Below are 55,060 nucleotides of genomic sequence, written 5' to 3' on the forward strand. Positions count from 1 at the left end.
TGCGACAGGGTGATGCGTTCTTCCTCGCCCGCCAGGATCGCGCTGTGTTCGCCCGCCACGGTGCCGCCGCGCAGGCTGGCGAAGCCGATCGCGCCTTCCTCGCGCGCGCCGGTGTGTCCGTCGCGTCCGCGTTCGGAATGGCTGGCGAGGTCGATCCCGCGCCCCCCGGCGGCAGCTTCGCCGAGCAGCAGCGCGGTCCCGCTGGGGGCATCGACCTTGCGCCGATGATGCATCTCGAGGATTTCGATATCCCAGTCGGGCCCCAGCCGGGCGGCGGCCTCACGGACCAGATGCGCGAGCAGCGTCACGCCGAGCGAGGTATTGCCTGTCTGGAGCACCGGCACCGCGCGCGCGGCATCGTCGATCGCGGCGTGATGCCGCTCCTCGAGCCCGGTCGTGCCGATCACCAGCGGCACGCCCGCGCCGATCGCGGCGTGGAGGTTGATGCACAGCGCGCCGGGGGTCGAGAAATCGACCAGCACCTCGCTTGCATCGGCCAGCCCGGCCGCGTCGCCGCCCTTGTCGATCCCGCCCGCCAGTTCATGTCCGCTTGCACCGATTACGGCGGCAAGTGCATGGCCCATGGCGCCTTCGCACCCGATAATCCCGATCCGCGCCATTCTTTCCCCTATCGGCCATGGTTCATGGCCGGTCTTTGACATGCCCTACCGCATCGCTACTTGAGGGCAAATGACCGATATGCGCAACATCGTGATCCTCACCGGGGCAGGTATCTCCGCCGAAAGCGGGATCGATACCTTCCGCGATGGCGGCGGCTTGTGGGAACAGCACCGGGTCGAGGATGTCGCCACGCCCGAGGCCTTCGTGCGCGATCCCGACCTCGTGCTGCGCTTCTACGACCAGCGGCGCGAGGCGATCCAGGCCAAGCAGCCCAATGCCGCGCATGAGGCGATCGCCCGGCTCGATGCGGAATGGGACGGCGAACTGCTGGTGGTGACGCAGAATGTCGACGACCTGCACGAGCGGGCCGGGGCGCGCCGCGTGCTGCATATGCATGGCACGCATCTCAATGCCTGGTGCACTGCCTGCGATACCCGTTCGCGCTGGACCGGGCCAATGATCGACCGTCCGCCATGCCCCGCTTGCGGCACGCCCGCGCTGCGCCCCGATGTCGTGTGGTTCGGCGAAATGCCCTACGAAATGGAGCGCATCCATGCCGCGCTGCGGCAGGCGGATCTGTTCGTCTCGATCGGCACATCGGGCGCGGTCTATCCCGCGGCGGGCTTCGTGCAGGACGCCCGCGAAATGCGTGTCCGCACGCTCGAACTCAATCTCGAGGCGAGCATGGGATCGCGCTGGTTCCACCAGTCGCGGCACGGCCCGGCGACGCAGGTGGTCCCCGAATGGGTCGCGGAAGTCCTAGGCGGCTGACCCGCAGGCGGCGCAGGCGGGGTCCTTGGCAATGGTGAAGCTGCGCATGGCGGGCTTCAGCCCGTCGAGCAGATGGACCCGGCCCCAATCGGCCTCGCCCAGCGCGCTGACCCCGTCGAGCAGGATGCGCACTGCCTGCAGCGCCGCGAAGGTCGCGACCCAGCCGGCCATCGCGCCGAGCATGCCGTCCTCGGCGCAGGTGTCGCAATCCTCCGCATCGAAGGCATCGCCGACGAAACAGCGGTAACACGGCTGGTTGGGAAGGTGTCCGGCAAAGGCACCGACCTGCCCCTGAAAGCGCCCGACCGCGGCGGAGAGCAACGGAACGCGCTCCGCCACGCAGGCATCGGCAACCGCCAGCCTCGTGGCGAAATTGTCGGTCCCGTCGAGAATCAGATCGGCATCGACCACCAGCTCGTGCGCATTGTCGCGCGTGATCCGGCGGTCGCTGATGGTGACGTCGAGCGCGGCGTCGAAGCCGGTCACCCAGCGCTTGGCGATCACCGCCTTGCCGTGGCCGACATCGCGTTCGTTATACAGCGTCTGGCGCTGGAGATTGCTGGCATCGACCCGGTCGTCATCGACCAGCGTCAGCTTCCCGATTCCCGCTCCCGCCAGATATTGCAGCGCGGGTGAGCCGATCCCGCCCAGGCCCACCAGTACCAGATGCTTGCCCGCCAGCGCGACCTGGCCCGCGCCGCCCACTTCGGGCAGCACGATATGCCGCGCAAACCGGTCGAGACGGCCCGGTGGCAGGCTCATTCCAATTCCTCCTGCGGTTCGGGCAGGCGTTCGCGGCGAAAGCCGTGCATGCCGTGCCACCATTGCAGCGCGATCACCCCGCCCTTGGCGGGCTGCAGTGTGGCGAGCATGAAGATCACTGCGAGCGGCAGGATGATGGCGAGGATCGCCATGCTCGACAGCGCGAAGTCGCTCGCCAGGATAATCAGCACCGGCGCGAGCAGATGGCCGGTGACGAAGATCGAGACATAGGCCGGAAAATCGTCCGCGCGCTGGCCCGAAATGTCGAGCGCGCAGGCGGGGCAGCGATCATGCGGCTTGAGCCATTTGCGGAACAGCGGCGCTTCGCCGCACCGCGGGCACCGGCACCGCGCGCCGCGCCACAGTGCGGCACCGAAGGAAGCGGGCAGGGCGATATCGGCGCGCGGGGCGGCGGGAGGTATCTGCGGCATGCAGGCTCTTTGGCGCGCGCAATGGCGCCTGTCGACAGCTCTGTGCACAGAGCTGTCGAAGCGCTGTGAACGGGGTGGGAAGCGGACGCCTCGGCGCCCGCGCTTATGCCGTCAGCTTTCGAGCTGGCGCAGCAGGCTGCGCACATCGCCATCCATATCGGCATCGCGCTGGCGCAAATCCTCGATCAGCCGCACCGCGTGGATCACGGTCGAATGGTCGCGGCCGCCGAACTTGCGCCCGATTTCGGGATAGCTGCGCGGGGTGAGCACCTTCGACAGATACATCGCCACCTGCCGCGGCCGCACCACAGCGCGCGCGCGGCGCTTGGAGCTCATCTCGCTGCGGTCGATACGGTAGAACTGGCAGACGGTGCGCTGGATCTCGTCGATCGTGATCCGGCGGCGGTTGGCCGAGAGGATATCGGTCAGCTGCTCCTCGGCCAGCTGGAGCGAGACTTCCTGGCCGGTCAGCTGCGCATAGGCGATCAGCTTGTTGAGCCCGCCGACCAGTTCGCGGATGTTGCGCGTGATGGTGCGGGCAAGGAAGTCGAGCACGTCCGCAGGCACGTCGAGCGGCGCGAAACGCGTCAGCTTGGAGGTGAGGATCTTCTTGCGCAGTTCGATGTCCGCGGCCTGGATATCGGCGACGAGGCCCATCGACAGGCGGCTGAGCAGGCGCGGTTCGACCCCGTCGAGCGCCTGCGGGGCGCGGTCGGCGGCGAACACCAGCCGCTTGCCTTCGGCGAGCAGCGCATCGATCGTGTAGAGCAGTTCTTCCTGCGCGCTGGCCTTGCCGATGATGAACTGGATGTCGTCCACCAGCAGCAGGTCGAAGCTGCGCAGCCGGGCCTTGAATTCGAGCATCTGGTTGGCCTTCAGCGCCTGGACGAATTCGACCATGAAGCGCTCGGCGCTGCAGTAGAAGATACGGCTGCGCGGATGCGCCTGCAGGAAGGCATGGCCGGTGGCGTGCAGCAGGTGCGTCTTGCCCTGGCCGGTGGCGGCCTTGAGGTAGAGCGGGCTGAACTGCGGCTTTTCGGTCGCGCCCATGCGCTGCGCGGCGTTGAACGCCAGCACATTGGCTTCGCCGGTGATGAAGGCGGCGAAGGTGAGGCTGGGGTCGAGCCCGACCGAGCTGGTGAAACCGGTATCGCCCAGCGTGTCGGCGCCGATCGCCATCATCGAGGTGTCGGCCCCGTCATTGGCCGGGCGGCGTCCGTCCGAATGGAGACGCAGATCGGCGACCTGGCGGCGCCCGGGATGGACCTGGATGCGGACGTCGCGCACTTCGCTGCGCGCGATCTTCCACGCCAGGCTGAGCCGGTCGGCAAAGCGGTCCTTGACCCAATTGGCGCTGAATTCGGTGGGCAGGAACAGGTCGAGCGTACCGCTGTCCTTGTCGATCCCGCCGACCTGGATCGGCTTGATCCACTGGCTGTGGAGCTGGTGACCAAGATCCTTGCGCAGGCCCTGGCTGATATCGGCCCAGTCCGCCGCCAGGTTCACCGCCTCTTGATCTTCCATGAAATCGTCCTGTGCCTTGCGCGAACCAATGTCTGATGCCTTACGCATTCTTGTATCATCCCCCGGTGAACGCCGCGGCGCCACTCGTTTGCTTCTAACATTGGCAAGGCCGGGCACAGCATCGCCACACTCCGGAATCGGTGCATCCGAAGGTCGCCCTCGCTCGTCGATAATCTAAAGGTCCGGGCTGTCCCGCCCCGAACCGAGAATCATTGTGTAGGTCGCTCGCCGGATGAGTCGCAAGGGGGATAACTGCAAAAAATCTGAAATATACTTGTTGACTCACGTGTAAGCCGCAGGCCCCCGTTCAAGTGACGGATATTACTTGAGTTCGCCCAAATTTGCGCTGCGAATCGTGAGTTTCGCGTGGGTTTTGTTACGAATGCATTTCAGGCCAGTATTCGAATGCAACTGAAATACGACAAAAGGGCCGCCGGTTAACCCGACGGCCCCACGAATACTGTCGAAGCCGGTCCCGGGACCGGCGAATCTCTTAGAGCGAAGCGACCCGCTTCGTCAGGCGGCTCATCTTGCGCGCCGCAGTGTTCTTGTGCAGCACGCCGCGGGCAACACCGCGCGCCAGTTCCGGCTGCGCGCTCTTGAGCGCCGTCTGTGCGGTATCCTTGTCGCCGCCTTCGATCGCGACTTCCACCTTCTTGAGGAAGTTGCGGATGCGGCTCATGCGGGCACCGTTGATTTCGGCGCGGTTTGCGTTGCGACGGATGCGCTTCTTGGCTTGCGGCGTGTTGGCCATGTTTGTCCTCGTCAGGCCGCACGGCATGCGCGGCGGGAAATCTCGTAAGTGCGTGCGAAAAGGCGGCATGGGCCGCCGGAAAGCGGCGCACTTAGCGGCGCGCCTCCGAATCGTCAAGCAAATCGTCGACCATTCGCGGAACCGCGTGCATCGGCTCCGGCAGCGCCTATATGGTCTGTCCGAGATGAAAGGACAAGCCGTGAGCGACAAGCCCGAACACACCGCCGCCGAATGGCGCGAGAAGCTGACCCCCGAGCAATTCCACGTGCTGCGCGAAGCCGGGACCGAGCGTGCCTTCACCGGCAAATACGACAAGCATTACGATGCCGGTGAATATTACTGCGCGGGCTGCGGCCAGAAGCTGTTCGAGAGCGGCGAGAAATACAACAGCGGCTGCGGCTGGCCCGCCTTTACCGCCCCTGCCGAAGGCGAGGCGGTCGACGAGCACCGCGACGTGTCGCACGGGATGATCCGGACCGAGGTGACCTGCGCCAATTGCGGCGGGCATCTGGGCCATGTCTTCCCCGACGGGCCCCCCGATCGCGGCGGCCTGCGCTATTGCATCAACTCCGCCGCGCTCGACTTCGAGCCCGAGGATTGAGGCGGCCAACCGCGCAAGGTTCCGTTCACGCTTGGTTAGACCTCGCCATGCAAGGTCGGGGCACTTATAGGGCGGCGAGCAACAAGGGTGCCAGCATAATCGATGGATAGACGAGGGAGCCGCCGCAAGAGTTCGGCGCGCAAGGAACGCGCTGCACGGGCCGCAGCGGACAAACCGCAAAGCTGGTTCGCGCGCTGGACCCGCCGCCTCGTCGTCTGGGGCGGCGCGCTGGCGCTGCTCGTGGCGCTGTTCCTGGCGCTCGCCGTGGGATTTTCCGCGCGCTCGATGCCGACCTATTACCAGCTGAAGGCGACGCAGAACGCGCAGACCATCGTGGTCCGCGCGCGCGACGGGACCGAGATTGTCGAGCTCGGCCCCAGCTTCGGCAAATGGCTGACCTCGGACGAGATTCCGCAGGTGATGAAGGATGCGATGATCTCGGTCGAGGACCGGCGGTATTATTCGCATTTCGGGATCGACCCCTGGCGCACCGGCGGTGCGATCATCGAAGGGCTGACCGGTTCGCGCGAGCGCGTCGGCGGGACTTCGACGCTCACCCAGCAGCTCGCGCGTAACGTCTTCCTCAACAACAACCGCTCGCTCGACCGCAAGCTGCGCGAGGCGATCCTCGCGATGGCGCTGGAATGGAAGTTCTCGAAGGAGCAGATCCTCGAACTCTATCTCAACAAGGTCTATTTCGGCGGCGGCGCCTATGGCATCGACAGCGCCAGCCGGAAGTTCTTCAGCCATCCCGCGACCGAACTGTCGGTGGCCGAGGCGGCGATCATCGCCGGGCTGGTCAAGGCGCCCAGCCGCTATTCCCCCACCGCCGATGTCGACGCCGCGGTGGGCCGCGCCAGCGTGGTGCTGCGGCTGATGAAGGAACAGGGCCGGATCGCGCCCGATGTGACGGTCGATCCCAGCGCGGTGAAGCTCAAGGAAGAGGCGGGCCAGAATTCGGTGCGCTACTTCACCGACTGGGCGCTGCCGCAGCTCGACCTGCTGCTGCCCGAGACCTTCGAACCGATCGAGGTGTGGACCACGCTCGATGTCGGGATGCAGCGCGCCGCCACCGCGTCGATCAAGTCGAACACGCCCGACGGGGCGCAGGGCGCGCTGGTCAGCATGGACCGCGACGGGGCGATCCTCGCGCTGGTCGGCGGCACCGATTACGTCGCGACCAATTACAACCGCGCGACCGATGCGCTGCGCCAGCCGGGCTCGGCATGGAAACTGTTCGTCTATCTCGCCGCGCTCGAGGCGGGCTACACGCCCAACGACCGCGTCGTCGATACACCGGTCGAGATCGACGGGTGGAGCCCGCGCAATTCGAGCGGGCGCAATGTCGGCGAAATCGATCTGCGCACCGCCTTCGCCTATTCGATCAACACGGTCGCCGCGCAGCTGGGCAATGAAGTCGGCTTCGGCACCGTCGCCTCGATGGCCCGGCGGTTCGGCATAACGACCGAGATCAACACCTATCCCGCCATGGTGCTGGGTTCGAACGAAGTGCGGCTGATCGACATGACCCGCGCCTTCGCGGTGGTATCGGCGGAGGGTGCTTCGGTCGAACCGCATGGCATCCTCAAGGTCGAAACTGCCGATGGCGAATTGCTCTACCAGCACGAACTCGCGCGCTCGTCGCAGCTGGTGCCAGATTATGTCGCTGCCGGGATCACCGACCTCTTGCAGACCGCGGTCGCCACCGGCACCGGCCGCGCGGCGCAGATCGGGCGCCCGGTGGCGGGCAAGACCGGCACCACCAGCTCGAACAAGGACGGCTATTTCGTCGGCTTTTCCAGCGGGATCACCACCGGCGTGTGGATGGGCCGCGACGACAATGCGCGCGTCGGCGGCCTGCAGGGCGGCACCGCGCCCGCGCGCGCCTTCGCCGCCTATATGCGCTATGCAGTCAAGGATCGCCCGGTGGTCGAGTTCGACACCGATCTCCAGCTGCCTGAATGGCAGCTCGAGCCCGACGATGAATACATGCTCGGCGATCCGGAGGATTATTACTTCATCGACGAGCAGGGCAATCTGATCGAGCCGGGTACGAGCGACAGCTCGCGCGGCGATCCCTTCGCCGACGATTTCGACCGGACGCTCGATCCGACACGTCCGCGCACGCCGGCCGTGCCCGCACCGCGCGCACCGCAGCAGCCGCCCCGCGGTGCCGATGGCGCGCCGCAGGCGATCGGCGACGATTTCCTCAACGAGGCGACCGGCGGGCGGCGCGAACCCGGGCCGCAGCAGACCCCGCGCCCGAACAATTAGCCGGGCGGATATGAAAAGGGCGGCCCCCACGAAATGCGAGGGCCGCCCTTGGCATGTCAGGCAGCGGCTTTAGCGCAGGCGCACCGCGACATAGGCCGGCTGGCGGCCACGTTGCTGGATGCGCAGCAGCACCGCTTCGCGGTTCTCGCTTTCCGCGGTGCGGATGGTGTTCTCCAGATCCTGCATGCTGGTGACGGGGCGATAGTTCGCGGTGAGGATGATGTCACCGCGCTGCAGCCCCTTGCGGGCCGCATCGGAGTTCCGGTCGACCCCCGCCACGACAAGCCCCTGCGTGTCGGTGCCGACGCCCAGCTGGCGCGCGATCTGCGGCGTCAGCGGCAACACCTGCAGGCCGAGCTTTTCCTCGATCACGGCATTGTCGCTCGCTTCCATCGGATCTTCGTCCTCGGCATCGGGGTCGAACTGCTGCTGCTGGCGCAGTTCTTCCTCGCTCGGACGCTTGCCGACGGTCACATTGACGCGGCGCGTCTGCCCGTCGCGGATCAGCTCGACCGGGATCGTGGTGCCCGGCGGGGTGTTGGCGACGAGATAGGACAGCGACTGGTCGGGCGTGACCGTCTGGCCGTTGATCTTGGTCACGATATCGCCCGCGCGAATGCCCGCCTCGTCGGCCGCCTCGCCCGGCTGGACCGACTGGATGAACTCGCCGCGGTTCTGCTCGATGCCCAGCGAATCGGCGAGATCGTCGGTCACCGGCTGGATCGAGACGCCCAGATAGCCGCGCTCGATTTCGACGCCGTCGCGCAGCTGCTTGACGATCGGTGCGGCGATTTCTGCGGGGATGGCGAAGCCGATCCCCACGCTGCCACCCGAAGGCGAAAAGATCGCATTGTTGATGCCGATGACATTGCCCTGCATGTCGAACAGCGGGCCGCCCGAATTGCCGCGATTGATCGCGGCATCGGTCTGGATGTAGCGGTCATAGGCGCCGCCCTGGCCGGTGTTGCGATAGACCGCCGAGACGATGCCCGAGGTGACCGTTCCGCCAAGGCCGAAGGGATTGCCGATCGCGACCACCCAGTCGCCCGGGCGGGCCTGCGCCGAATCGCCAAACTCGACGAAGGGAAAATCCGCGCCGCGGTTGATCTTGAGCACGGCCAGATCGCTCTGCGGGTCGGTCCCGACCAATTCGGCGTTGTATTCGGTCCCGTCGGGCATGGTGACGGTGATTTCCTCCACCGTCCCGCGCCCGGTCGGGCTGACCACGTGATTGTTGGTCACGACATAGCCATCGGCCGAAATGATGAAGCCCGAGCCCAGCGACTGGCCTTCGCGATATTGCGGTTCCTGTTGCTGGCTACCGCCGCGGCGATTGAACAGGCCCTCGAACGGGGTGCCGGCAAAGGGATTGCCGCTACTGCCCGAAACCTCGATCCGCTGGCGGGTCGAGATATTGACCACGGCGGGCTGCAATTGTGCGGTCAGGTCGGCAAAGCTTTCGGGAGCGCCGGCACGCGGGACGACGCGGGCCATGTGGCTGTCGTCGTTCTGGGCGACCTGGGCGCCGGCCGGGTAGCCGGTCGCGAGCGAGATCGCGGCGCCGCCTACCAGCAGCGCGCTCGTCACGGAATATGCATATCGCACGGGCTTCACGTCCTTTTCGTCCTCTTCTCTAAAATGCAGGTGCCGCGGTCGGCAGCAAAGCTACCGCCATGCGGACCTGGCGTTCCGGCGGGCGATTTTCGCCCCCGCCGGTGAATGCCATTTGAACGGCGCGGACGCCGCTCGACGAACCGTCAACGACGCCCGCGGAACTGCCGCAGATACTCATTGTCCGGCGACAGGATGATGCTGCTTTCCGACGGGTTATCGCCATTGGAGAAGGTCGCGTCATAGCTCTGCATCGCGCGGTAGAAGTCGTAGAATTCGGCGTCCTTGCCAAAGGCTTCGGCATAGATGCGCGCGCCTTCGGCATCGGCTTCGGCGCGGATGATCCGCGCGTCGCGGCTGCCACCGGCCCGGATCGTGCGGGCTTCGCGCTCACGATCCGATTCCATCCGGCGGAAGGCCGATTGCAGCGGCGCTTCGGGCAGGTCGGTGCGCATGATCTTCACATCGACCACCTCGGCCCCGTACTGCCGCGCCTGGCGGTCGAGATTGGTGCGGACATTGGCCAGCGCGCTGCCGCGTTCGGCGGTCAGCATGGCCTGGAAGGTCCGGCGGCCGAGTTCCTGGCGCAGCACCGAGTTGAGGATCGGCTCGAGCGCGTTGCGCACGCCATCGGTGGAGCCGGCGCGTTCGACCATGCGGACCGGATCGGTGATCCGGAAGCGGGCATAGGCATTGACGAGCAGGCGCTGCTGGTCGGCCGAGAGAACCTCTTCATCGGTCATCTCGAGATCGAGCAGGCGTTTCTCGACGCGGCTGACCCTTTCGATGATCGGCATGCGGAAATAGATGCCCGCGCCGGTCGTGCCATTGGGCGTATTGACCGTGCCGACCGGCTGGCCGGTACGGATGATGACGACCTGCTCCTCTTCGGGAACGACATAGGCGCTCATCATGAAAGCGATCACCGCCACGGCGAGCGCGATGACCCAGTTGCGGTGTTTCTGCAGGAAAGTGCTCATCTTACTGGCCCCCCGGTGCCGTGACAGTGGTCGCGGGCTGCTGCGACCGTCGGCGAATCTCGGGCAGCGGCAAATACGGGGTCACATTGTCGGTTTCGACGATCGTCTTGTCGGTCTGGCTCAGCACACGCTCCATGGTTTCGTAATAAAGCCGCTGGCGGGTCACCTGCGGGGCCAGGCGGTACTGTTCATAGACCTTGTTGAAGGCTTCCGCCTCACCCTCGGCCTGTGCGAGCACCTGCTGGGCATAGCCGCGCGCCTGGTTGCGCGCCGCATCGGCATTCTGTTCGGCGACCTGCACGTCGCGGAAGGCATCGACGACCTGCGCGGGCGGATCGGCCTTTTCGATTTCGACACCCAACACGCGGACGCCCGCGCCATAGCTGTCGAGCGTGGCCTGCATGCGTTCGCGCACGTCGAGCTCGATCGCCGCACGGCCCTGACCCGAGAAGGTCTCGTCGAGTTCGGTTTCGGCGACCGAGGCGCGCATCGCGGCTTCGGCGGCTTCGTTCACCGTCTCGATCGGATCGACGACGCGGAATTTGTAGCCCTCGAGGTCCTTGATGTTCCAGCGGACGATATAGCTGAGATCGACGAGGTTCTGGTCGCCGGTCAGGATCAGCTTGACCTGGCTGTCACCGCCCGGAATGCGCACCGAACGGACGCCTTCGACATCTTCGACATCGACCGTTTCGATCGGGAAGGGGGCGGTGATCTGCAGGCCCGGGCGCAGCGTGCGGGTGTACTCGCCCAGCGTCTTCACCACGGCCTGCTGCTGCGGACCGACAAGGTGGAAGCTGGTCGCGAGCAGGCCAAAGGCAATGATCCCGATGACTGCGATCGGGAACCAGCTCTTGCCGCCGGGGCGCTGGGGAAAGCGGAAATTGGGACCGCCGGGGCCGCCGCCGCTGCGGCGCGGGCCTTCGGGGCCGCGGCTCTTGAAGATATCCTCGATATTGGGAGCGCGGCGGCCATCCTCGCCGCCACCCGGCGGGAGCCAGGGATTGCGCGGGCCGCGGGGTTTGTCGCCGCCCTTGGTGCCCTCGGGCTTGTCGTCGTCTCCGTTATCCCCGGAGCCGCCGCCCCAAGGGCTTTTGTTGCCCGCCATTGCCAGGGAAATCCTCTGTCCGAACCCGTCAAAAATTCTCATGTCTTTCCTTATAGGTGCGCCGCCACGGAAAAACAGGGGTTGCCGCGCGCTTTTCGATGCTACAGCAGCCGCGCCCATGAGTTCGACCGATCCGAAATCGCTGCTTCCCGCCAGCCTTGCCGACCGCGTTTCCGCGCTGACCATCAAACAGGGCCGGGCGATTGCCGTGGTCGATGCCGCCGGGCTGGGCGAGCAGGAGCGCGCCGATATCGAACGCGCGATCACCGATATCCTCAGTGAGCGCGACGATGTTTCCGAAACCCGCGTGGTAATGACCGCCGAGCGCCGGCAGCGGCGGCTGATCGCCGTCGGCAGCGGCAAGGGCGGGGTGGGCAAATCCACGCTGACCGCCAATCTGGCGATCGCGCTCGCCCGCCTGGGGCACAAGGTCGGGCTGGTCGATGCCGATATCTACGGCCCCTCGCAGCCGGTCATCTTGGGCAATCAGGGCAAGAAACCCGTCGCGCGCGATGAAAAGCTGGTCCCGGTGGAGAGCGAGTTCGGCATTCCGGTGCTGTCGATGGGCCATCTGGTCGAACCCGGCCGCGCGCTGGCATGGCGCGGGCCGATGGCGGGCAATGCGCTCACGCAATTGATCGATGCCCATTGGGGCGATGTCGATACGCTGCTGGTCGATCTGCCGCCTGGCACGGGCGATGTGCAGCTGACCATGCTGCAGCGGTTCAAGCCGATGGGCGCAGTGCTGGTTTCCACGCCGCAGGACCTCGCGCTGATCGATGCGGCGCGTGCAGGGCAGCTGTTCGACCAGGCCGAAGTGCCGGTGATCGGGCTGGTCGAGAATATGGCCGGCTATGTCTGCCCGCATTGCGGCGAACTGTCCGATCCCTTTGGCAGGGGCGGGGTCGAAACCGCAGCCGAGCGGCTCGAACTGCCGTTCCTTGGCCGGATCCCGCTCGATCTCGCCATTCGCGAGGGCAGCGATCGCGGCCAGCCGCCCGCCTGCGGTACGGACGCGCTCGCCGCGCCGTTCCACGATATCGCCGCCAAGGTCCACGCATGGATTGGCGCGCAAAGCTGATCGCGCTTCCCGTAACGCGGCGCCAGCTGGTTGCGGGCGCCGCGGTGGGCGGGGGACTGGGCGTGGCCTGGTGGCTGTGGCCGCGTCATTACACCAGCCCGCTGACCCCCGGTCCCAATGAACGCGACTTCGGCGGCTGGATCACCATCGGCCGCGACGGAGTGGTCACCGTGGCGGTGCCGCAACTCGAAATGGGGCAGGGCGTTACGACCGTGCTGGCACAGGTGGTGGCGGTCGAACTGGGCGCCGACTGGCGCCAGGTCGCGGTCGAACCCAGCCCGCCCGCGGGGCTCTATGCCAATATCCCGCTGGCCGCGAAATGGGCACCGCTCTGGTCCAACCTGCCCAGCTTCGCCAGCGACCCCGACAGCCAGCTGGCGGAGAATTATGCGCGCAGCAATGCGTTTGCCGCGACGGCGGACGGGACCTCGCTCGCTGCATATGAACTGCCGCTGCGCGAAGCCGCGGCGACCGCGCGCGCGCTGCTGGCGATGGCGGCGGCCGAACGCTGGGACGTGGACTGGGAAGAATGCCTGGTCGAACGCGGCATCGTCCGCCACGCCGAACAGCAACTGGGCTTCGGCGCGCTGGTGGCGGAGGCCGCCGAGCTTGATCCCCCCGATCCGCCGCCCCTGCGCGTAGCGCCTGCGAGCGAGGATCCCGTGCCCGCCGAGGCCGAGCTGGCGCCCGATTTCCCCCGGCTCGACCTGCCCGCCAAGGTCGATGGCAGCTTCCTGTTTGCCGGGGACATCCGCCTGCCGGGAATGGTCTTCGCCTCGATCCGCCACGGGCCGCTGGGCAAGCCCGACCTGTCGGGGTTCGAAGCGGCGGCGGTCGAGGGGCTGGATGGCCTGGTCGGCGTGGTGAAATCCAGGCGCTATCTCGCCGCAGTGGCCGAAAGCTGGTGGGTTGCCGAACAGGCGCTCAAGGCGATGCGCCCGGTGTTTGCCGGACCGCCCGCGGTCGAAAGCGCGGCGGCGCTCGAGGCGCTCGACGAAGCGCATGGCACGGTCGAGCCCAGGCGCACGCTGGCGCTGGGCGATGCCGACGAGCTGCTCGCCCGCCCCGACTATGCGCAGACCTATGCCGTCGGCACCGCGGTCCATGCGGCGATCGAAACCGCGAGTGCCACCGCGCGCTACGATGGCGGCAAGCTGGAGCTGTGGATCGCCGCGCAGGCCCCCGAACTCACCCGGCGCGCGGCAGCCAAGGCGATCGGCATCGCGCCGCATAATGTCGTGCTCTATCCGACTGCGGCGGGCGGCAGTTTCGACGCGCGGTTAGAGCGACGTCACGCGATCGAGGTGGCGCAGATCGCGCGGGAGATCGGGCGGCCGGTGCAGCTTACCTGGCCGCGCGCGCAGGAATTGCAGTCGCTCCCCGTGCGGACCCCGATCAGCGCGCGGCTCGAAGCGGGTTTCGAGGCCGCCAGCGGCGGGCGGATCGCCGCCTGGCGCGCGCGGCTGGCGATGCCCGCCACCGCGCGCGAATTCGGCTATCGCCTATTCGACAACAAGACCCCGCAAGCCGCGCTGGAGCAGGCGGCGGACAAGGCCGATGCGCTCGCCTGCGACGGCGCGCTGCCGCCTTACGGAATCGAGCATGTCGCCATCGACCACCTGCCGGTGACCTTGCCTTTCCCGACCGGGCGGCTGCGCGGCAATGCCATCGCCTATAACGCCTTCTTCATCGAGAGCTTCATCGACGAACTGGCCGAACGCGCGGGGCGCGATCCGATGCTCTACCGCATGGAGATGCTCGGCCGGATGCCGCGCATGGCCGATACTTTGCGCCGCGCGACGCGGCTCGCGGGATGGGACGGCGGGCGCCGCGGAACCGGGCAGGGACTGGCGATGGTGCGGATGGGCACGCCCGATACCGGCGGCCGGATCGCCTGTGTCGCGCAGGCTGCGTTGGGCGAAGGCGGCGTGCGCGTGACCAGGCTGCATGCGGCGGTCGATATCGGGCGCGTGGTCAATGCCGATATCGCGCGCCAGCAGATCGAGGGCGGACTGATCTTCGGGCTCTCGCTCGCCACCGGATCGAGCGTCGCCTATGAAGAGGGCAGACCGGTCCCCGCCCGGCTTGCCGGTCTGGGTCTGCCCACGCTGGCGGATTGTCCCGAAATCGTGGTCGAATTCCTCGCCAGCGATGCCCCGCCTTTCGATCCGGGCGAACTCGGCGTGGCGGTGGCGCCCCCCGCTATCGCGAATGCGCTTTACTCGGCGACCGGAGTGCGCTTTCGCCGCCTGCCATTGCTTTCGGAGGGTCTATGACCTGGCAAGAACAGAAATTACCCGCCGACCATCCGCCCGTGAAATCGGGCAAGGTCGGCGTGCTCGTCGTCAATCTCGGGACCCCCAATGCCCCCGAAAAGGGACCAGTGAAACGCTATCTCGGCGAATTCCTGTCCGACCGGCGCGTGGTCGAAATCCCGCCGATCGCCTGGCAGCCGATCCTGCGCGGCATCATCCTCAACACGCGCCCGAAGAAGAGCGCGCATGCCTACCAGCAGGTCTGGACCGATGAAGGCTCGCCGCTTGCGGTCATCACGCGCGACCAGGCCGCGGCCATGCAGGCCCGGCTGGGCGACGCCGTCATGGTCGATTGGGCGATGCGTTATGGCACGCCGTCGATCCCCGAGCGCATCCAGGCGCTGATGGACGCGGGGTGCGAACGCATCCTGCTCGCTCCGCTCTACCCGCAATATTCGGCGGCCACGACCGCGACGGTTGTGGACAAGGCTGCGGACAAGCTGCGGACAATGCGTTGGCAGCCCTCGCTGCGCACGCTGCCGCCCTATCACGACGATCCGGCCTATATCGATGCGCTGGCACAGGATTTGTCGCGCCAGCTCGATGCGCTCGACTTCGCTCCCGAAGTGCTGCTGCTGAGCTTCCATGGCATGCCGCAGCGCACGCTCGAACTGGGCGATCCCTACCATTGCCACTGCCAGAAGACCTCGCGGCTGCTGCAGGAGCGGCTGGTCCGGCCGGGCCTGCGGTTCCGCACGACCTTCCAGTCGCGCTTCGGTCCGGCCAAATGGCTGGGCCCCGCGACCGACGATACCTTCGACGAGGAAGCGCAGGCGGGGACCAAACGGCTGGCTGTGGCTGCACCGGGCTTTTCGGCAGATTGCCTCGAGACGCTGGAAGAGCTGGCGATCCAGGGGCGCGAACAGTTCACCGAAGCGGGCGGAGCGCAGTTTGCCGCGCTTTCCTGCCTCAATACGTCCGCTGCCGGGCTCGACATGCTCGAAACTTTGCTGCGCCGTGAATTGTCGGGGTGGATTCCCGCGTAAAACCTACTTACAACAAAGTAAGTTGTAAGGAGCTACCTAATGGCCACGCTTGCCCCGCACCAGTCTGCCGAGACCGCGCCATCGCATTGGCAGGAAGGCAATCCCGGCGACGATGCGCTCGCACATATCCCCGGTGAGGGAGGCTGGCCGATCGTCGGAAATACCTTCAAGATGCTCGCCGACCCGCATGGGCAGACGCGGCGCATGGTCGAAAAATACGGCCGCGTTTACAAGAACAAGGCCTTTGGGGGCTGGAATGTCGCGCTGATCGGGGCCGAGGCCAACGAGATGCTGCTGATGAACCGCGACAAGATCTTCAGCTCCGAACAGGGCTGGGGACCGATTCTCGACAAGCTGTTCCCGCGCGGTCTGATGCTGATCGATTTCGATCATCACCGCGCCGATCGCCGCGCGTTGTCGATCGCCTTCAAGCCCGGCCCGATGCGGCATTATGCGGACGCGCTGAACCGCGGCATCGCCAAGCGGGTCGAGGAATGGGGCGGCGATGGCTCGGGGGCGCAGCTGCTCTTCTATCCGTCAATCAAGGAACTGACGCTCGACCTGGCGGCCGACAGCTTCATTGGCATTCCGTGGGGCCCCGAGGCGGACCGGATCAACACCGCCTTTGTCGACATGGTCCAGGCCAGCGTGGCGCCGGTGCGCAAGCCACTGCCGTTCACGCAGATGAAGCGCGGCGTCGATGGCCGCGCCTATCTGGTCGACTATTTCACGCGCGAAACGCATCGCCGCCGCGCCGAGGGCGGCGGGCAGGACATGTTCAGCCAGTTCGCCACCGCCGAATATGACGATGGCAGCCTGATGCCGGTCGACGAAGTGGTCGATCACATGAACTTCCTGATGATGGCCGCGCACGACACCATCACCTCCAGCGCCACCTCGCTGCTGTGGCTGCTCGCCAAGCACCCCGAATGGCAGGATCGGCTGCGCGACGAAATCGCCGCGGTCACCGGGGGCAGCGATGCCAGCGGCCGCCCGCGCGATCTCGAATATGACGATCTGGGCAAGCTCGACCTGACCGAAATGGCGTTCAAGGAAGCGCTGCGGTTCGTGCCGCCCGTGCCCTCGATGCCGCGCCGCGCGCTCAAGTCGTTCGAATACGGCGGCTACCGCATCCCCGCCGGGGCGCATGTCGGGATCAACATCCACTACACGCATCACGACGAGAAACATTGGGAGGATCCCTACACCTTCGACCCGATGCGCTTTACGCCCGAGCAGGTGAAGGCACGGCACAAATACGCCTGGGTGCCCTTCGGCGGCGGGGCGCATATGTGCCTGGGGCTGCATTTCGCCTACATGCAGGTGAAGATTCTGCTGGCACAAATGCTGCCGCGCTACCGTATCGAACTGGCGGCGGGCGACCCCGAATGGCAAGCGTGGCCGATCCCCAAGCCCAAGGACGGGTTGAAGCTCAAGCTCACTGCCATTTGATTCGGTTTTTAACGGGCATCGTCGCTCACGCGACCTGACGGCCGCGTCGCTGCGGGCGGCCAGTCGGCCTTGCCTCGCCTGCGGCGCGGGGAATCTCGCCCAGCGATCGAATTGTGCTAGCCCCGGCCAGGAATGAGGAAGCACCGACGGATGTCGGTGCGCAACCGGAACATCGATTCAGAAATCGATCGCGATGCCGTCTTTCACCCAGTCGCCATAGCGCGTCGGGCTGAGGTCCTCGTCATCGCTGCCCTTCCTGGGCGCGGGCGGGGCATCATTGGTCCAGTGAGCGGGCTTCTTGAACCCTTCGGGGCGGGTGGTGGCGCGTTTCGGCATGCTGCCAAGATGATGCCGCTGGCGGCTTTGTGCAAGTGCGGGTAGGGGCGCGGCCATGGCCCAACCCCAAGGTATCCACGCACGCCGCGCCGCGCTGCGCCTGCTCGACGCCGTATTCCGCCGCGGCGAGACGCTCGACATCGCCTTTGCCGGCGCCACCAAGGACCTGCGCAAGTTCGAGGACAAGGCGCTCGCGCGCGCCATCGCCAGCGAAGTGCTCCGCTGGCTGGTCGATCTCGACGCGCTGATCGACAGCGCCACCAAGCAGCCGCTGCCGCACGATGCCAAGGCGCGCATGGTCCTGCGGATGATGCTTGCGCAGTGGCTGCGGCTGGGCACGCCGCCGCATGCGGTGGTGGCGACGGGGCTCGATTTGCTCGCGGGCGGTCCGCGGCGGTTGGCGCATGGCGTGTTCTCGACGCTGACCAAGCGCGAGGCTGCCCTGCCTGCCGCGCCGACGCTGCCCGCCGAGGTCGCGGCGCGCTGGGGCGAGCGGGCCGAGGCGATTGCCGCCGGTCTCGCCGAACCGCCCCCGCTCGATCTTACGCTGCGCGATCCTTCCGAAACCGCGCACTGGCAGGTCCAGCTTGCCGCCGACAGCCTGATGCCGGGTCACCTGCGGCTTCCGCGCGGCGCCAGTGTCGAGACGCTGCCCGGCTTTGCCGAGGGCGCGTGGTGGGTGCAGGACCTTGCTGCGGCGCTACCCGCGCGGCTGCTGGGACAGGGGGAGGGGCGCCATGTGCTCGACCTGTGCGCTGCGCCCGGGGGCAAGACGCTGCAACTGGCGGCGCAGGGCTGGCAGGTCACCGCGCTCGATATTTCCAAGCGCCGGCTCGATCTGCTCAAGGCGAACCTCAAGCGCACCGGGCTGAAGGCCAATACAGTGCGCGCCGATGCGCTGAAATGGGAGCCCAAGCACCAGTACGATGCCATCCTGCTCGACGCGCCCTGCACCGCCACTGGCACCGCGCGCCGCCATCCCGATGTCCTGCACCGGATCGGCGCACGGCAGATCGAGGAAATGGCCGAACTCCAGGCCGGGCTGCTCCATCAGGCGCAAGGCTGGCTTAAGCCCGGCGGGACGCTGGTCTCTGCGACCTGCTCGCTCGAACGCGAGGAGGGCGAGGACCAAGTAGGCGCCGTCGCCATGCCCACGCTCGCCGTCTCGCCGGACGAATTGCCGGCAGGGCTGGCGGCCACTGCCGAGGGCTGGATCCGTACCGATCCCGGAATGCTCGCCGAAGCGGGCGGTCTCGACGGGTTCTTCATCGCCCGCTGGCGGCGCGGGGCCTGATCATTCGCCGATGAACGCGCCGACTTCGGTGCCGAAGAAATCCGGATCGGTCATCAGCAGATAATGCGGCGCGGTGGCGCTGGCGGACAGGGTAATCTCGCCGCGCGCGCCGAGCCGATCGACATAGGCAGCCGCGCCGTCAAAGGCGGTCTTGGGGTCGAGCCGGCCCTGCAGCACCAGCGTGGGCGGAAGGCTTGCGGGCATCCGTCCCAGCGCTTCGCCGGGCTCGTAAGTCGGGAACCCGCCCGGCAGCAGATGGCGGGGCAGCGGACTGGCGAAGAGCAGTCCGGCCTCTTCTTCGGCGATCATCTCGGCGGTCAGATCGGGGCGGCGATTGTTCTCCGACCGGCTGATCAGGCTGACCAGCGGGATCGAGGACCCGAATTGCGGAAACGCCGCGAACCGCGCCTGTATGGCGCCCAGCTGCGCTTTGGCATGGTCCAGCCAGGCAGTCTCGCCGCGGTGCAGGTCGGCAATCACATAGGGCAGGATCGCGCGCGTCTCGGGAAAGTCGATCAGCGCCGCGAGCAGATATTTCGGGTTCGCGCCAAGCGGCTCCGACAGTTCGGGATCGGCGAGCAGGTCGGCCACGGCCTGTTCCAGCGGGCGGTCGAAATACCGGCTGCACTCGGCGCGTGCATCGCATTGCCGCAGCACCCGCCGCCCGATCGTGTCGGTGACCTGCGAGCGGCGGCTGAGGTCGTGGCGCCTATCGTCATCCGCGGGAACGAGCGAATCGAGGATCACTCCGTCGAGCGATGCGGGCGGGGCGACCGCCAGCGTGCGCAGGACCAGCTGCGTGCCGTAGGAGACGCCATAGAGATAGCGCCGGTCTGCGCTGCCCAGCTCGTCCATCAACAGCGTGATGTCATGCGCGGCATTGGTGATGGTGAAGGATTGCGTGCGCTGCGGGTCGGCATGCATCGCGCCGATACAGCTGCCCCATTCGGCCCCTTCCAAAGCCATCCCGCCATCGGTTTGCGCGCTTTCCTCGGCCGGGCACAGCCGCGCCGAATAGCCGGTGCCGCGGTGATCGGGCACGATCAGGTCGAAGCCCGGCGCTGCCGCGCGCAGCGTATCGATGAAGGGATAGAAGGAAGCGCCCGATTCCCCCGGCCCCCCGGCGATCAGCCAGAGTTCGCCTTGCGCGGGTCCGCGCGCGGGAAACTTGCGCACGAACAGGTCGATCGCGCCCTGCGCGAGCGCCGCATGGTCGAGCGGGGTGGATACGAGCGCGCATTGCGTGCCGGCGAGCGCAAGATGCGAACCCGCGTCCGCGCACGCCGCAAATGCCGCCTCCGCCCCATCGCCGCCCACCTGCGCCTGTACGGCATGGGGAAGGATGAAGGCGGTCAGTACGACCAGGAAACGCGGGACTGTGGGCAAGGTAAGCTCCTGCAGGAAAGGGATAAATGGCACCCAGAGGTCATGGCCGCAAAAGCAAAGCCAAGTTCGATGACCGGCCCAGTCGCCCCGACCGGCGGCTAGATCCCGGCGATGCGATAGTCGATCAAGGTGCAGTCGCGCCCCGACTGGCTCAGTTGCATCCTCGCACAGCTAGCATTGCTGCCAATGACGGTCGGGTCCGCACCAAAGCCGAGGAGGTGAGCTTAGCAGCGGTGTTCCTCGCGCGCGGGCGCGATCGCCTTGAAGTGCGCTCAGCGGTTCGCGAGGATCGATGCAGTCGGCGTGAACTCCTCCGGGATGACGCGCGCATATCGCTCGAAGGCTGCCTGCAACTCGGCGCTTTCGTCGAGCAACTCGACCGGATGCGGCAATTTAGACGGCGTATAGAACAGCTCGAAGGTGCTCGGCTGCAAGCCCCCCAGAACCAGACTGCGGTTCGGTTCGTCGGCGATCCCTTCAAGCAGCAAATTTACGGCTTCGGCGCGCTCTTCGACGCAGAGCAGCGCCTGCGCGGCGAGTGTGTAGGATTCCGCCTTGTTTTCGCGCAGAAATGCCAATTCGGGAGCGATCTCATCCGCACGATCAAGAGCCGCCAGCGCGCAGGTGTGATCGCGGGCTATGATCATCCGTGCGTATTGCGATCCCCAGCTGTCGGCGACACGGCGCGCAAGCGAGGCGGCTTCGAGCCCGTCTTCCCAGCGCTCATGACCGACGAGGCGCGATGCCCGGTTGATCACGAAATTGACGACCCATGGATGTTCCTCCGGGTCCAGCGCGGCCAGCTGGTCGAAAATCCGGTCGGCCTCGTCGCGGCGTCCCAGTGCGTCGTTGGCGTAGGCTTCGATATTGAGGGCCCAGCCATCGCCCTCCTCGATCGAAGCCATAGACCCATCCCGCTCGCGCCACTGGCGTGCAAGCGCAATCGCCTCTTCGAATCGTCCCGCATAATGAAGGGCGTGGGCTGCGTCCGAGAATCGATCGCGATCGCTGGGGTGGTTTTCAAGACGCGCGCTGGCCCAGAACACAAACTCATCCGTTATGGCCTCGAGATTGGGGCCGGCCCGTTCTGCCGCGAAAGGCCAGATCGCTTCATATTCCCGCATGGACAGCAAGGTCAGGTAATCAGCGGGAGAGCGGATGGTCGCGAGCAATTGTGGAGCCATCTCCGCGCGGCCATGCCGGATCGCCGCGCTGAGCGCAGCCATGGATACCCCGGCGTGCAAATCCGCCGGTAGGTATGCGAGACGCCGGGCATCGATCCACTCCAGCATGATGTCATCGAAGCGGTCTTCGGCACCCTGGTCACGAACCATGCGGAAGCCTTGCCAGAATCTTTGAGGTTCGAACTCCCCAAGCTGGCCATTGTCGAGCGCACGCATGCGAGAAAAATACTCGGCCGCATTGTTCGAGCGAACCGCGAAATACAGGCCGAGATCGGTAAAGTCGAAGTCCGGCCAGCCCGCCTCGAGCTGGCGGACCTTGGCCATACCCGCTGCATAATCGTCGCGTTCATCATCGCACAGGGCGCCCGCGAAGAGTTGAGCCCGCGCGGCATGTGTGTCGCCGAGGTCTCGTTCCAAAATCTCGCCGAACAGGGGAACGCCGATATCGCAGGGCTGTTCGAACCAGCGATTGGCCTGCGCCTCTGCGATCAGCTCCAGGTCGCTCAGAACCGCAGCGTCGAAGACCGCCTGCTGCTCGTCGGCTTGCTGTGCGGAAAGCGGTGCCGCGATCAGAATTGTTGCAGCAGCGAATAGTCTATACATTTTGCCGACCCCCAGCTTGACCTCAAGACTTTGTCTTCTGGGGGCGGTCTTTGCAACCTACTGTTTCGCCAAGACTAGATCTGTCTTTTCCCGGTCTGCGGATCTTCCGGAGAGATCCGATACGATATCTGTGTACAGACGCGGCCGGACTGGCGAATGGCCATGTCCACCGCGGTTTCGTCATCGCCCGCGGTCCGCTCGACCGTGAAGGGCACACCTAGTTCGACATAGCGGTCGAAGCGCATCTCGGCGGCGGTCACGCGGAACGGCTGGCCCGCGCGCAGCAGGCTGACGAATTGCCGGGCGACTTCGGCCAGATGCGCCGAGTTCACATGGTCGCCCGAGCCGTCGAGCCAGGGATGGGCGGGCGGCATGGCGTTGGCGTGGTCGAGCAGCCCGGTGGCGGCGCTGCCGTCGAGCGGGCCGAGGAAGGGGAATTCTCCCGGCGCAATCCCCAGCGCCTCGCGCCCGGCATAGGCGAAGCGGTCCGATCGCAATTGCTCCCCGCGGTCCTTGGCGCTGCTGCGCCACTTCGCGAAATCGCGTGTGCGGAACACCACGCCGCGCCCGTCGAGGCGGCAGATCGGCGCGCCTTGCGCATCGTAGAGCTGGATCGAGAAGCTTTCCTTGCCTTCGATCCGTGTCCGTTCGTAACGGCCGCGGGCCATTCGCCCGGCGCCGGGCTCGCCGCAGCTCCAGCGGGTCCACGTCAGCGCGGACCATTTGTCCGGGTCCCACCCGCCCAGCGCCATGGCGCATTCGACGCTAAGCCAGTAACTCGCCGCCTGGATCGCGCCGGGGTGATGCGGTCCGATCATCGTCCACGGCCACAGCGCATCGTCCTGCGAACAGGCAAAGCCGACGCTGCCGTAATTATGGACGACATGGTCACGGGTGAGGGCCTTGGTCGGTGCTCCCGGCATGACGCCGACAATTGCAGCTTGCGCGCTTTCCCACAATGACCCGCGCGGGGCAGCTGTGCCGGATGCCGCGCGGCCCCTTTCCGATCGCGAAGTCAGCCCCGGCGCGGTCGCCCCAGGGACCCGCGAAAATTTTCCTCAGACGTCTTGCTTGAGGTATTTCTGGAAGCTCCTGCGCAGCTTCATCAGCTTGGGCGGGATGACCGCCTGGCAATAGGGATTGCGCTGGCCTTCGCCTTCCCAATATTCCTGGTGGTAATCCTCGCCCGGATACCATTCGCCGCTCTCGATCGTGGTGACCGCTTGCTGGCCGGGGTGTTCGTCGTTCCAGCGCGCGATCGCCGCGCGGGCTTCGTCTTCCTGTCCGTCGAGCGGGAAGATCGCGCTGCGGTATTGCGTGCCGACATCGTTGCCCTGCCGGTTCAGCTGGGTCGGGTCATGCGTGCCCAGGAACACATCGTAGAGCTGGCCCAGCGTGATCTGCGCATCGTCGAAGGTCACGCGCACGCCCTCGGCATGGCCGGTATTGCCCGTGCAAACCTCCTTGTAGGTCGGATTGGGCTGGTGCCCGCCGATATAGCCGCTTTCCACTGCGCTGACGCCGATCACGTCTTTCATCACCGCTTCGGTGCACCAGAAACATCCGCCGGCAACGATCGCCTGTTGTTGAGCCATATTCGTCAATCTCCTTGTGCCCAGCAGATAGGAAGCCGTCTTCGCCTTGTCATCCACCCGCGGCAGGTCCAGAACACTACCGGATGAATTGAGGAGGATTTCCATGCGTCTTATGCTGACTGCCGCCGTTGCCGCTCTCGTCGCGTCACCGCTCGCCGCCGACAACCACGCCCCCGATCTCGAAATCGTGCTGGCTGCCGACGTGCGTGATGACGACCGCGCGCGCGACCAGTACCGCAACCCCGCCGAAACGCTCGAATTCTTCCAGGTCGCACCCGGCATGACCGTGGCCGAATACGGCCCGGGCGGCGGCTGGTACACGCGCGTGCTGGCGCCCTATCTGCACGGCACGGGCAAATATATCGCCTTCGATCAGGACAGCGACGGCGGCACCTACAACAGCCGGGCGCAGGAAGCGCGCGCCAAGGGCTGGACCGAACGGTTCAAGGCCGAAGTCGCAGAAATGACCGGTGTCGAGGCGGATAGCGTTACTGCATTCGAGATCGACGAAATGCCCGAAGACCTTGCCGGCACGGTCGACCGCGTGCTGATCTTCCGCTCGATGCACGGGCTGAACATGGGCAATGCGGCGGACGACGTGCTCAAGGCCGCGCGCATGATGCTCAAGGACGACGGCATGGTCGGCGTGGTCCAGCACCGCGCGCCCGAAGGCGCAAGCTATGACGATTACGGCGCGCGCCAGCGCGGCTACATGCGCAAGCAGGACGTCGTCGCGATCTTCGCCGCCAACGGTTTCGAACTGGCCGGTGAGAGCGAGATCAACGCCAATCCGAACGACCCGGCCAACTGGGAAGGCGGCGTGTGGACGCTGCCGCCGGTGCTGCGCTACGGCGACCAGGACCGCGCGAAATACGAAGCGATCGGCGAAAGCGACCGCATGACGCTGCTGTTCCGCAAGGCGCAGTAACCATTGTCTGGACGGCGGCGGCTGCCTATCTCGCGCGCATGAGAAAGCTGTCCGTCGCCGTCCTGCAATTGCCGCTCGCCCGCCCGGAGCCGGCTGACAATATCGCTGCCGTGTCCGCGCTGGTCGAAGAGGCCGCGGGCAAGGGTGCGCAGGTCATCCTGCCGCCCGAACTGTTCGCGGGCGAGTATTTCTGCCGCATGGAAGAGGAAGATCTGTTCGACCTCGCGCATCCCACGCTCGAAAGCCCGAGCGTGCAGGCGATGCAGGAACTGGCGGCAAAGCTCGGCGTGGCGATCCCGACCAGCTTCTTCGAACGCGACGGGCAGCACTATTACAACACGCTGGCGATGATCGGCCCCGATGGCGCGATCATGGGCACCTATCGCAAGAGCCACATTCCCGACGGCCCGGGCTACGAAGAGAAGTACTATTTCCGCCCGGGCAATGACGGGTTCAAGGTGTGGGACGTGTTCGGCACGCGCATCGGCGTGGGGATCTGCTGGGACCAGTGGTATCCCGAATGCGCGCGGGTTATGGCGCTCAAGGGCGCCGAAGTGCTGTTCTATCCCACCGCCATCGGCTCCGAGCCCTATGACGCCGATCTCGACACCAGTCGCATGTGGCGCCGTGCGATGATTGGCCATGCGGTGTCGAACTGCATGCCGGTATGCGCCGCCAACCGGATCGGGCACGAAGGCCCCGCCGATCGCCAGCAGAGCTTCTATGGCCACAGTTTCATCAGCGACGAGTGGGGCGATCTGGTCGAGGAATTCGGCGGGTCGAGCGAAGGGGTGCTGACCACCACGCTCGATCTCGACCGCGCGCGCAAACACCGGGCGGGGATGGGCTTCTTCCGCGACCGCCGCCCGCAGCTCTACGGGCGGATCAGCGAGGATATCTGAGCTTGGCCGAGGGCATCGACCAGGCACGGCTCGATGCGCTGTTCACCGCCGCGCTCGAAGCCGCGATCGCCCGGATCGAAAAGGACGGGACGTTCTTCCCGCTGGTGTTCGAACTGCGCGCCAATGGCGCGATCCAGAATGTCGCCGTGCTCGAGACGGGTGCCATCGAAGGCGCGCAGGGGGTGCTCGACCGGCTCGCCGATGTGATCCGTCCGCGCGCTGCCGACGGGACGATCCGCGCCGCCGCCATCGTTCGTCACCGCACCGAAGCCGCGACGATCGAGGTCCGCCTGCGCGCGGCCAATTATGCCGCCGATGTGCTGGTCCCGTTCGAGATCGCGAGCAGCGGACTGCTCGGGCACCAGCGCCAGCTGACGCTCGGCAGCTTCACCGCGCGGCCTGCCGCCAACGAGCTGTTCTAGCCGCCCGCCAGTTCCTTCAGCACGATGCTCCAGTGGTCGAGCCCGGCATAAAAGGCATCGACCCGCATCCGCTCATTGAGGCCATGCGCATAGATGTCCTGCGGCCGGCTCGCGCCTGCGCCGATGGCGACCGTGTCGTACCCCAGCGCGCGGTAATGCATGCCGTCGGTCCCACCCGAAGACATGGTCGGGATCATCGGGATCGCCTGCCCGAACCGCGCGGTGAGCGATTTGGCCAGCGCATCGCGGACCTCGTCGGGAAACGCGCTCATCGGGCTTTCGGTCGCTTCGGCGCGCTGCGTCACGGTGATCGCTTCATTGTCGATCGCCGTTTCCAGCGCGGCCTTGACCGATTCCACGCCTTCGCCCGGGAAGACCCGGCAATTGACTGCGGCGCTGGCCGATTGCGGCAGCGCGTTCTCGGCATGGCCGGCGTCAAGCATGGTCGCCACGCAGGTCGTGCGCAGCGTGCCGACATAGCCCGGATCGGCGCTGATCAGCGCGATTGCCTCGTCATCGGCGGGATCGGCAGCGAAGGCCCGCATGGCAGCGCCAAGCTCGCCCGGAATGCTCTGCCCCAGCGCGCCGAAATAGCTGCGCGTCAGCTCGCTTTCGCGCACGGGGAACTGGTGCTGCGCAATTCGCGTCAGCGCGCCCGCGAGCTCATAGATCGCATTGTCGCTGCGCGGGCGCGAGGAATGGCCGCCGGGATTGGTCGCAGTGATATCGAAGGTGACATAGGTCTTCTCGGCCAGCTGCACCTGCTGCGCGAGCGGCGAGAAATCGTCCGCCAGGCCGATTCCGCCGGCGTCGGAATTGAGGATATAGGCAGGGTCGACATTGTCGGCGACCCAGCGGGCCTGCGCGCGGGTGGAGACCATGCCGGTTTCCTCGTCACCCGAAAACACGAGATAGAGATCGCGGCTGGGCGTCCAACCCTCTTCCTTCAGCCGGATGAAGGTGCCGGTGAGATTGGCGACGCCATATTTGTTGTCCTGCGTCCCGCGGCCGAAGAAATAGCCTTCGTCCTCGACCAGCGTGAAGGGATCGCGCTCCCAATCTTCGGGCAGGGCGTCAACCACGTCCATATGCGCGAGCATGACGATCGGCTTGGCATTCGCAGAACCGTCACCGCGATAGCGCACGACCAGCCCCTGCGTCGGATCGCCTTCGCTGTCGTAATCGGTGACCAGCACATCCCCTTCGGCAAAGCCGGCTGCCGTCAGTCGGCCGGCAAGATAGGCGACCATCTCGTCCATCTGCCCGTGACCTGCCGCCGTGCGGAAGGCGATGATATCGCGGTAGATGTCGTATACGCGCTGTTCGTGCGCAGTCAGGTCGCGCGGCGCATGATCGTCCGCCGCTGCCTGCCCTGCCATGGCCAGCGCCCCAGCCGCCACGATTGCCTTGATTGTCATCTACCTGCCGCTCCCGATTGGCTCTTGTCGGCGGGGACGCTAGGGCGGGTACATGGGCGAGGCAAGCGAGCATCATTATCTGGTCGCGCTCGGCTCGAACTGCCGGGTGCCCGGCGTGGGCGCGCCGCGCGCGGTGCTGGCGGCGGCAGTGGCGGCGCTGGCCGAAAGCGGTTGGGAGGTCGAGGCGGTCGCGCGCGTGATCGACAGCGCCCCGGTAGGTCCGTCGCTGCGGCGCTATGCCAATGGCGCGGCGATCATCACGGGCGATCTCGCCCCGCCCGACGCGCTTGAGAATTTGCAGGATATCGAGCACGCCTTCGGTCGCAACCGGCGCGGGCAGCGCTGGCGCTCGCGCACGCTCGATCTCGATATCGTGCTGTGGAGCGGCGGGGCCTGGCATACCGGCGAGCTGGCGATCCCGCACCCCCTGTTCCGGCAGCGCGCCTTCGTCCTGCACCCTGCCGCCGAGATCGCGCCGCACTGGCACGATCCGGTGACGCATCTGACGGTGCGCCAGCTGGCCGCGCGGCTTTCCTGAGCGCAGGCGCGGTATCGGCCGCATCACCGGCTTGACCACCCGCGACAGCGCCCCTAGGTGGCACGCCGTGGTCGGGCCGTTAGCTCAGTCGGTAGAGCAACTGACTTTTAATCAGTAGGTCGCTGGTTCGAACCCAGCACGGCTCACCACATTGTATTTCGCCCCGAGGCCGGTGCGCCGGCACCTCTAGTCCGGAGCCATCATCCATGAAAACCCGCGCTGCAGTCGCCTTCGCTCCCAAGCAACCGCTCGAAATCGTCGAGCTCGACCTGGAAGGGCCCAAGGCAGGCGAGGTGCTGGTCGAGATCATGGCCACCGGCATCTGCCACACCGATGCCTACACGCTCGACGGGCTCGATTCCGAAGGGCTTTTTCCCAGCGTGCTCGGCCATGAAGGCGCGGGCATCGTGCGCGAAGTCGGCGCGGGCGTCACCAGCGTATCGCCCGGCGATCATGTGATCCCCCTCTACACGCCCGAATGCCGCCAGTGTAAATCGTGCCTCAGCGGCAAGACCAATCTGTGCACCGCGATCCGCGCGACGCAGGGCAAGGGGCTGATGCCCGACGGGACCACGCGCTTCTCCTACAAGGGCGAGCCGATCTTCCATTACATGGGCTGCTCGACCTTTTCGAACTTCACCGTGCTGCCCGAAATCGCGGTCGCCAAGATCCGCGAAGACGCGCCGTTCAAGTCCAGCTGCTATATCGGCTGCGGCGTCACCACCGGCGTGGGCGCAGTGACCAACACCGCCAAGGTGCAGGTGGGCGACAATGTCGTGGTGTTCGGCCTCGGCGGGATCGGCCTCAACGTGATCCAGGGCGCGCGGCTGTCGGGCGCAGGCATGATCATCGGGATCGACATCAATTCCGACCGCGAGGAATGGGGCCGCAAGTTCGGCATGACCCACTTCCTCAACACCAAGGGCATGAGCCGCGACGAGGTCGTCGCCAAGGTGGTCGAAATGACCGATGGCGGCGCCGATTACACCTTCGACTGCACCGGCAATACCGAAGTCATGCGGACCGCGCTCGAGGCCTGTCATCGCGGCTGGGGCACCAGCATCGTGATCGGCGTGGCCGAAGCGGGCAAGGAAATCGCCACTCGCCCGTTCCAGCTGGTGACCGGGCGCAACTGGCGCGGCACCGCGTTCGGCGGCGCGCGCGGGCGCACCGATGTGCCCAAGATCGTCGACTGGTACATGGACGGCAAGATCGAGATCGACCCGATGATCACCCATGTCCTGTCGCTCGAGGAAATCAACAAGGGCTTCGACCTGATGCATGCCGGCGAAAGCATTCGCAGCGTGGTGGTCTTCTGATGGGCGGCAAGATTTATTCCGATGCCGCGGCAGCGCTCGACGGCGTGCTGCGCGATGACATGCTCATCGCCAGCGGCGGCTTCGGCCTGTGCGGCATTCCCGAACGCCTGCTGACCGCGATCCGCGACAGCGGCGTGAAGGGGCTGACCTTCGCCAGCAACAATGCGGGCATCGACAATGAAGGCATCGGCATGCTGCTGCGCACCCAGCAGGTGAAAAAGATGATCTCCTCCTATGTCGGCGAGAACAAGGAATTCGAACGCCAGTTTCTTTCGGGCGAGCTCGAAGTCGAGTTCTGCCCGCAGGGCACGCTCGCCGAACGCATGCGCGCCGGCGGCGCGGGCATTCCCGGCTTCTACACCAAGACCGGCGTCGGCACGCAGGTCGCCGAAGGCAAGGAAGCCAAGAGCTTCAACGGGGAGGACTATATCCTCGAACGCGGCATCTTCGCCGACCTCGCCATCGTCAAGGCATGGAAGGCGGATGAAACCGGCAACCTCGTGTTCCGCAAGACCGCGCGCAATTTCAACCAGCCCGCGGCAACCTGCGGCAAGGTCTGCGTGGTCGAGGTCGAAGAGATCGTGCCCACCGGCAGCCTCGACCCCGACTGCATCCACCTGCCGGGCGTCTACGTCCAGCGGATGATCGTGGGCGCGCCCTACGACAAGAAGATCGAATTCGAGACCACGCGCGAAAGGGAGAGCGCCTGATGCCCCAGGAAGCAGCAGGCTGGGACCGCAACCAGATGGCGGCCCGCGCCGCGCAGGAACTGCGCGACGGCTATTACGTCAATCTCGGCATCGGCATCCCGACGCTGGTCGCCAACCACATTCCGCAAGGCATGCATGTCACGCTGCAGAGCGAGAACGGCATGCTTGGCATCGGGCCGTTCCCTTACCCCGACGAGGTCGATGCCGACCTGATCAATGCGGGCAAGCAGACCATCAGCGAACTGCCGCACAGCGCCTATTTCGACAGCGCGGCCAGCTTCGCCATGATCCGCGGCGGGCATATCGACCTGACCGTTCTGGGCGCGATGGAAGTGGCCCAGAACGGCGACATCGCCAACTGGATGATCCCGGGCAAGATGATCAAGGGCATGGGCGGCGCGATGGACCTCGTTGCGGGCGTCAAGCAAATCATCGTGGTGATGGACCATACGGCCAAGGACGGCAGCCCCAAGTTCATTCCCGAATGCACGCTGCCGCTGACCGGGCAGAACGTGGTCGACATGATCGTCACAAATCTGGCGGTGTTCCAGCGGCCCGACCATGACAGCCCCTTCCGGCTGGTCGAACTGGCGCCGGGCGTGACGGCGGAGGAAATCGCCGCGAAGACGACCGCGAAATACGAGGTCGCGCTATGACCACGGCGGGCACGCTCGAGACGGTATCGGAAAATTGCAGCCATAGCGGCGTGCAGGGCGTCTACCGCCATGCATCGGCCAGCACCGGCACGCAGATGACCTTCTCGGTCTTCGTCCCGCCGCATGAAGACGGCGCGAAACTGCCCGTGCTGTGGTTCCTGTCGGGGCTGACCTGCACCCACGCCAATGTCACCGAGAAGGGCGAATTTCGCGCCGCCTGCGCCGAGCACGGTGTCATCTTCGTCGCGCCCGACACCTCGCCCCGCGGCGAGGACGTACCCGATGACGAGGCCTATGATTTCGGGCAGGGCGCGGGCTTCTATGTCGATGCGACGCAGGCGCCCTGGGCGCAGCATTTCCAGATGCGAAGCTATATCGAACAGGAACTGCCCGCGCTGCTGGCCGAGCATTTCCCCGCCGACATGCAGCGGCAGGCGATCAGCGGCCATTCGATGGGCGGCCACGGCGCGCTGACCATCGGCCTGCGAAATCCCGACCGCTTCCGTTCGATCAGCGCCTTCTCGCCGATCGTCAGCCCGCTGAACTGCCCATGGGGCGACAAGGCGCTGGGCGGCTATCTGGGCGACGACCGCAGCGACTGGCGCGAATACGATGCCTGCGCGCTGATCGAAGGCGGTGCGCGCCATGCGAACCTGCTGGTCGACCAGGGCACGGCGGACAACTTCCTCGAGGAACAGCTCAAGACCGATCTGCTGGTCGATGCCTGCAAATCCGCAGGCATGCCGGCGGACATCCGCATGCAGCCCGGCTACGATCATTCCTATTACTTCATCTCGACCTTCATGGCCGAGCATGTCGGCTGGCACGCGCGGCATTTGCAGGGCTGAACGCTGGGCGGGATAGATTCGCGCCCGCCATGCGTTGGGGCAGCATGATACTCGACACTCCCTGGCCGGATACCATCGCCCGCGGCGTATTGCTGGCCATTGCCGCCATCATCTGGGTGGTCGTGCTGATCCGCCTCAACGGGCTGCGCTCGCTGTCCAAGATGACCAATTTCGACTTCGTGATGACGATCGCGCTCGGCAGTCTCATCGCGGGTGCAGCGCAGGCGAGCGACTGGAAAGCCTTCGCCCAGGCCATGGTTGCAATGGCGGGCCTGTTCCTCGTCCAGGCGACCTCCGCGCGGCTGCGGAAGACCTCCGACCATGTCGAGGACCTGATGCAGAACGATCCGGTCTTCCTGATGCGCAACGGTGAATTCTGCGACGATGCGCTGACGTACACGCGCGTCGCCAAGAGCGATCTGGTCGCCAAGCTGCGCGAAGCCAATGTGCTCGATCTGGGGCAGGTCCGGGCCGTGGTGCTCGAGACCACCGGCGATGTGTCGGTGCTGCACGGCGACCATCTCGAGGAGACGATCGTCGAGAACGTAAAGCGCGTCTAGCGGCGGTCGAGCCAGCGGGCGAAGGCGACTCCGCCGGTGATCAGGAACGGCACCAGCACCAGGCTCAGCACGACCTTGGCGATGATCTGCCCGATCAGCAGGTTGGTAATCTCGAACTGGCCATAGAAGGCGAGCGTGATGAAGATCACCGAATCGATCGCCTGGCTCAGCGCCGAGGCGATCGCCCCGCGCGCCATCAGCGACAGCGTCGATGCACCCTCGGACGAACCGCGCAGGCGCGAGAATATCCACACATTGAGCAGCAGCGAAACGATGTAGGCGGCTGGTCCCGCCAGCCACACCCGCCACAGCGTGGCATGGACGCGCTCGAACGCGGCGAGGTCATCCCCGCGGAACTGCGACATCTCGGTCGAGGCGGGGAGCGAGAGCACCAGCTGCATGAGCAGCGAGGCCACCAGCAGCGGGATGAACCCCCACCACACGATTCGGTTGGCCAGCTTTTCGCCATAGAGTTGCGCCATCGTGCTCGAGATGACGACCAGCAGGAGGAAGGCGAAAATGCCCGATTCCACCGCCAGGTCGGTCGGCCACAGCTGCACCTGCTTGAACGCGAGCACGCCCGCCAGCACCGTCATCCCGCCATAGAGCAGCGTGTAGACGAACTGCCCCAGCGGCATGGCAGCAGCGGCGAGACGGGTCTCGTTGGCGGGTTCGGTCATCACACGGCCTCGACAAGTTTGGTGGACGGCGAGGCCGTCTGCGGGTCCCGAAAATTGACTATTGCGGCAGCGCGCGCAAGACAGCGACCGATTTCATCCGCAATTAGTCCTCCCCGAAGGGAACCCGATGTCGCCCATCCTGATCAATCTCGTCGGTATCGTGGCGATCCTGCTGCTCGCCTTCCTGCTGTCGACGGGCAAGCGCCGTATCAGCCTGCGCGTGGTCGGGGCCGCCTTTGCGCTGCAGGCGCTGATGGCGCTGCTGGTGCTGCGGACCCCGTTTGGCGTGCAACTGATCCAGTCGCTGTCCAACGGCGTGATCGCGCTGCTCGATTATTCCAAGGTCGGAATCGAGGCGGTGTTCGGGCCGATGGGGGCCAATCCCTTCACCAATACCTTCGTGATCGCGGCGCTGCCGGTGATCGTGTTCTTCGCCGCGATCGTCTCGATCCTGTACCACTGGGGCATCATGCAGCGGCTGGTGCGCTGGGTCGGCGGGGCGATCGGCTGGATCACCGGGATCAGCAAGGTCGAGGCGCTGGGCAGCGCGGCGAACATTTTCGTTGGCCAGTCGGAAAGCCCGCTGGTGGTGCGCCCCTATCTCGCCGCGCTTACGCCCAGCCGGCTGTTCACGCTGATGAGCGTGGGCATGGCGGGCGTGGCGGGGACCATCCTTGCCGCCTACGCCAGCTTCATCGGCGCCGAAGCGGTGCCCTTCCTGCTCGCTGCCGCCTTCATGTCCGCGCCCGGCGGCATCCTGATGGCCAAGATCATCATGCCCGACGACGAGAGCGATCTGGCCCGCGATGCCGCGCAGATGTCGGGCGTCGACCCCGAGGGCGAGATCGTCCTGCCCAAAACGCGCATCAGCGCCGAAGGCCCCGCCGCGCTGACCGAAGGCGGCAAGGCGCATGAAGTCGAAGTCGCCGAGACCTTCGAGGAAGGCCACCGGCCCGCCAATATCATCGAAGCCGCCGCGCAGGGTACGCAGACCGGTGTGAAGCTGGCCGTGGCGGTCGGCGCGATGGTGATGGTCTTTGTCGCGCTGGTCGCGCTCGCCAACGGCATCCTTGGCGGTATCGGCGGCTGGTTCGGCTATCCCGATGTCAGTTTCCAGCAATTGCTCGGACTAGTGTTCGCGCCGGTAATGTATCTGATCGGTATCCCGTGGGAGCAGGCCGGTGCCGCGGGCGGATTGTTCGGTACCAAGATCGTCCTCAATGAATTCGTCGCCTTTATCGAACTGGGCGCAATGGATGCCAGCGCGCTGACCGACCGCAGCCGCGCGATCGTGACCTTCGCGCTGTGCGGCTTTGCCAATTTCAGCTCGATCGCGATCCAGATGGCGGTGACCGGTGGGCTCGCGCCGAACCAGCGCCCGGTGATCGCCAAGCTCGGCCTGCGCGCGCTGGCGGCGGGCAGCCTCGCCAATCTGATGAGCGCGGCGCTGGCGGGACTCTTCCTGCCGTATTAAAGGGCGCATCCATTATGACCGATTCGAACACCGATATCGCGGTCGTGTCGCTGGCACAGCCGCTCGACTCCATCGCCGCCGAACTGGGCCGCAGCTTCGAGGAATACGGGTTCGCCGTCGTCCGCGACCACGGCATCCCGCAGGAGTTGATCGACCGCGCCGAAGCGCTGGCGAAGCAGTTCTTCGCGCTCCCCGACGCGGTCAAGCGCGCCTATCACATCCCCGGCGGCGGCGGCGCGCGCGGCTATACGCCCTTCGGGACCGAGAAGGCCAAGGACGCCAAGGTCCACGACCTCAAGGAATTCTGGCACGTCGGGCGCGAGCTGCCCGCAGGCCATCCGCTGGCCGAGTTCATGGCCGACAATGTCTGGCCGTCCGAGGTCGAGGGCTTTCGCGAGACCTTCTCCGAACTCTACGCCGCCTTCGAAACCGCCGGTGGCCGCGTGCTCGAAGGCATCGCGCTGCATCTCGGGCTCGACCGCGGCTTCTTCGCGCCCACGGTCGAGGACGGCAATTCGGTGATGCGCCTGCTGCGCTACCCGCCGCTCGAGGGCGCGGAAGCCGAAGGCGCGATTCGCGCTGCCGCGCATGGCGACATCAACACGATCACGCTGTTGCTCGGCGCGGAGGAGGCGGGGCTCGAACTGCTGACCGCGCAGGGTGAATGGAAAGCGGTTGCGCCGCCCGAGGGGGCGCTGGTGGTCAATGTCGGCGACATGCTCGACCGGCTGACCAACGGCAAGCTGCGCTCGACCACGCACCGGGTGGTCAATCCGCGCGGGGAAGCGGCCTATCGCGCGCGCTACTCGATGCCGTTCTTCCTGCACTTCCGCCCGGACTACGTGATCGAGACGCTGCCCTCGTGCATCGACCCGGCGCATCCTGAAAAGCGGCCCGAGCCGATTTCGAGTCACGAATTCCTGCTCCAGCGCCTGCGCGAGATCAATCTGGCCTGAGGCCCTGCCGTATCCGGCGGGCGTTGTATTTATGCATCGGTTCCGGAAAGAATCGGATTTGTTGCCTTTTTGCAACTAGACTAAGTCGCGGAAATTCAAGCAAATTTTATTGCGCTGCAGCGAAACGTCTCGCAGGTGCAATACATGTCTTGATCATGTCATAAAAAGATCGCTTTGGCGCAACGTCCTCCCCGCAAAGGGAGCTGGCTTTGACGTACCAGCCTACTTTTAACGAGACGAAGGGATCCTCTCGATGAAGTTCAAATATCTCCTGGCCGCATCGGTGGTCAGCACCGCCAGTGCAATGGTCGCCGCCCCGGCCGCCGCACAGTCGACCGGTTCGGTCGATTTCGACGACACGGTCATTATCGTTTCCGGCGCACGCGAAACCGGCGTTGGCGGTATCGAAAACCCCAACACCACCAAGGCCAAGCAGGTCCTCGGCGAAGAAATCATCCGCCGCCAGCGTCCCGGCCAGACGGTCAACGACATCGTCAACCTGGTTCCGGGTGTCAGCTTCCAGAACAACGATCCCTGGGGTTCGTCGGGTGGTGGCTTCACCATCCGCGGCTTCGGCGCCGACCGCGTGTCGCAGACGCTCGACGGCCTGCCGTTGAACGATTCTGGCAATTACGCGCTCTACACCAACCAGCAGGTCGACCCCGAAATCCTCGAATCGGTCAGCGTCAACCTCGGCACGACCGACGTCGACAGCCCGACCGCTTCGGCCACTGGCGGCACGATCAACATCCGTACCCGCGAGCCGGGCGATGACTTCGGTCTCGTCGGCACCATCACGGTCGGCGATGTCTTGGCCTCGGGTGCCACCGATACGCTTTACAGCCGCGCATTCGGCATGATCGACACCGGTGACATCACCGGCCTCGGGACCAAGGCTTTCGTCTCGGCCAGCTACACCACCTATGGCGTGCCCTACAATCCGTACGGCCGGATCAACAAGACCCAGCTCAATGGCCGCATCTGGCAGGACCTGGGTTCGAACGGCGACTTCCTTGCCGTGTCGGGTCACTGGAACGTCAACCGCAACAACTTCGCCGGTTCGGAAAGCCTCGAGGCGCTGCTCGCCCCGGGTGCCGATGACCGCCGCTTCTCGATCTACGAAGACGGTGGCGAGTACCCCTGCACCGTCGATCCGCGCGTCGTCGCGGGCGGCCCGGGAAGCCCGGGCGATTCGGTTGACTATGACGACCGCGAGGGCTGCGGCGCGGCATTCTATCGCCGTTACAACCCCTCCGACACGGGCAATATCCGCGGTGCTTCGCGGTTCAGCATCACCGATGCGCTCACCTTCACCTTCGATCCGAGCTACCAGTACGTCAAAGCCAATGGCGGCGGCCCCGACGATCTTCGTGAATCCTTCTTCACGGTCAACGGCGGTTCCTACACCGGCGCCTTCAACGGCGGGTACTACTTCGGTCGCGACCTCAACGGCGACGGCGATCTCGACGACGAAATCGCGGGCAACGATCCCAGCCAGACGCGTACCGACCGTTTCGGCGTGGTCGCCAACCTGATCTACGACATCAACGACGATCACCGCGTTCGCGTCGCCTACACCTGGGACCGCGCCCGCCATCGCCAGACCGGCCAGATCAGCGCGATGCTCGCCAATGGCGAACCGGTTGACGTGTTCTCGATCGACGCCCCGCTGCTCGATGTGAACGGCAACGAGGTCAACAAGCGTGATCGCCTGTCCTATGCGATCCTGCACCAGGTCTCTGGTGAATATCGCGGCCAGTTCGGCGACCTGACCACCGTGCTCGGCCTGCGTGCACCGTTCTTCAAGCGCGAGCTGAACCAGAACTGCTTCACCACTTCTGCAGGCGGTTTCGTGGATTGCCCCGCAGCGGGCCAAGACCTTTCGAACTACGTCGATGCGCCGTTCAACGACGACCATTCGGCACCGCAGTCGCGTACCTACAACTACGACAAGCTGCTGCCGAACGTGGGTCTGACCTACGAATTCACCCCGACCGTCTCGATGTTCGGCAACTACGCCAAGGGTCTTTCGGTGCCGGGCACGGACCCGCTCTACGACTCGCTGTACTTCGCCGATGCCGATATCGCGCGGCCCGTTCCCGAAACCACCGACAGTTTCGACCTCGGCCTGCGTTTCCAGAGCGGCAATGTCGAAGCACAGATCGGGGCCTATTACACCCGTTACCAGAACCGTCTCGCTGTAGCGTTCGACCCCGAAGCCAATGACGGCGAAGGTGAAAACGTGTTCCGCAACCTGGGCCGGGTCGACAAATACGGGATCGACGGTTCGATCTCCTGGCGTCCGACCTACAACTCGCTGCTCTACGTTTTCGGCTCGTATAACGACTCCGAAATCAAGGACGACGTGCAGGATGGCGTCGATGGAGCCGGTAATCCGGTCTTCCTCCCGACGGGTGGCAAGTCCGAATCGGGTTCTTCGAAGTACTCCTTCGGTGCCCGCGGTCAGGTTTCGTTTGGCGATCTCGAATTCGGTGCGCAGGTCAAGCACACCGGTCCGCGTTACCTGAACGACACCAACCTGCCGATCGACGGCGAGCTGCCTGACGGCACGCCGTTCACCTTCGATGCGAAGACGCCGTCGTACACGCTGGTGGATCTCGACGTTCGCTGGACGATCACGGAGAACCCGTTCGGCAAGGACGTCGCCCTTCAGTTGAACGTGACCAACCTGTTCGACGAGTACTACATCGGCTATTTCGGTGGCACGCTCGACGACTTCGGTTTTGCCCAGATCGGCGCGCCGCGCGCGGCCAGCCTGTCGCTGATCTTCGGCTACTAAGCGATAACCGGCATGGGGCTCGGCCCCATGTGCAGACTACGGGGCGGTCCTCCTTCGGGAGGGCCGCCCTTTTTCCATGCCGCTGGACCCGGTCGGGCGGCTTTGCCATGATCGCCCGATGGCCGAACCCGCGACCCGCTATGCGCAGACCAAGAAGCGCCTCAATCCCTGGGTGATCGCGCTGATCGCGCTGATCCACCTCGGCCTGTTCTATCTGCTGGTGCGCGCATTGGCGCCGACCGCGGTCTCCGGGGTGGAGCGCTCGGTGGTCTCGGCGTTCACTGTCACGGTATCCACGCCCGAGGAAGAACCCGAACCGACCGAACCCGAGCCCGAAGGCGCGCAAGGCGATCCGGGGCGCGAGGCGGTGCCCGATGCGGTCACCGCGCCCGAGCCCGAGCGCCGCATGCGCGAGGATCCGCCGGCACCGCGTGCCTCCTCGACCGGGACGGCAAACACCGCCGGCGCGACCGATCAGGGGCAGGGCACCGGCCGGTCCGGGTCGGGCGAGGGTACGGGCAGCGGCGAAGGCGGTGGCGGCCAGGGTGGGGGAGCGGCGACCAAGCCGGTGCTGACGCGCGCGATTACCGATGCAAGCGCCTTTCCCGTGCCGCCCGGCGGACGGCAGGCGCGGATCGGCCAGTCGGTCATTGTCAGGCTGACCGTGTCGCCGCAGGGGCGCGCGACGCGCTGCAGCATCTACCGGCCCAGCCCGTTCCCCGAAACCGATGCGGCGGTCTGCCGCCTCGCGCTCGACCAGTTGCGCTTCGAACCGGCGCGCGATGCGAGCGGCAACCCGGTTGCCGCGACGTTCCACTACCAGCAGCGCTTCTTCAACTAGCCGCGCCGCACGGGCCGCGGGGTCAGTCGTCCTTGTCGTAGCTGCCGATCACTTCGACCAGCTCGTCCTTGCCGTAAGGCTTGGTCAGCAGGCCCGATGCGCCCAGTTCTTCCAGCCGGTCCTGCATTTCGCCATAGCCGGTCGCCAGCCAGAACGGCACGCCCATCTCCCTGAGCCTGGCGGCTATCGGTTCGCTGTTTTCCTTGCCCAGATTGTAGTCGAGGATGGCCAGTTCGGGCTGGCTCTTCGTCAATGCGTCGAGCGCCGCTGCGACCGAGCTTTCGATCCGCACGGTCCCGATCCCGAGTTCCTTGAGGCAATCTTCCGCATCGAGGGCGATGATCATGCTGTCTTCGACCAGCAGCACACTGTCGGGCAGGTTTTCCAACCGGGCGTCCTTCTTCGGCTTGGCGGCTGCGCTCTTTTCGCCATCGCGCGAACGCCATTCGACATAGCGCGCGGGAATGCAGAACCGGGCCTCGACACCTTCCAGGCGGTAATTGATCTCGGCAGTGCCATCGAGTTCGTAGGGGATCGAGCGTTCGGTGATCGTGCTGCCGAACCCGCGGCGGCTGGGCGGCTTGACCGGGGGCCCGCCGCTTTCGCGCCATTGCGCGCAGAAATTGTCCTCGGCATCGCGGCTCACTTCCACCTCGAGCTTGCCCGATTGATCGCTCAGCGAGCCATATTTCGCCGAATTGGTGATCATTTCGTGGATCACGAGCGCCATCACCGTATAGGCTTCGGGCGCGATCATCGCTTCGGGGCCGCGCAGGTCGAGCCGGTCCCGGCTCGCTGAAAGATAGGCGTTGGCTTCGGTTTCGATCAGCTCCGAGAAGGGCGCGTGCGACCAATTGCCCTTGGTGATGTTGTCATGCGCCGACGCAAGCGAGGCGACCCGGCCCGCGACGATTTCGACGAAACTCTCGATATCGCGCGCATCGCCCTTGGACTGGTTGATCAGCCCGCGGATGAGGTTGAGGATATTGCGCACGCGGTGGTTGAGCTCCGCGATGAGCAATTCCTGCTGCTGCTGCGCGCGGGCGCGTTCGGTCACCGCCTCGTCGGTCAGCCGCAGGATGATCTCGAGCAGCGTGACGCGCAGGCTCTCGGCAATCTCGATCTCGGCGCGCGACCATTTCTCGGCGCGGCCCTCGACCGTTTCGCGCCAGGCCTCGAAGCTCTTGCGCGGGGTCAGCCGGTCGCCATTGGGACCGGCCTCGACCGCCTTTTCGGGATTGCCCGCCCAGGTCACGGTCTGGGTGAGCGGCTTGCGCCACAGGATCAGATAATCGCGCGGGGTGCGTGAGACCGGGATGACCAGCGCGCCCGTCGCGCGGTCGGCAAACCGGGCAGCGCGCGGCAGGCGTTCGGCAATCGCCTCGGTGGCGAGCAGCTTGCTCGTCGCAGTGCCGTTGAGATTGGCGACGATCGCGCGAAATTCCTCCTCATTGGGGGCCGACCCGCGCGCGTCGTAAATGTCCTCGACGAAGATGCTCACCCCGTCATGCGGGATGACCTGTTGGATGACCGGTTCGATCATCGGCAGGCTGGCGGACAGCGGGGTACCAGCGACGACATCGCGCATCAGCCGGGTGTGGACCTCGCGCCCCATTTCGCGGCGATCGGCGCTTTGGCGGGCCAGCGTACGGTCGAGCGTCAGCGAGAAGAATTCGGAGAACAGCTCGGCTGCGGTGCGCTGCGAATAGGGGAGCAGTTTGGGGCCGTAGTGATGGCAGGCGAACAGCCCCCACAGCTTCCCGCCGATGATGATCGAGATCGACAGCGAGGCGCCGACGCCCATGTTCTTGAGATATTCGATGTGTATCGGCGAAACCGCGCGCAGCGTGCTCATGCTGAGGTCGAGCGGTTCGCCATCGAAGGACACGCCGGGTTCGACCGGGACCGGCTCAGCCTCGACGTCGGCGATGATGCGGAAGCGGTTGCGGACATAGAGCGCGCGCGCCTGGTCGGGGATGTCCGAACGCGGATAGCGCAGGCCATGGAACTTCTCGAGATCGTCGCGCGCGGCTTCGGCGATGACTTCGCCCGACAGGTCCTCGCGGAAGCGATAGACCATGACGCGGTCGATCTGGAGCGCCAGCCGCAACTGGCGGGCCGCCTCGTCGACCAGCGCCTGCACTTCGGTATGCTTTTCCAGCCGGGTCATGATCGGCCGCAGAATGCTCAGCTGGCGGTTGAGATCGCCCGCAGCATGCGGTTCGATCTCGATCACCGTGTTCCCGCCCGAACTGTGCAACGCACAATCGAACAGCGCGTCGGTGTCGAACAGCGCGAGACCAAACAGCCTCTCGACCTGGTCGGGCAATGTCAGCGCCGCGGCCGAACTGCGCAGTTGCTGCAACGCGCCGGGCGACAGCAGCCGCGAGAGCCGGTCACCGATCTCGACCGTGCGGCCAGCGCCGAACAGGGCTTCGAGATTGGTCGAACGATGCGCGACGAACCAGTCGGAATTGACCGCGATAAGCGCGCCGAAACCCTGGATCCGGCCGAGTTGGTGGATCGGTTCGCGATCGCAATTGGAAAGATTGACGTCCTGCGGGTTCATTATGCGGCCTCGCGCGCGAGGCTGTCGGCCACGATCGCGTTAAAGTGGGAAAAGGTGGCTTGCGCCGCGTGCAAGGCGGCTTCGTCCGTGGCGATGGAATGCGGTCGTTCGAGCGCGGGCAGCAGGCTTCGCCAATAGGTCGTCATGCCCATGTCGGACAGGAAATCGACCGGCCAGTCCACCTTGTTCTTCCTGAGCCGCGCGAGGATTGCGCGATTGCCCAGCGATGATCCCGCCAGCACCCAGCATACGCCCAGCGCGTCGCTGGGCGCGGGAGGGGCGAAAGCCGGGGCATCCTCGGGGACCGCGCGTCCCAGCGCGGACATGTCCTGCGCCAGCAAATTGCTCTGACAGGGCGGCGGGGTCCCGCTGTCGGCCAGCCAGTCTTCGACGCCTACGCGCGCGCGGTACTGGATGTCGAGAAACGCTGCATAATCGCGCGCATCGCCCGTCACCAGCGCGCCCAGCCGCGTATCGAGCCGGTCATGGCTCGCCGCGGTTCCGGTCTTGAGATAAGTCCTGGTGGAGCGACACGCCCCGTTTGCTACCGGCATTCGCTCGGCCTCGCTTCCCTACCGTCTTGCCCCATGTGGATCAGCCATGCATCCGCATCCGGATTCCTGATCCGGCCCAGTGCAGAGCGCTCCGCAAAGGAGATCGTTCCGCGGTCGGGAAAATTTCTCGGCGATGCGGGCGAAATTACTTCGGCGCGATCAGTTTCTGGCCCTGCTTGCGGATCGCGCTGGCGACCATCGGTTCGACGAAGGACAGTGCGGGCGGCAGATTGACCTCGAACACCACCTGGTCGTCCTCGATGATCACACAGCCGTCGACGCCCTGGCCCATGGCCCTGACCGCCAGGTCCATCCGGTCCTCGCTGGGCCAGCTGGTGGTGACGTCGGCCATACCGCCGGGGATATATTGGGCGATCTCGTGGCTGTGTGACTGGAGGCGGCGGCGCACTTCTTCCTTGCCGAGGCTGTGGGAAATGGGAACGCGCATCAGTTCTTGTGCTCCAGTTGCGGGCTGGTCTGCGCCCCTTCGCCAAATTTATAGTCGAGATAGCGGTGCTTGATCGCCAGATCGTCGAGTGAGCCCTCGGCCAGCTGCCGGGTGATCGAATCGATCTCGCCGCTGATCTTGCCGAGGCTGTCGGTCAGCTGCTGGTCGGGGGTCGCGCCGGCGCGTTCTTCCTTGCGCAGATGCGCCGGGATCCGCTGGTAGCTGTCGATCATCTGCGGCAATTGTTCGCCCACCAGGCTGCGCACTTCGCGTGCCTTGGGGTGGTCCTGGTCGAGCCCTTCGAGCTGCAGGCCCAGCGCGTCGAGCTGGACGCCCATGTCATCGACGATCTTCGCCGCGGGCGGGGGCAGGGCGGGGCGCTGCGCTTCGAGCCACAGCTCGGTGCGGCCGACCATCTGCTGGACGTTGCCCTTGTTGATGTCCGCGCGCTTGGGCGTCTTGATCTTCGGATAACTGGAGAAGATCGCGGTAGCGATGGCCGTGGCGACAACCACAGCCATGACGCCCCAGAAACCGATGCCGCTGAACATCGCCCCGGCAATTCCGGCTCCCACCCAGATGACGGCCACCGCGATCAGGAGGTTGCGCACCTTTTTCATCAAGTGGTCGCGCTTGGCCTTGGCCGAACCCTGCCCGATCGAGGGCGCGCGCCGGTGGCGGCCGCCTTCGCGGTTGTCGCGCACCAGCGCCTTGCTCTCGGACAATATGCGGTCGCTGTCGCGGGTGAGGTCGTTCACGATGCCGCCCTCAGCCCTCGATGCTCAGCAGGCTGCTTTCGGCGACCTGCTTCTGCGCCTGCGACTGGCCTTCGGCGCGGGCGATGTAGCCTTTCGACTTCTCGACCTCGTCGGTCAGCAGCGTGACCGTCTGCTTCATGCTGTCGAGCGCGCGCAGCTTGAAGCTGTCGACCTCGTCCATCGTGTCGTAGATGTTCTGGAAGGCGCGTTGCAGCGTTTCCAGCGGGATCGTGCTTGCCGCAGCCTGTTCGTGGATCTTGCCGGTCTGGTCGCGCAGCAGCGTGCTGGTGCTGTCGATGATGCCCGCCGTGGTTTCGTTGAGCGCGGTGATCTGGCCCAGCACGAGGCGCTGGTTGGTCATCGCTTCGGCCACGGTCACTGCCGTGCGCAGCGCGCCGACGGTGGTGGTGCTGGCGCGGTCGACACCCTTCACCAGCTCGACATTGTTCTTCTTCACCAGGTCGAGCGCGAGATAACCCTGCACGCTCACCGCCATCTGGGTGAGCAAATCCTGCGTGCGTTGGCGGACATAGAACAGCGCGGTTTCGCGCACCGCCTTGGCCTTGGCCGGATCGGTCGCGTCGAGTTCGGCGGCCTTTTCCTCCAGCTTCGCGTCGAGCGAGTTGGAGATGTGGATCATCTGTTCCAGATTGCCCATCGCCTCCCACAATTTCTGCCGTTCGACGTCGATCGCGGCATTGTCCATGATCAGCTCGTCCTTGCCGCTGGCGAGGTTGTTGAGGATCGACTGGATATGCGTCTGCGCGCTCTGGTAGCTGCGGAAGTAATTGGTCAGCTTGTTGCCGAAGGGAATGATGCCGAGGATCTTGCGCGGCCCCGACAGCTTGCCGCGCTTGCCCGGATCGAGGTCCTCGACCACGCGGCGCAATTCGGAAAGATTGGCGCCGACGCCTTCGTCCTTGTCCATCGCGCGCACCGGGCGGTCGAGGAAACGGTTGGACATGCCCGCCGCAGCCATGATTTCCTTGCGGCCCATATTGGTCAGCTGGTCGACCTTCTTGCCGAATTCGGGCGAATTCGCATCCTCGGCGATCAGATCGGCGACGAAGCCGTCGACCTTGGTCTGCAGCTTGCTTTTCACCTCGTCCGAGACGGGTACGAGGCCCGCAGCCTTCTCCGGCTTGACCTCGGGCACGGGATCGGGCGGCGTGAGGTCGAAGGCGGTTTCGGTGGCAGTTGCGGTCGGCGTTTTCGTATCGCTCATGGGCGCAGATCTCTCCAAGCGGCTATAATCCTGTATTAGGGTGGCAATACACGATCTTCAAGCGCGCAGTCGCGCGGCGCGCCGATAGTGCCGCGCCGATGGCGGCAAGCGCAAGGCAATTCTGCCGGTGGTCCGTCGCGCAGAGGGCCGCGTTGGCGCAGGCCTCAGGCGGCGAGGTCGAGCGGGACGATTTCCCCCGCAAGATACTGTTTTTTCGCCTTGGCGCGGCTGAGCTTGCCCGAACTGGTGCGCGGCAGCGTGCGCGGCGGGACCAGCTCGACCACGCAGCTCATCCCGGTGACGCCGCGGACCTTGTCGGCGATCTGGTCGCGCAGCTTGATCCGCTCGACCGGGTCGGACACGCGGCAATGCACCAGGACGGCGGGGGCTTCCTCGCCCGCCTCGGTGTCGATCGAGAAGGCAGCGATGTCGCCGTGGTTGAAGCCCGGCAATTGCTCGACCGCCCATTCGATGTCCTGCGGCCACAGGTTCTTGCCGTTGATGATGATCATGTCCTTGGCGCGGCCGACGATGAACAGATAGCCATCGCCCATGTAGCCCATGTCGCCCGTGTCGAGCCAAACGTCCCCATTGTCCTTGGCGACGAGGCAGTCGGTGGTCGCCTCCTCGTTGCGGAAATAGGAGTGCATCACGCTCTTGCCGCGGCACCAGACCTTGCCGATCTGGTGGTCGCCGCGCAGCTGGTCGTTCTCGCCGCGGATCTCGACTTCCATCCCGGGGATCGGCTTGCCGCAATTGACGATGGCGCGGTAGCGCGCGGGCTTGGACAGGTCGCGCGGGCGGCCCGAGAGGCGTTCCTCCTCGACCAGTTCGACGCGGATCCCTTCGCCTGGCGGCATGACGGTGACCGCCAGCGTCGCTTCGGCGAGGCCGTAGCTGGGATTGAAGCTATTCGCCTGGAAGCCCGCGCCGGCAAAAGCGTTGACGAAGTTCTGCATCACGTCGGGGCGGATCATGTCCGCGCCATTGCCCGCGACGCGCCAGCGCGACAGGTCGAAGCGGTCGGCAACGCTGCTCTGGCTGGAAATCCGGCGGGCGCAGATGTCGTAGCCGAAGGTCGGCGAATAGCTCAGCGTGGTGCCCTGGTTGCGGCTGATCAGGTCGAGCCAGGCCAGCGGACGGCGCGCGAAATGTTCGGTGCGCAGGTAATCGACCGATACCTGGTTGGCGACCAGCGACAGGAAGCAGCCGACCAGCCCCATGTCGTGATACCACGGCAGCCAGCTGACCACGCGGTCGTTCATGCCGATTTCCATCGATTCGGCATGACCGCGCAGATTGTGCAGCAGCGCTTCATGCGTGACCGCGACCCCGGTCGGGAAGCGGGTCGAACCCGAGGAATACTGCAGGTAGCAAATATCTTCGGGCTGCGCTTCGGGCAGATCGACCGGCGGGGCCGGGCGCTGCGCGAAATCGCCCCAGCTTTCGCCGCCGCAACCCTGCCGGTCGGCGGCGGCCTTCGCCATTTCGGCGATTTCGCCGGGATAGATGAGAATTGTCGGGTCCGCGCTCTTCAACTGGACCGAAAGCTGCTCGATATAGCTTTCCTTGCCGCCGAAGGTCGTCGGCAGCGGCAGCGGGACGGGCCAGGCGCCCATCAGCGTGCAGGCGCAGAACAGCGCGGCGAACTCGGGGCTGGTCTCGGCGACCAGCGCGACGCGGTCTTCCTTCCCGATCCCCATCGCCATGAGCCGGTAAGCCGCTTCAAGCGCATCCTCGCGCATCTGCGCATAGGGATAGACGCGTTCGAGCGTCCCGCGCATGTCGTGGAAATTGAGACCCTTATCGCTGCGCGCAGCGTAGTCGATAGCCTCGTTGAAGGTCGCGAAATCGGAACGGCGACGCGGTAGGTCGCAGTCGTTCGGCGTCGGCGTCAGTACGGCGTCGGTCATAATTATCGGCGATACCCGTGAATAGCTGGGGCCTTGCGGCTTCCCTCATTGCTTGATGTGTCACACGATCTGGAAGATCGCGCGCTCTCCCATGTTTCCCAATCTTAAAGGAGTGTGGCAGGAATATGGCCGATGGATGATGAACGCGCAACATCGGGCCGCACCCGCCGCCGGGCAAAACCGCTTGATCGCACGCGGCTGGAGGAGCTGGCGGTGGCTTATGTCGCGCGCTTTGCGACCAGCGCGGGCAAGCTGCGCACCTATCTCCAGCGCAAGCTGCGCGAACGCGGGTTCACCGAAGACGAGGAGCCCGATCTCGACAGGCTGATCGCGACATTCGTCGAGCGGGGCTATGTCGACGACGAAGCCTATGGCCGCGCCAAGGCGGGTGATTTGGTGGCGCGCGGCTATGGCGCGCGCCGGGTCGATCAGGCGCTGCGGTCCGCCGGGATCGACGAGGATTTGCGCCATTCGCTCGAGCCGGGAGAGGCGCAGAAGCGCCAGGCGGCGCTGGTACTGGCACGCAAGCGCGGCTTCGGGCCGTTCGGGCAGCAGGCAGACATGGGACCCGAGGAAGCGCGCAAGCTACGGGAAAAGCGGCTTGCCGCATTGGTGCGCGCGGGCCATGATTTCGACATAGCGCGGCGCATCGTCGAGGCGCGCACGGTCGAGGAGCTTGAGGAATGGGTCGCAGAAGCACGGGACGAGGAGCAATGAAGCGCCTGGCCGCGATGGCGGGGCTGGCCGCGCTGCTGGCCTGTTCACCCCAGACGCAGGCCGAATCGTCCGCCGAGCCCGCCGGGGCGGGCGCCGAGGCGGCGACGACGCACCCGATCTCGGGGCTCAAGGTGATCCCGCTGACCGTGACGACCGAAAATGGCCAGATCGCGATTGCGGCGGAACTGGCCGATACGCCCGAAGCACAGACGCGCGGGCTGATGTTCCGTACCGAGCTCGGCGATCATGAAGGGATGATCTTCCCCTATGACGGGACCACCGCGCAAAGCTTCTGGATGAAGAATACCCCGCTTGCGCTCGATATCATCTACATCGGTCCAGATGGGCGCATCAGCAATATCGCCGCGATGACCGAGCCTTATTCGCTCGAACCGGTCTATTCGGTCGGCCCCGTGCTCGGCGTGCTCGAATTGCGTGGGGGCCGCGCGGAGGAGCTGGGCATCGCCCCGGGCGACCTGGTCGAATGGTAGGGATCATGCACGCGCGGAAGCCCAAGTGCGCGGTTGCGCACGGCGGCGCTTGAGGCCCGGCAAATAAACGGCTAATCGCGCGGCCATGAACATCCTCGGCAAGATTTTTACCTGGTGGGACGGCGCCACGATCGGCACGCTCCTGTGGTCGTCGCGCAATGGCGAGCAGGTTGGCACCGATGCGCAGGGCAACGCCTATTACCGCTCGAAGAAGAAGAGCGGCGATGGCCGCGAGCGTCGCTGGGTGATCTATGAGGGTGCCAATGATGCCAGCCGCGTGCCGAGCGAATGGCACGGCTGGCTGCACGGCTCGTTCGACGACGTACCCGAGAGCAATCTGCCCGCGGCGCGGATCTGGGAAACCGATTACACGCCCAATGCCACGGGTACGGCGACTGCCTATCGCCCCGCCGGTGCGCTCGAGCGCGGCGGCAAACGCGCCCGCGCGACGGGCGATTACGAAGCCTGGTCGCCCGAGGCGTGACGATGCGCGGGGCGCTTGCCCTCCTGGCCACGGCGGCGCTGGTCGCGGCCTGTGACCAGCAAGCGGACGCGCCCGCCGATGCGATCGCGACCACTATTCCCGAGGAACTGCAGCAGGGCGAATTGCCCGCGCGTCCCGCCGCCGAAGCGGGGCTGGGCACGCCGATGGCAGAGCGTGTCGCCACGCTCGGCCTGCTCAACAAGCGCAACAATGTCAGCCAAGACCTCGAACTGCGCCCCGGCGAGCAGCAACGGGTCGGCGATGTGATCGTCCGCCTGCAGGCCTGCGAGCGCACCGCGCCGTGGGAAATGCCCAAGGAAACGGGCGGTTTCGTGCAGGTGCTGGTCAAGGAACGCGGGACCGAGGACAATTTCCGCAAGGTCTTCTCGGGCTGGCTGTTCAAGAACTCGCCCAGCCTCAACGTGGTCGAACACCCGATCTACGACGTCTGGATCAAGGACTGCGTGATGGATTTTCCGGGTGAGGAAGACGCGCCGAATCGCGCGACGACATCGGGCAACGCGGCCACCGGATAACCCTCCAGCCGGGCCATCATCTGCATATATTGCGCCTGGCTGACCGCCACCGCGCCCATGGTCGCCAGGTGTTCGGTCATGAACTGGCAGTCGAGCAGCGCATAGCCCGCCTCGCGCATCGCCGCGACCAGCCACGCCAACGCGACCTTGCTGGCATCGGGCGTGCGGCTGAACATGCTTTCGCCGCAGAACACCCGGTCGAAACCGACGCCATACAGCCCGCCGACCAGTGCGCCGCCCTGCCAGCATTCGATCGAATGCGCATGCCCTGCCAGATGCAGCGCGTTGTAGCTGGCCTCGATCCGGTGGCTGATCCAGCTTTCGGCATGTTCCTCGCGCGGCGCCGCGCATTCGGCGATGACCCCGGCGAAATCGGCATTGCAGGTCACGCGGAAGCGATCCTGCCGCAGCGTCTTCTTCAAACTCTTCGACAGGCGGAAGCCATCGAGCGGGATGATCGCGCGTTCGCGCGGCTCGACCCAGTAGACTTCGGGATCGCTGCGATGGTCGGCCATGGGGAAGATTCCCCCGCGATAGGCGCGCAGCAGCAATTCGACGGGTATCCGGGATGTGGCGGGGGCGTGCATCGCGGAGCATCTTAGCACTTCCATGCCTCTGGCGATATGGACCTTGCCAAGTGCGATTGGTCCCCCTAATGCGCGCCCTTCCTGCAGGGGTGTAGCTCAGCTGGTAGAGCATCGGTCTCCAAAACCGAGGGCCACGGGTTCGAATCCTGTCACCCCTGCCATTTCTTCTTCGATGACTTGTCGTTGCCGCAAGCGCGGCCTATCGCGCGCCAGATGACAGAAGATGAAAAGCGCCGGCGCGGTATCGAAGACCGCAAATTCTACGCCGCCAAACAGGAAGCCCGGTTCGAAAAACAGGGCCTCGAATCCCATACCCCGCAGACCGAGCATCCCAGCTACAAGCTGGCGTTCCAGGATACGGACTTCCTCCTGCGCGAGGAACTGCGCCCGGTGCGCTTCCAGCTCGAATTGCTCAAACCCGAAATGGTCCTCGACGAAGCCGGCGTGGGCTCGACGCTGGTGATGTATGGCAGCGCGCGGATCCCGCCGCCTGAAGCCGCCGATACCGCGCTCGAAGGCGCCAAGGACCTGCCCGAGGAAGAGCGCAAGATCGTCGAAAGCCTGGTCGCCAAGTCGAAATATTACGAAGAAGCGCGCAAGCTGGCCAAGATGGCGACCGAGAAGTCGATCATCGAAAACGGCAAGCGCCAGTTCGTCGTGTGCTCGGGCGGCGGTCCGTCGATCATGGAAGCGGCCAATCGCGGCGCCAGCGAGGCGGGGGGTGAATCGATCGGCCTCAACATCATCCTGCCGCACGAACAGGCACCCAACCAGTATGTGACGCCCTATCTGTCGCTCAACTTCCACTATTTCGCGCTGCGCAAGATGCACTTCCTGCTGCGCGCGCGTGCGGTCGCAGTGTTCCCCGGCGGGTTCGGCACGTTCGACGAATTCTTCGAACTGCTGACCCTTATCCAGACGGGCAAGATGAAGCCCATCCCGATCCTGCTGTTCGGCAAGGATTTCTGGTCGCGCGTCGTCAATTTCGAAGCGATTGCCGAAGAAGGCACGATCTCGAAGAAGGATCTCGAGCTGTTCCGCTGGTGCGAAACCGCCGAGGACGCATGGGAATATCTGTGCGACTTCTACGATCTGGGTTGCTGATCGCGCTCGCTGCGATTGCGGACCGCGTGATGGCCCAGCGGGCCTGACCCTTCGCCGAAACCGGGCGCTTGCTCGATCGCGGCATGGGTAAAGGCGCGCGCGATGCGGATCGCGTGGGTGAGCGGCTGGCGATAGCCAAGCATGGTCGCCAGCGCGGCAGACAGCGTGCACCCCGTCCCGTGCGTGTGCCGCGTTTCGATTCGCGAGTGCGCGAAGCTGGCGTATTTGCCGCTGGGCGAGGCGATCCGGTCGACCACCTGCGTTTCGTCCCCTGCATGCCCGCCCTTGGCGAGCACCTGGACCCCGTGCCGGTCGGCCAGTTCCTTCGCTGCCTCGAACATGTCCTCGTCCGCGATCTCGGTGCGGCCGGTAAGGACCTCGAGCTCGGGCAGATTGGGAGTGACGATGGTGGCGATCTCCATCAGCGCGGCGAAGCCGGCGATCGTCGCCTCGTCCGCCAGCACCGATCCGCTGGTGGCGACCATCACCGGATCGAAGACAATCGGACCGGCGAATGTGTCGAGTCGCTCGGCGAGCAGCCGCGCGGTTTCGGGCGAACCCAGCATGCCGATCTTGATTGCATCGGCGCCGATATCGGACAGGCAGCTATCGACCTGCTGCAACACGAATTGCGGCGACAGCGCTTCAACCCCCTGTACGCCAAGCGTGTTCTGCGCCGTCACCGCGGTGATCGCGGTCATTGCATAGCCGCCCAGCATGGTGATCGTCTTGATATCCGCCTGGATGCCCGCGCCGCCCGAACTGTCGGAGCCGGCGATCGAGAGGATACGCGGGGTCATAGCATTGCTCACCCGGCGAACTTCCGCTTCGTACCGGGCGGGAATTTCTCGTGCAATTGCTTCGCGCGGGTCGGGCGGTCCATCAGCTCGCCGCCGCAATTGGGGCAGACATCGTCGAGCACTTCGGCGCATTCGGTGCAGAAGGTGCATTCGAAGCTGCAGATGAACGCACCGGCGTTTTCGGCCGGAAGGTCGGTCCCGCAGCGTTCGCAATCGGGGCGCATTTCAAGCATCAGGCGGCCTCTTTCACAGCAGCGCAAATCCGGTCGACCACTGCCTCGACCTGCGCGGCATCGTCGCCCTCGGCCATGACGCGGATGACCGGCTCGGTTCCCGAGGGGCGAATGACAAGGCGGCCCTTGCCGGCAAGCTCCTGCTCGGCCTCGGTAATGACCTGTTTGACCGTCTCGTTCTCGAGCGGCGTGCCGCCGGCATAGCGCACATTCTTGAGCAATTGCGGGACCGGGTCGAAGACATGCAGCAATTCGCTGGCGGGCTTGCCCGAACGCACCAGGCTCGCGAGCACGCGCAGCGCGGCCACCGTACCGTCGCCGGTGGTGCCGTGATCGGTCAGGATCATGTGGCCCGATTGTTCGCCGCCGACATTGAAGCCGCCTTCGCGCATCCGCTCGAGCACGTAGCGGTCGCCCACCTTGGTCCGTTCGAGCGTCAAGCCGAGACCGGCGAGATAGCGTTCCAGGCCGAGGTTCGACATCACCGTGGCCACCACGCCGCCGCCGGTCAGGTCGCCGCGCGCCTGCAGGCGGCTGGCGATGAGGCCCATCAGCTGGTCGCCATCGACCGTCCTGCCTTTCTCGTCGATCACGATCAGCCGGTCGGCATCCCCGTCGAGCGCGATGCCGATGTCGGCGCCTTCCTCGACCACGCGCGCCTTGATCGCGTCGAGCGCGGTGGACCCGACGCCGTCATTGATATTGATGCCATCGGGCGCGACGCCCATGGCGACGACCTCCGCCCCCAATTCCCAGATCGCGCTGGGGGCGACCTGGTAGGCCGCGCCATGCGCGCAATCGACCACCACCTTCAGCCCGTCGAAGCGGATGTCGCTTGCCACCGATTGTTTCACCGCGTGGATATAGCGGCCGCGCGCATCCTCGATCCGGCGGGCGCGGCCGATCCGGTCGGGCTGGACGAGCAGCGGTTCCTGTTCGAGGAGGCGTTCGATCGATGCCTCGGCCTCGTCGGACAGCTTGAACCCGTCGGGTCCGAACAGCTTGATGCCATTGTCCTCGAACGGATTGTGGCTGGCGGAGATCATCACGCCCAGATCGGCGCGCATCTCGCGGGTCAGCAGCGCGATCGCCGGGGTCGGCAGCGGCCCGGTCATGATCACGTCCATGCCGACGCTGGTGAAGCCCGCGACCAGCGCGCTTTCCATCATATAGCCCGACAGGCGCGTGTCCTTGCCGATCACTACCCGGTGACGATGCCCGCCGCGAAGGAAATGCGTCCCCGCCGCCTGGCCGACGCGCATGGCGGTGGCGGCGGTCATCACGCCCTCGTTGGTGCGTCCGCGGATGCCGTCCGTGCCGAAGAATTTGCGTGCCATCTGCGGGCGGTCTCCTTGTGTCGGCTCCCCCATGGCGCGATTGGCACGCGAATAAAAGCCTGCCTGCCCCCCTTTTCGCGTACAATATCGGCGCTATGTGCAACCACGCGCCCATCGCGGCGTTAGGGATACGCGTAGGAAACTGATTCACACCAACCCAAGAGGGGACATTCCATGGCTTTTGAGCTGATCGACCTGCCTTACGACGACACCGCGCTGGAACCGGCGGTTTCGGCCAAGACGCTGTCGTTCCACCACGGCAAGCACCACAAGGCCTATCTCGACAAGACCAACAAGGCGATCGAAGGCACCGACCTCGAGGGCAAGGAACTCGAAGCGGTGGTCGCCTCGGCGCGCGACAGCGACCAGGGCCTGTTCAACAATTCGGCGCAGAGCTGGAACCACGGCTTCTACTGGCACTCGATGGCGCCGGAAGAAACCAGCCCGTCGGACGAGCTCAAGAGCATGATCGACGATGTCTTCGGCTCGGTCGACGGCGTGAAGGAAAAGCTCGCCGAACGCGGCGCGGGCCATTTCGCCAGCGGCTGGGTCTGGCTCGCCATCAAGGACGGCAAGCTGACCATCGAGGAAACGCATGACGGCGACACGCTGGCCGATCTCGACGGGGTGAACCCGCTGCTCGTGATCGACCTGTGGGAACACGCCTATTACCTCGATCACCAGAACGCGCGCCCCGCCTATCTCGATGCGGTCAACGGCAAGCTCAACTGGAGCTTCGCGAGCGAAAATCTCGCGCGTGGCACGACCTGGAAATATCCCGGCTAAGCCGCACGGCGTCTGACGAATACCGGGCCCGTCGCCAGCAATGGCGGCGGGCTCTTGCTATGGGGCGGGGGTGTCGGCCTTGTCCGCTTCGTCGAACAGGCTGGTCGCGAACAGCGGTTCGCCGAAGATGAAACCGACGAGGTTGGGCCGCCCGATATGGTCGAACAGCGCGGTCAGCATCAGCAGGATCGGGACCGACAGCAGCGCGCCGAACACGCCCCAGATCCAGGTAAAATAGGACAGCGCGATCAGGATCATCACCGGGTTCATCGTGAAGCGCGCGCCGAGGATCGACGGAGTGATGAAATTCGCCTCGACCGTATGCAGCGCAAGATAGGCGGCCGCGGGCACCAGGCCGAGCACGATCGTTTCGGTCGTTCCGATCCCGAACAGGCCGAGCAGGGCGACCATCACGATCGGGCCGACATAGGGCAGGAAGTTGAGCAGCGCGGCCAGCCCGCCCCACATGATCGGCGCATCGACGCCCAGCGCCCAGGCGCCCAGCGCGACCACCAGCCCGACCATTGCATTGATCCAGCCCACGGTGAGAATATAGGCGGCGACCCGGTCCTGCACTTCGCGGATCACGCGCGCGGCCTTGATGCTGGTGCCGAAGCTGGCGCGGCCGAACAGCAGCCGCTGGCGCAGCCGGACGCGCGCCTCGATCATGAAATAGGCCATCAGCAGCGTCAGGATTGTCTCGATGATCAGGCTGGGCGTGGCGAAGGCAACTTGTTCGAGCAGGCTGGGCGCGGCCAGCACCACTTCGCGCGTGCCGTCACTGTTCATCAGCGCACCAAGCTGTTCATTGAGCGCGGCGACCCAGGCGAAGCGCTCGCGCAATTCGCCGAAGCGCGCCATCACGCCCTGCGCCATCGCGGGGACATCATCGAACAGGGCGACCGCAGGTTGCAGGATCAGCGCCAGCGCGAGCAGCAGGATCGCGAAGAAGAACAGCAGCGCGGTGAGCGAGGCAAGGGCATTGGGCAGGCCCCAGCCGTTCAGCTTATCCGCCAGCGGCGACAGGATCACCGTCAGCACCAGCGCGGTGACCACCGGCAGGAACACCACCGAGCCGATCGACAGCACGAAGGGCAGCGCGAGGAACAGGCCCAGGCCGATCAGCAGGACCAGCGACGAAATCAGCCGCAGTTCCTGTTCGGCAAAGGCCAGCCTGCGCGACCGGCGCGCGGGGGCGGGCGGGGCGCTGTGTTCGGAAGGCTGGGTGTCGCTCATCGCCATCTATCTGCCTTGCGCGGGAAATCGTGACAAGCGGCGCAGCGACGAAGTTATTCTATCTGCGGCTGCCACCCTGGCCCGCGGCGACTTCGTCGAGTTCCTCGAGGATCGCGCGGTGGGCGGCGTGGTCGTTGATCGAGCGCTTGGGGATGTTCCCTTCGGCGAGCATCGAATTGAGCGCCGCGCGGGCGCGCCCGACGCGGCTCTTGATCGTACCCACGGCACAGTCGCAGATGGTCGCGGCTTCCTCGTAGGAAAACCCGCCTGCACCCACCAGCAGCAGCGCCTCGCGCCGTTCGGGCGGCAGCGTCAGCAGCGCGCGGTGCATGTCGGACAGGTGGATCGGTTCCTCCTGCCCGGCCGGCGCGGTCAACACGCGTTCCGCGACCGTCTCGTCATATTCGCCGCGGAAGCGGTTGCGCCGCATGTCGGTGAGATAGGCGTTGCGCAGGATCACGAAGGTCCAGGCGCGCATGCTGGTGCCGGGCTGGAAGCGCTCCTGCGCCGCCCAGGCCTTGAGCAGCGTTTCCTGCACCAGATCGTCGGCCATGTCGGCGC

54 protein-coding genes and 2 tRNA genes (2 of these 56 cut by a window edge) are annotated in these 55,060 nt (G+C 65.6%); 29 read left to right on the forward strand and 27 right to left on the reverse strand.

Annotated features, from left to right (window positions below; all coding sequences use genetic code 11):
* Window positions 1-620 carry the 5' portion of a 4-hydroxy-tetrahydrodipicolinate reductase gene (gene dapB, locus V6B15_RS01110; protein WP_334199716.1) on the reverse strand. Its footprint begins 109 nt before the window's first position, so 620 of the gene's 729 nt are visible here — the first part of the coding sequence; it begins with the start codon at window positions 618-620; the stop codon falls past the left edge of the window.
* 70 nt (window positions 621-690) lie between these two features.
* On the opposite strand from dapB, the gene V6B15_RS01115 reads away from it, so the two are divergent.
* On the forward strand, window positions 691-1,392 hold the full coding sequence (locus V6B15_RS01115) for an NAD-dependent deacylase (RefSeq protein ID WP_334199717.1): 702 nt from the start codon (window positions 691-693) through the stop codon (window positions 1,390-1,392).
* Here V6B15_RS01115 and V6B15_RS01120 read toward each other — a convergent pair.
* From V6B15_RS01120 to rpsT, 4 genes are all read right to left on the reverse strand, one after another.
* Complete coding sequence (locus V6B15_RS01120) at window positions 1,381-2,154, reverse strand: HesA/MoeB/ThiF family protein (RefSeq protein WP_253522096.1); 774 nt, start codon at window positions 2,152-2,154, stop codon at window positions 1,381-1,383. The genes V6B15_RS01115 and V6B15_RS01120 overlap by 12 nt on opposite strands.
* Entirely contained in the window at window positions 2,151-2,585 is a 435-nt protein-coding gene (locus V6B15_RS01125) for a DUF983 domain-containing protein (protein WP_334199718.1), read from the reverse strand. The genes V6B15_RS01120 and V6B15_RS01125 overlap by 4 nt, the downstream gene beginning before the upstream one ends.
* 111 nt (window positions 2,586-2,696) lie before the next feature.
* A complete protein-coding gene (gene dnaA, locus V6B15_RS01130) occupies window positions 2,697-4,157 on the reverse strand; it encodes a chromosomal replication initiator protein DnaA (RefSeq protein ID WP_253522099.1) in 1,461 nt (486 codons plus the stop codon).
* A gap of 445 nt (window positions 4,158-4,602) precedes the next feature.
* Window positions 4,603-4,863 carry a 30S ribosomal protein S20 gene (gene rpsT, locus V6B15_RS01135; protein ID WP_320181680.1) on the reverse strand — a complete coding sequence of 87 codons (261 nt, stop codon included), beginning with the start codon at window positions 4,861-4,863 and terminating at the stop codon, window positions 4,603-4,605.
* 184 nt (window positions 4,864-5,047) lie between these two features.
* On the opposite strand from rpsT, the gene msrB reads away from it, so the two are divergent.
* Entirely contained in the window at window positions 5,048-5,464 is a 417-nt protein-coding gene (gene msrB / locus V6B15_RS01140) for a peptide-methionine (R)-S-oxide reductase MsrB (RefSeq protein WP_442968990.1), read from the forward strand.
* Window positions 5,465-5,566: 102 nt separating this feature from the next.
* On the forward strand, window positions 5,567-7,738 hold the full coding sequence (locus V6B15_RS01145; RefSeq protein ID WP_334199719.1) for a transglycosylase domain-containing protein: 2,172 nt from the start codon (window positions 5,567-5,569) through the stop codon (window positions 7,736-7,738).
* Window positions 7,739-7,807: 69 nt separating this feature from the next.
* Here the strand turns inward: V6B15_RS01145 and V6B15_RS01150 are convergent, their stop codons facing one another.
* The 3 genes from V6B15_RS01150 to hflK form a co-directional block, all read right to left on the reverse strand.
* On the reverse strand, window positions 7,808-9,343 hold the full coding sequence (locus V6B15_RS01150) for a Do family serine endopeptidase (protein WP_334199720.1): 1,536 nt from the start codon (window positions 9,341-9,343) through the stop codon (window positions 7,808-7,810).
* A 152-nt stretch (window positions 9,344-9,495) separates the two neighbouring features.
* Entirely contained in the window at window positions 9,496-10,329 is an 834-nt protein-coding gene (hflC, locus tag V6B15_RS01155) for a protease modulator HflC (RefSeq protein ID WP_334199721.1), read from the reverse strand.
* 1 nt (window position 10,330) lies between these two features.
* Window positions 10,331-11,437, reverse strand: coding sequence for a protease modulator HflK (gene hflK / locus V6B15_RS01160; protein WP_334199722.1), 1,107 nt, complete (start codon window positions 11,435-11,437; stop codon window positions 10,331-10,333).
* A gap of 118 nt (window positions 11,438-11,555) precedes the next feature.
* On the opposite strand from hflK, the gene V6B15_RS01165 reads away from it, so the two are divergent.
* Genes V6B15_RS01165 through V6B15_RS01180 form a run of 4 tightly spaced genes read left to right on the forward strand, consistent with a single transcriptional unit; the run spans window position 11,556 to window position 17,271 of the window.
* Window positions 11,556-12,518, forward strand: coding sequence for an Mrp/NBP35 family ATP-binding protein (locus tag V6B15_RS01165; protein ID WP_442968991.1), 963 nt, complete (start codon window positions 11,556-11,558; stop codon window positions 12,516-12,518).
* Window positions 12,497-14,794, forward strand: a complete 2,298-nt coding sequence (locus V6B15_RS01170) for a xanthine dehydrogenase family protein molybdopterin-binding subunit (protein WP_334199723.1) — start codon at window positions 12,497-12,499, stop codon at window positions 14,792-14,794. The genes V6B15_RS01165 and V6B15_RS01170 overlap by 22 nt, the downstream gene beginning before the upstream one ends.
* Window positions 14,791-15,819 (forward strand): ferrochelatase, encoded by a 1,029-nt coding sequence (gene hemH / locus V6B15_RS01175; protein ID WP_334199724.1) that lies wholly within the window; start codon window positions 14,791-14,793, stop codon window positions 15,817-15,819. The genes V6B15_RS01170 and hemH overlap by 4 nt, the downstream gene beginning before the upstream one ends.
* 39 nt (window positions 15,820-15,858) lie before the next feature.
* The gene (locus V6B15_RS01180) at window positions 15,859-17,271 is read left to right on the forward strand and encodes a cytochrome P450 (protein ID WP_334199725.1); all 1,413 of its coding nucleotides are present in this window, start codon (window positions 15,859-15,861) and stop codon (window positions 17,269-17,271) included.
* Window positions 17,272-17,448: 177 nt separating this feature from the next.
* On the opposite strand, the gene V6B15_RS01185 is transcribed toward V6B15_RS01180, so the two are convergent.
* Window positions 17,449-17,607, reverse strand: a complete 159-nt coding sequence (locus V6B15_RS01185) for a DUF1674 domain-containing protein (RefSeq protein ID WP_230833257.1) — start codon at window positions 17,605-17,607, stop codon at window positions 17,449-17,451.
* A gap of 55 nt (window positions 17,608-17,662) precedes the next feature.
* Between V6B15_RS01185 and V6B15_RS01190 the strand changes: the two genes are divergently transcribed.
* A complete protein-coding gene (locus V6B15_RS01190) occupies window positions 17,663-18,901 on the forward strand; it encodes an RsmB/NOP family class I SAM-dependent RNA methyltransferase (RefSeq protein WP_334199726.1) in 1,239 nt (412 codons plus the stop codon).
* On the opposite strand, the gene V6B15_RS01195 is transcribed toward V6B15_RS01190, so the two are convergent.
* From V6B15_RS01195 to msrA, 4 genes are all read right to left on the reverse strand, one after another.
* A complete protein-coding gene (locus V6B15_RS01195) occupies window positions 18,902-20,287 on the reverse strand; it encodes an alpha/beta hydrolase family protein (RefSeq protein WP_334199727.1) in 1,386 nt (461 codons plus the stop codon).
* Window positions 20,288-20,559: 272 nt separating this feature from the next.
* Entirely contained in the window at window positions 20,560-22,074 is a 1,515-nt protein-coding gene (locus V6B15_RS01200; protein ID WP_334199728.1) for a hypothetical protein, read from the reverse strand.
* A gap of 74 nt (window positions 22,075-22,148) precedes the next feature.
* Window positions 22,149-22,997: a hypothetical protein gene (locus V6B15_RS01205; protein ID WP_334199729.1), complete on the reverse strand. Its 849-nt coding sequence runs from the start codon at window positions 22,995-22,997 to the stop codon at window positions 22,149-22,151.
* Window positions 22,998-23,132: 135 nt separating this feature from the next.
* A complete protein-coding gene (msrA, locus tag V6B15_RS01210; RefSeq protein WP_334199730.1) occupies window positions 23,133-23,669 on the reverse strand; it encodes a peptide-methionine (S)-S-oxide reductase MsrA in 537 nt (178 codons plus the stop codon).
* A gap of 103 nt (window positions 23,670-23,772) precedes the next feature.
* Here msrA and V6B15_RS01215 point away from each other — a divergent pair, with 103 nt between their 5' ends.
* The 3 genes from V6B15_RS01215 to V6B15_RS01225 are packed head-to-tail and all read left to right on the forward strand — an operon-like array spanning window position 23,773 to window position 25,921.
* On the forward strand, window positions 23,773-24,597 hold the full coding sequence (locus tag V6B15_RS01215) for a class I SAM-dependent methyltransferase (RefSeq protein WP_334199731.1): 825 nt from the start codon (window positions 23,773-23,775) through the stop codon (window positions 24,595-24,597).
* A gap of 38 nt (window positions 24,598-24,635) precedes the next feature.
* A complete protein-coding gene (gene aguB, locus V6B15_RS01220; RefSeq protein ID WP_334199732.1) occupies window positions 24,636-25,499 on the forward strand; it encodes an N-carbamoylputrescine amidase in 864 nt (287 codons plus the stop codon).
* Window positions 25,500-25,501: 2 nt separating this feature from the next.
* On the forward strand, window positions 25,502-25,921 hold the full coding sequence (locus V6B15_RS01225) for a hypothetical protein (RefSeq protein WP_334199733.1): 420 nt from the start codon (window positions 25,502-25,504) through the stop codon (window positions 25,919-25,921).
* Here the strand turns inward: V6B15_RS01225 and V6B15_RS01230 are convergent.
* On the reverse strand, window positions 25,918-27,339 hold the full coding sequence (locus V6B15_RS01230) for a M20/M25/M40 family metallo-hydrolase (RefSeq protein WP_334199734.1): 1,422 nt from the start codon (window positions 27,337-27,339) through the stop codon (window positions 25,918-25,920). The two genes, V6B15_RS01225 and V6B15_RS01230, sit on opposite strands and share 4 nt — an antisense overlap.
* A gap of 52 nt (window positions 27,340-27,391) precedes the next feature.
* Between V6B15_RS01230 and folK the strand changes: the two genes are divergently transcribed.
* The 7 genes from folK to V6B15_RS01265 all read left to right on the forward strand — a co-directional run bounded on the left by folK (window position 27,392) and on the right by V6B15_RS01265 (window position 31,970).
* On the forward strand, window positions 27,392-27,877 hold the full coding sequence (folK, locus tag V6B15_RS01235; protein ID WP_334199735.1) for a 2-amino-4-hydroxy-6-hydroxymethyldihydropteridine diphosphokinase: 486 nt from the start codon (window positions 27,392-27,394) through the stop codon (window positions 27,875-27,877).
* Window positions 27,878-27,950: 73 nt separating this feature from the next.
* Window positions 27,951-28,026 (forward strand) — tRNA-Lys (locus tag V6B15_RS01240).
* A 57-nt stretch (window positions 28,027-28,083) separates the two neighbouring features.
* Window positions 28,084-29,196 (forward strand): S-(hydroxymethyl)glutathione dehydrogenase/class III alcohol dehydrogenase, encoded by a 1,113-nt coding sequence (locus tag V6B15_RS01245; protein ID WP_334199736.1) that lies wholly within the window; start codon window positions 28,084-28,086, stop codon window positions 29,194-29,196.
* Window positions 29,196-29,906, forward strand: coding sequence for a CoA transferase subunit A (locus tag V6B15_RS01250; protein WP_334199737.1), 711 nt, complete (start codon window positions 29,196-29,198; stop codon window positions 29,904-29,906). Before V6B15_RS01245 ends, V6B15_RS01250 begins: the two co-directional genes overlap by 1 nt.
* Window positions 29,906-30,562 carry a CoA transferase subunit B gene (locus V6B15_RS01255; protein WP_334199738.1) on the forward strand — a complete coding sequence of 219 codons (657 nt, stop codon included), beginning with the start codon at window positions 29,906-29,908 and terminating at the stop codon, window positions 30,560-30,562. The genes V6B15_RS01250 and V6B15_RS01255 overlap by 1 nt, the downstream gene beginning before the upstream one ends.
* Window positions 30,559-31,410 (forward strand): S-formylglutathione hydrolase, encoded by an 852-nt coding sequence (gene fghA, locus V6B15_RS01260; protein ID WP_334199739.1) that lies wholly within the window; start codon window positions 30,559-30,561, stop codon window positions 31,408-31,410. Before V6B15_RS01255 ends, fghA begins: the two co-directional genes overlap by 4 nt.
* A gap of 44 nt (window positions 31,411-31,454) precedes the next feature.
* Entirely contained in the window at window positions 31,455-31,970 is a 516-nt protein-coding gene (locus V6B15_RS01265; RefSeq protein WP_334199740.1) for a DUF421 domain-containing protein, read from the forward strand.
* Here the strand turns inward: V6B15_RS01265 and V6B15_RS01270 are convergent.
* Window positions 31,967-32,650, reverse strand: a complete 684-nt coding sequence (locus tag V6B15_RS01270; protein WP_334199741.1) for a queuosine precursor transporter — start codon at window positions 32,648-32,650, stop codon at window positions 31,967-31,969. The genes V6B15_RS01265 and V6B15_RS01270 overlap by 4 nt on opposite strands.
* Before the next feature lie 127 nt (window positions 32,651-32,777).
* On the opposite strand from V6B15_RS01270, the gene V6B15_RS01275 reads away from it, so the two are divergent.
* The 4 genes from V6B15_RS01275 to V6B15_RS01290 all read left to right on the forward strand — a co-directional run bounded on the left by V6B15_RS01275 (window position 32,778) and on the right by V6B15_RS01290 (window position 38,721).
* The gene (locus V6B15_RS01275) at window positions 32,778-34,124 is read left to right on the forward strand and encodes a NupC/NupG family nucleoside CNT transporter (RefSeq protein WP_334199742.1); all 1,347 of its coding nucleotides are present in this window, start codon (window positions 32,778-32,780) and stop codon (window positions 34,122-34,124) included.
* 14 nt (window positions 34,125-34,138) lie between these two features.
* A complete protein-coding gene (locus V6B15_RS01280; RefSeq protein WP_334199743.1) occupies window positions 34,139-35,080 on the forward strand; it encodes an isopenicillin N synthase family dioxygenase in 942 nt (313 codons plus the stop codon).
* A 253-nt stretch (window positions 35,081-35,333) separates the two neighbouring features.
* Window positions 35,334-37,880 carry a TonB-dependent receptor gene (locus tag V6B15_RS01285; protein WP_334199744.1) on the forward strand — a complete coding sequence of 849 codons (2,547 nt, stop codon included), beginning with the start codon at window positions 35,334-35,336 and terminating at the stop codon, window positions 37,878-37,880.
* A 118-nt stretch (window positions 37,881-37,998) separates the two neighbouring features.
* The gene (locus tag V6B15_RS01290) at window positions 37,999-38,721 is read left to right on the forward strand and encodes a TonB family protein (protein WP_334199745.1); all 723 of its coding nucleotides are present in this window, start codon (window positions 37,999-38,001) and stop codon (window positions 38,719-38,721) included.
* Between the two features lie 22 nt (window positions 38,722-38,743).
* Here the strand turns inward: V6B15_RS01290 and V6B15_RS01295 are convergent, their stop codons facing one another.
* The 6 genes from V6B15_RS01295 to V6B15_RS01320 all read right to left on the reverse strand — a co-directional run bounded on the left by V6B15_RS01295 (window position 38,744) and on the right by V6B15_RS01320 (window position 46,188).
* The gene (locus V6B15_RS01295) at window positions 38,744-41,290 is read right to left on the reverse strand and encodes an HWE histidine kinase domain-containing protein (protein ID WP_334199746.1); all 2,547 of its coding nucleotides are present in this window, start codon (window positions 41,288-41,290) and stop codon (window positions 38,744-38,746) included.
* Window positions 41,290-41,844: a biliverdin-producing heme oxygenase gene (locus tag V6B15_RS01300; protein WP_334199747.1), complete on the reverse strand. Its 555-nt coding sequence runs from the start codon at window positions 41,842-41,844 to the stop codon at window positions 41,290-41,292. The genes V6B15_RS01295 and V6B15_RS01300 overlap by 1 nt, the downstream gene beginning before the upstream one ends.
* A gap of 145 nt (window positions 41,845-41,989) precedes the next feature.
* A complete protein-coding gene (locus tag V6B15_RS01305) occupies window positions 41,990-42,292 on the reverse strand; it encodes a polyhydroxyalkanoic acid system family protein (protein ID WP_253522142.1) in 303 nt (100 codons plus the stop codon).
* Window positions 42,292-43,050 carry a hypothetical protein gene (locus tag V6B15_RS01310; RefSeq protein WP_334199748.1) on the reverse strand — a complete coding sequence of 253 codons (759 nt, stop codon included), beginning with the start codon at window positions 43,048-43,050 and terminating at the stop codon, window positions 42,292-42,294. Before V6B15_RS01310 ends, V6B15_RS01305 begins: the two co-directional genes overlap by 1 nt.
* 10 nt (window positions 43,051-43,060) lie before the next feature.
* The gene (locus V6B15_RS01315; protein WP_334199749.1) at window positions 43,061-44,275 is read right to left on the reverse strand and encodes a toxic anion resistance protein; all 1,215 of its coding nucleotides are present in this window, start codon (window positions 44,273-44,275) and stop codon (window positions 43,061-43,063) included.
* 164 nt (window positions 44,276-44,439) lie between these two features.
* Window positions 44,440-46,188, reverse strand: coding sequence for a fatty acyl-AMP ligase (locus tag V6B15_RS01320; RefSeq protein ID WP_334199750.1), 1,749 nt, complete (start codon window positions 46,186-46,188; stop codon window positions 44,440-44,442).
* A 132-nt stretch (window positions 46,189-46,320) separates the two neighbouring features.
* Between V6B15_RS01320 and V6B15_RS01325 the strand changes: the two genes are divergently transcribed.
* The 4 genes from V6B15_RS01325 to V6B15_RS01340 all read left to right on the forward strand — a co-directional run bounded on the left by V6B15_RS01325 (window position 46,321) and on the right by V6B15_RS01340 (window position 48,416).
* On the forward strand, window positions 46,321-46,905 hold the full coding sequence (locus tag V6B15_RS01325) for a regulatory protein RecX (RefSeq protein ID WP_320181708.1): 585 nt from the start codon (window positions 46,321-46,323) through the stop codon (window positions 46,903-46,905).
* On the forward strand, window positions 46,902-47,396 hold the full coding sequence (locus V6B15_RS01330; RefSeq protein ID WP_334199751.1) for a DUF192 domain-containing protein: 495 nt from the start codon (window positions 46,902-46,904) through the stop codon (window positions 47,394-47,396). The genes V6B15_RS01325 and V6B15_RS01330 overlap by 4 nt, the downstream gene beginning before the upstream one ends.
* Window positions 47,397-47,481: 85 nt before the next feature.
* Window positions 47,482-47,880 carry an NADH:ubiquinone oxidoreductase subunit NDUFA12 gene (locus V6B15_RS01335; RefSeq protein WP_253522149.1) on the forward strand — a complete coding sequence of 133 codons (399 nt, stop codon included), beginning with the start codon at window positions 47,482-47,484 and terminating at the stop codon, window positions 47,878-47,880.
* 2 nt (window positions 47,881-47,882) lie between these two features.
* Window positions 47,883-48,416, forward strand: coding sequence for a DUF2155 domain-containing protein (locus tag V6B15_RS01340; protein ID WP_334199752.1), 534 nt, complete (start codon window positions 47,883-47,885; stop codon window positions 48,414-48,416).
* Here V6B15_RS01340 and aat read toward each other — a convergent pair.
* Window positions 48,320-49,003: a leucyl/phenylalanyl-tRNA--protein transferase gene (gene aat, locus V6B15_RS01345; protein ID WP_253522151.1), complete on the reverse strand. Its 684-nt coding sequence runs from the start codon at window positions 49,001-49,003 to the stop codon at window positions 48,320-48,322. The genes V6B15_RS01340 and aat overlap by 97 nt on opposite strands.
* 85 nt (window positions 49,004-49,088) lie before the next feature.
* On the opposite strand from aat, the gene V6B15_RS01350 reads away from it, so the two are divergent.
* Window positions 49,089-49,164 (forward strand) — tRNA-Trp (locus tag V6B15_RS01350).
* 52 nt (window positions 49,165-49,216) lie between these two features.
* On the forward strand, window positions 49,217-50,107 hold the full coding sequence (locus V6B15_RS01355; RefSeq protein ID WP_253522153.1) for an LOG family protein: 891 nt from the start codon (window positions 49,217-49,219) through the stop codon (window positions 50,105-50,107).
* On the opposite strand, the gene thiD is transcribed toward V6B15_RS01355, so the two are convergent.
* The 3 genes from thiD to glmM are packed head-to-tail and all read right to left on the reverse strand — an operon-like array spanning window position 50,089 to window position 52,477.
* Window positions 50,089-50,907 carry a bifunctional hydroxymethylpyrimidine kinase/phosphomethylpyrimidine kinase gene (gene thiD, locus V6B15_RS01360; protein ID WP_334199753.1) on the reverse strand — a complete coding sequence of 273 codons (819 nt, stop codon included), beginning with the start codon at window positions 50,905-50,907 and terminating at the stop codon, window positions 50,089-50,091. The two genes, V6B15_RS01355 and thiD, sit on opposite strands and share 19 nt — an antisense overlap.
* 8 nt (window positions 50,908-50,915) lie before the next feature.
* A complete protein-coding gene (locus tag V6B15_RS01365; RefSeq protein WP_334199754.1) occupies window positions 50,916-51,140 on the reverse strand; it encodes a DUF1272 domain-containing protein in 225 nt (74 codons plus the stop codon).
* Entirely contained in the window at window positions 51,140-52,477 is a 1,338-nt protein-coding gene (glmM, locus tag V6B15_RS01370) for a phosphoglucosamine mutase (protein ID WP_334199755.1), read from the reverse strand. The genes V6B15_RS01365 and glmM overlap by 1 nt, the downstream gene beginning before the upstream one ends.
* Before the next feature lie 174 nt (window positions 52,478-52,651).
* Here glmM and V6B15_RS01375 point away from each other — a divergent pair, with 174 nt between their 5' ends.
* Window positions 52,652-53,263: a superoxide dismutase gene (locus V6B15_RS01375; RefSeq protein WP_334199756.1), complete on the forward strand. Its 612-nt coding sequence runs from the start codon at window positions 52,652-52,654 to the stop codon at window positions 53,261-53,263.
* Window positions 53,264-53,320: 57 nt separating this feature from the next.
* Here V6B15_RS01375 and V6B15_RS01380 read toward each other — a convergent pair whose 3' ends face one another.
* On the reverse strand, window positions 53,321-54,499 hold the full coding sequence (locus tag V6B15_RS01380; RefSeq protein ID WP_320181717.1) for an AI-2E family transporter: 1,179 nt from the start codon (window positions 54,497-54,499) through the stop codon (window positions 53,321-53,323).
* Window positions 54,500-54,557: 58 nt separating this feature from the next.
* Window positions 54,558-55,060, reverse strand: the 3' portion of a protein-coding gene (locus V6B15_RS01385) for a sigma-70 family RNA polymerase sigma factor (protein ID WP_334199757.1). 103 nt of this gene lie beyond the right edge of the window; 503 of the gene's 606 nt are visible here — the last part of the coding sequence; its start codon lies beyond the right edge, outside the window; the stop codon is at window positions 54,558-54,560.

Origin of the sequence: Qipengyuania sp. Mu-71 (genome assembly GCF_036867055.1) — a bacterium.
Taxonomy (GTDB): domain Bacteria; phylum Pseudomonadota; class Alphaproteobacteria; order Sphingomonadales; family Sphingomonadaceae; genus Qipengyuania; species Qipengyuania profunda.

Bases quoted from the DNA above. Each gene is read 5' to 3' on its own strand.
- V6B15_RS01320 (WP_334199750.1), bottom strand. From the start codon at position 46,188: ATGACCGACGCCGTACTGACGCCGACGCCGAACGACTGCGACCTACCG.
- hflK (WP_334199722.1), bottom strand. From the start codon at position 11,437: ATGGCGGGCAACAAAAGCCCTTGGGGCGGCGGCTCCGGGGATAACGGA.
- V6B15_RS01115 (WP_334199717.1), top strand. From the start codon at position 691: ATGACCGATATGCGCAACATCGTGATCCTCACCGGGGCAGGTATCTCC.
- fghA (WP_334199739.1), top strand. From the start codon at position 30,559: ATGACCACGGCGGGCACGCTCGAGACGGTATCGGAAAATTGCAGCCAT.
- thiD (WP_334199753.1), bottom strand. From the start codon at position 50,907: ATGACCCCGCGTATCCTCTCGATCGCCGGCTCCGACAGTTCGGGCGGC.
- V6B15_RS01190 (WP_334199726.1), top strand. From the start codon at position 17,663: ATGGCCCAACCCCAAGGTATCCACGCACGCCGCGCCGCGCTGCGCCTG.
- V6B15_RS01145 (WP_334199719.1), top strand. From the start codon at position 5,567: ATGGATAGACGAGGGAGCCGCCGCAAGAGTTCGGCGCGCAAGGAACGC.
- hemH (WP_334199724.1), top strand. From the start codon at position 14,791: ATGACCTGGCAAGAACAGAAATTACCCGCCGACCATCCGCCCGTGAAA.
- V6B15_RS01180 (WP_334199725.1), top strand. From the start codon at position 15,859: ATGGCCACGCTTGCCCCGCACCAGTCTGCCGAGACCGCGCCATCGCAT.
- V6B15_RS01335 (WP_253522149.1), top strand. From the start codon at position 47,482: ATGAACATCCTCGGCAAGATTTTTACCTGGTGGGACGGCGCCACGATC.
- V6B15_RS01165 (WP_442968991.1), top strand. From the start codon at position 11,556: ATGAGTTCGACCGATCCGAAATCGCTGCTTCCCGCCAGCCTTGCCGAC.
- V6B15_RS01255 (WP_334199738.1), top strand. From the start codon at position 29,906: ATGCCCCAGGAAGCAGCAGGCTGGGACCGCAACCAGATGGCGGCCCGC.
- V6B15_RS01295 (WP_334199746.1), bottom strand. From the start codon at position 41,290: ATGAACCCGCAGGACGTCAATCTTTCCAATTGCGATCGCGAACCGATC.
- V6B15_RS01270 (WP_334199741.1), bottom strand. From the start codon at position 32,650: ATGACCGAACCCGCCAACGAGACCCGTCTCGCCGCTGCTGCCATGCCG.
- V6B15_RS01275 (WP_334199742.1), top strand. From the start codon at position 32,778: ATGTCGCCCATCCTGATCAATCTCGTCGGTATCGTGGCGATCCTGCTG.
- folK (WP_334199735.1), top strand. From the start codon at position 27,392: ATGGGCGAGGCAAGCGAGCATCATTATCTGGTCGCGCTCGGCTCGAAC.
- V6B15_RS01205 (WP_334199729.1), bottom strand. From the start codon at position 22,997: ATGCCGGGAGCACCGACCAAGGCCCTCACCCGTGACCATGTCGTCCAT.
- aguB (WP_334199732.1), top strand. From the start codon at position 24,636: ATGAGAAAGCTGTCCGTCGCCGTCCTGCAATTGCCGCTCGCCCGCCCG.
- V6B15_RS01170 (WP_334199723.1), top strand. From the start codon at position 12,497: ATGGATTGGCGCGCAAAGCTGATCGCGCTTCCCGTAACGCGGCGCCAG.
- V6B15_RS01340 (WP_334199752.1), top strand. From the start codon at position 47,883: ATGCGCGGGGCGCTTGCCCTCCTGGCCACGGCGGCGCTGGTCGCGGCC.
- aat (WP_253522151.1), bottom strand. From the start codon at position 49,003: ATGCACGCCCCCGCCACATCCCGGATACCCGTCGAATTGCTGCTGCGC.
- V6B15_RS01200 (WP_334199728.1), bottom strand. From the start codon at position 22,074: ATGTATAGACTATTCGCTGCTGCAACAATTCTGATCGCGGCACCGCTT.
- V6B15_RS01245 (WP_334199736.1), top strand. From the start codon at position 28,084: ATGAAAACCCGCGCTGCAGTCGCCTTCGCTCCCAAGCAACCGCTCGAA.
- V6B15_RS01300 (WP_334199747.1), bottom strand. From the start codon at position 41,844: ATGCCGGTAGCAAACGGGGCGTGTCGCTCCACCAGGACTTATCTCAAG.
- V6B15_RS01250 (WP_334199737.1), top strand. From the start codon at position 29,196: ATGGGCGGCAAGATTTATTCCGATGCCGCGGCAGCGCTCGACGGCGTG.
- V6B15_RS01230 (WP_334199734.1), bottom strand. From the start codon at position 27,339: ATGACAATCAAGGCAATCGTGGCGGCTGGGGCGCTGGCCATGGCAGGG.
- V6B15_RS01365 (WP_334199754.1), bottom strand. From the start codon at position 51,140: ATGCTTGAAATGCGCCCCGATTGCGAACGCTGCGGGACCGACCTTCCG.
- V6B15_RS01185 (WP_230833257.1), bottom strand. From the start codon at position 17,607: ATGCCGAAACGCGCCACCACCCGCCCCGAAGGGTTCAAGAAGCCCGCT.
- msrA (WP_334199730.1), bottom strand. From the start codon at position 23,669: ATGGCTCAACAACAGGCGATCGTTGCCGGCGGATGTTTCTGGTGCACC.
- V6B15_RS01380 (WP_320181717.1), bottom strand. From the start codon at position 54,499: ATGAGCGACACCCAGCCTTCCGAACACAGCGCCCCGCCCGCCCCCGCG.
- V6B15_RS01315 (WP_334199749.1), bottom strand. From the start codon at position 44,275: ATGAGCGATACGAAAACGCCGACCGCAACTGCCACCGAAACCGCCTTC.
- hflC (WP_334199721.1), bottom strand. From the start codon at position 10,329: ATGAGCACTTTCCTGCAGAAACACCGCAACTGGGTCATCGCGCTCGCC.
- V6B15_RS01120 (WP_253522096.1), bottom strand. From the start codon at position 2,154: ATGAGCCTGCCACCGGGCCGTCTCGACCGGTTTGCGCGGCATATCGTG.
- V6B15_RS01290 (WP_334199745.1), top strand. From the start codon at position 37,999: ATGGCCGAACCCGCGACCCGCTATGCGCAGACCAAGAAGCGCCTCAAT.
- V6B15_RS01305 (WP_253522142.1), bottom strand. From the start codon at position 42,292: ATGCGCGTTCCCATTTCCCACAGCCTCGGCAAGGAAGAAGTGCGCCGC.
- msrB (WP_442968990.1), top strand. From the start codon at position 5,048: ATGAAAGGACAAGCCGTGAGCGACAAGCCCGAACACACCGCCGCCGAA.
- V6B15_RS01265 (WP_334199740.1), top strand. From the start codon at position 31,455: ATGATACTCGACACTCCCTGGCCGGATACCATCGCCCGCGGCGTATTG.
- dnaA (WP_253522099.1), bottom strand. From the start codon at position 4,157: ATGCGTAAGGCATCAGACATTGGTTCGCGCAAGGCACAGGACGATTTC.
- V6B15_RS01215 (WP_334199731.1), top strand. From the start codon at position 23,773: ATGCGTCTTATGCTGACTGCCGCCGTTGCCGCTCTCGTCGCGTCACCG.
- V6B15_RS01280 (WP_334199743.1), top strand. From the start codon at position 34,139: ATGACCGATTCGAACACCGATATCGCGGTCGTGTCGCTGGCACAGCCG.
- V6B15_RS01285 (WP_334199744.1), top strand. From the start codon at position 35,334: ATGAAGTTCAAATATCTCCTGGCCGCATCGGTGGTCAGCACCGCCAGT.
- V6B15_RS01330 (WP_334199751.1), top strand. From the start codon at position 46,902: ATGAAGCGCCTGGCCGCGATGGCGGGGCTGGCCGCGCTGCTGGCCTGT.
- V6B15_RS01375 (WP_334199756.1), top strand. From the start codon at position 52,652: ATGGCTTTTGAGCTGATCGACCTGCCTTACGACGACACCGCGCTGGAA.
- rpsT (WP_320181680.1), bottom strand. From the start codon at position 4,863: ATGGCCAACACGCCGCAAGCCAAGAAGCGCATCCGTCGCAACGCAAAC.
- V6B15_RS01325 (WP_320181708.1), top strand. From the start codon at position 46,321: ATGGATGATGAACGCGCAACATCGGGCCGCACCCGCCGCCGGGCAAAA.
- V6B15_RS01125 (WP_334199718.1), bottom strand. From the start codon at position 2,585: ATGCCGCAGATACCTCCCGCCGCCCCGCGCGCCGATATCGCCCTGCCC.
- glmM (WP_334199755.1), bottom strand. From the start codon at position 52,477: ATGGCACGCAAATTCTTCGGCACGGACGGCATCCGCGGACGCACCAAC.
- V6B15_RS01355 (WP_253522153.1), top strand. From the start codon at position 49,217: ATGACAGAAGATGAAAAGCGCCGGCGCGGTATCGAAGACCGCAAATTC.